The following is a 57,671-nucleotide window of genomic DNA, read 5'->3' on the forward strand; positions in this document are numbered from 1 at the left end:
TTGCTCGCAATACTTTTAAAGATTCTGTTTCTCTCGTCAATATCGTAACATTTGATAAAAGCCCATATAGTGTAACAAACAATAAGCCTAATTATGCCAACGTAATAAAGTTCACGCTAAGTATAACCAACGGCAGTAAAGCCGCCATACCCGACCCAGTTTCTTTTAAAGGTGCAAAATATGTTAAACTATATATTAACGGGCACCTTAATAACCCCAAAATGCTGTATGACGATAGTCGCGATGCGGGCGACGGAGACAATCTCATTACCCCCGGCGCTTCACAGGTATTTCATTGCGACTGGCTTACATCAAAATACGCTTCCATCCAAAAAAAATACGGCAAAAAATATATTGTGCAGTGGAGCTACCTCAATATTATGTCTAAAAAAGTAGCTGTTGATATGACGAAGCGCACAGCAACGCTGGTTAAATAACCCTTAAGCAGTAGCTTTCAATATCCATCCTTCACCGCCCCTTCCTTTGGGAAGGGTGCGGCTGGCTGTGTGCAATGGCGGGCAGAGATTATCTTCCTGCAATTACATTACATCTTTATAACCGTATCCAAATCTTCCCGCTCTTTAAACCCAAAAACATGAATGAAGAAAAACAAAATACCTTATTCACCCTCGATGGGGATATCGAAACAATAACGCCTGCCAAACAAAACCTCCTTAAATTAACCGCGGTACAAAAACAAGCCCTGCAACTGTTCAACAAAAAAGCGCGCGAAGTGCTATTGGTGGGCGGCAGCCGTTCGGGTAAAACCTTTATCATCATTTACAAACAATTATTGCTGGCAGCAAAACACCCCGGCTCAAGGCACCTTATAGCACGTTATCGTTTTAACCATGTTAAACATGCGGTTTGGGCCGATACCTTACGCAAACTCATCAGGCTCGCTTTTACCGATGAGAAGATAAAATGGAAACGTACCGATTATTATATTGAATTTGATAACGGCTCACAGATTTGGCTTGCCGGGCTTGATGATAAGGACCGAACCGAAAAAATATTAGGAATGGAGTTTTTAACCGTGTTTTTAAACGAGGCCAGTCAAATCTCATATGAGGCCTATACCACCATAAAAACACGCCTGGCGCAACGTATACAAGGGATGCCGCCATGCTTTTTGTTGATGCTAACCCGCCCGGCAAAAAGCATTGGCTTTACCAGGTATTCATCAAAAACATCGAGCCCGAAACCAACATCCATCTCCAAACAGACCGATTTGTATGGCTGCAGGTAAACCCCGATCAAAACCTGGCCAACATCAGCAAAGATTACCTCAACACGCTCGATTCGCTCCCATTGCGCAAAAGAAAACGTTTCAGGTTTGGTGAATTTGCCGATGAAACCGAAGGTGCCTTATGGACCGACGACCTCATTAACGGCCTGCGCGTGTTACGCTCCGATGACGGCACCTTGCCGGTTAGCCTTAAGCGCATTGTTATCGCTATTGACCCTGCCGTAACCAGTAAAGACACGTCCGACGAAACAGGCATTATTGCTGCGGGCATCGGTTTCGATGGCCACCTTTACGTGATAGAAGACAAAACAGATTGCTACAAACCTACCGAATGGGCAAAACAAGCCATTGCCCTGTACCAGCATTATCGTGCCGACCGCATCATAGGCGAAGTAAACAATGGCGGCGACCTGATAGAAACCATTTTACGTGGTGTTGATAATAAAATAAGTTACAGATCGGTACACGCCACGCGCGATAAACTAACCCGCGCCGAACCCATAGCCGCCCTATATGAACAAGGCAAAGCCCATCACATAGGTCAACTGCTGGAGTTAGAATTAGAAATGACCAGCTGGGAAGCAAAAAAAGCAGAACGCTCCCCTAACCGAATCGATGCCCTGGTATGGGCTGCAACTGAATTGTGTCTTACAGGGGGCATTATAACAGGCAGAGCGAAATTTCATTTCCGGAAAAATGTAAGGCAAAAAATGATGCCAAGGAAATGGCTGTTAAATAATTACTGATCTATTATTTAGCGGCACTGTTAAATAGCACAACTAAAACAACCACCGCGGCAACTGCTGAAGCTACAACATATATACCAACACCAACCAAAACATTATGGCCCAACGAACGCTTACCTCGTGCTTTGCTGTAAGCCGCCGCCCTGAATGCTTTTACATATACCGAGTCTTGCAGCAATTTATTATCCGATGCTATTTTATCAGTTGGTTTAAAAAAATCTGAACTATAATTATCCTTATCCAGTTTAAACCGTTCTTTATCATTTTCGTTCAATTTAAAGTTCCTGGCGTCGTCCCGGGCAATTTTAGTTACCGAGTCACGGTGCATGGTTTGGGCCTGCACATAAGGCACAATAAAAAGCAAGCATATAAAAGTAATGGTTGAAGCTTTTATCATTCAGCAATATAGTTTATATATTTTGAAAAAGCAGATTTTAACCTGTGATAAATCAAACAAAAATTGTGTAATTGAATTATTTTTATTACTTTTGTAAATAATGTAATATTATATAAAATCACTTACATTACTAATGAAACCTATTTTTTTTACGTTCAGGCAACCTTGCCCGATTTCTAATCTGTCATAACTAAATCCGAAATCGAAACCCGACATCCAAAATAACTATGCTCCCAATTAAACTCAACAACGTATCTTACAATTTCCCTACCCAGCTTTCCGAAATTTCGTTAAAGCAATTCTTCGCCCTGCGCAATGCAAATGGCCTTATCGACGAAATTTGTGCCCTTACGGGGATGGAACGCCAAACCATCCAGAACTTTAAGGAGCGCGCCGACCTGGAAAAATGCCGGCTCCTGCTCAACACCATTGGCGATAAACTCACCGGGGGAATTAATGGCACAAAACTGCCTAAGCATACCACAATTGATAGTAAAATAGTTAAGGTACCCGCAAACCTTAAATTAGAGCCTGTAGGGGCATTCATTGCTGTACATAACCTCATCACTGAAGAGCATAAAAACGCTGCGGCAAACAACCAGCCTTTCGATCCTACTAACATTATCCCCCAGGTACTGGCACATTATTTTTGGTTACCTTACATGGGCTCGGATGCGCTTTACAGCGACGAATGCATTGAAAGTGAAGACTATATTCACAAAATAAATACCATACCGGTAACGGATGCCATACCCATCGCCAATTTTTTTTTTCGGAAGTATCCAAACTTGTAACCGAGCAGCAAACCCTGCTCCAACGTCCACCCGATGCCGATGAGGTACGTGCACAAGCCGCCAAACTCAACAAATTTGGGTGGATGCTAACCATAGATACACTGGCCGGTTTTGATATCACAAAATGGGACCAGGTGCTCACACAATCATACGAGCGGGTTATTATTAAACTGCTCATGAACCGCGAACGCGCCGAATACCAAAAGCGTTACGCCGACACTGTAAATAACAATTAGTTTAAATAATGAAAAACCTGCTCCAAAACATCGCCGCGCAACAGCCATCCATAGCTTCATTTTTTTATGGTACCGATTATGAAGCCAATATCCGGGCAGATAATGCCTCCTTCCCCATGCTGCACGTACAAACCATTGTAAACAGCGGGGCCGAACTATCGGGCATAACAGGCGCCGCCCGCAAAACCTATCCCCTGTTCTTGTTTTTCTGCCAAAATGCCGATATCGACATCACCACCGATCAACAGGATACCATGATAGAACAAATGAAAGATCTGGCCATAGCATACGTGGCGCGCATTAACCAAACCGGGCTGTTTGATCATGTGGGTAAAATACAATTCAAGCACTTGTTTTACAAGTTTGATATGGCCGTATGCGGTGTACTCACCATGATCAGCCTGCGCGATAAAAAGGCTTATGCTACTGAATGTGCTTTAATTCAATAAAATCACCCATTTACATCGTACCACATGGACCAGCATTTACAGGATTACTTTAACGCCATACGCCAGCAAATAATAGATAGCGCCATACAAAAAGGGATGTCGGCCACAGGCAAAACGCTTGCTTCATTAGAGGTTATTCCAACCGAAAACGGTTACGAGTTACAGGCTAACAGCAATATCTATTTTATGGAGCATGGGCGTGGCCCAACCCACAGCGGCGCTACCGGAGGCAACCCTGATTTGGCCGAAATAATTGAAGACTGGCTGCAGGCAAAAGGTTTAAATATAAACCCTTATGCCGTTGCCAATACTATACATAAACATGGCACCAGGCTTTACCGCGCGGGAGGCAACTCCGGAGTGCTGAGCGTGCCTCTTAACCTGGATACGCTGGATGATGTTTTTGATAAAATAGCATCACAGTACGCCGACCAGGCATCAGCAGAAATTTTTGACCAATTGATCAACTTTAAATAACATAACATGCCAGCTATTGTAGTCATTGATACCTTTTCAAATTCATACGGATATTACACTATATCCTATACCCATACTTTTGATGGCCTCACCGTTGATTTTGAAGATTCCTCACATCATGCTGCCGAACCCGAGCTCTCACTATTCTTTTCACCCTCCGAACGTGGTGGAAGAAATGCAGGCGACACCATATTTACAGCTACCTATGGCAGCGATATAGTCGAAATAAAAGCCGAACTGGAATATCCCTATGCTACTGTTTACCACTCCACCGCCGGTGGTGGCAGCGGCCCTGGCTGCGATTTATTGATAAGCAGCGTAACCACAACTAATGAAACTTCGGCCGGGGCTGCAAACGGCACGGCAACCATACATGCTACATCGTCAGTACCTATACAATACAGCCTGGATGGCATCACCTGGACCAGTGGCAACATTTTTACGGGCCTGGCAGGTGGCACTTATACCGCGCAATGTATCGATTCAAATACATGCTCCGGCAGCTTTGATTTTACTGTAAGCACCACCCCGGCCACTCCCCCGCCGCCTTACAGCCTTGTTGATACCCCTGTTTACAACAACTCGCGCTGGTCGGCATTGTTTAACCCGGTAGTTTTTAAGTATCACGGCGCTCCGGGCACTAAGTTCCGCACAGAAATAACAAGTGGCTATGATGGCGCCACCAATGTAATGACAGCCGACCATACCGCCGACCTATCAGGCAATTGCCGGGCCGATATATCAAAATACCTGCGCATCCTTTTAAAACCCAGGGATGATCATAACTATACCGCCATAAACTATCGCGATGCCAACATCAGCGCATCCTACACGTTAAGGTTTTGCGCCGTTACCCGCGATGCCGGTAATAACGAGGTACTCGGCCCCTGGGTAAGCGCCGGTAACCCTTTTTACGTTACCTATTCGGCTATGCAAATTGGTAACCCTACAGGTGGCAACATGCAGCCTTACGTTACTTTGCCCACTGCCGGGCAAACGCACCCGGCCAAATTTTTAAACGATTTTAAAAACCCGCGCTTCTACACCGATATGCCCTTCGATCTCAGCTTTATTTACAGCGAACTGATTGCCGGCTACCAGATAAAACTCGGCGGCAACGGTATCGATATCAACGGCAATATCAGCGGCGCCCTGGGCGAACTTATGCTCCTGAACGAAAACGGATCTGTTTTGCTCAATAATGATGGCAGTAAACTATTGATAGAAAAGCAGACACCGGGTGTACTGTACAATAAACTTGGCCTTAACCGTTTACGCATTACACAAAACATCCCGGCAAATAGTATTTGGTTAGATATATTTCTATTTTACACCAATACCTCAGGCGCCAATATTCAAATAACCGAAGCCAGGCGTTTATTGCTCGACAACTCTCCATGTAACGGCCTGCCTTACGAATACCTTAAATGGATAGGCCCTACCGGTGGCTGGATGTATTATATGTTCATCAAAAATCAACTGCATGAAATAGCCACTAATAATTCTGTTATCACTGAAACTTATATATCTGATTATGCAACAGCCGATGGCACCCAGCAGCAGGTGAGCATCAATGCTCAAAAATCAATTACAGCGGGTGTTAATGATGTAAGCATCGATGAGGCAGAGGCGCTATCAACCCTCATGTATTCTCCAAAGGTTTACCGTTTGGTTAATAAGGAACTCAATATTTGGCAAGCCGTTATTATCGACACCAAATCGCTTAAAATGTACCAAACAAGCGGCGGCATTGGCGATTTCGAGATCAGATTTTTATTACCAGAAATAAACACACAACGCGCTTAATATGCAATCCGGAGAATTATACGTTAACGATATACTCATCGACCTGCCTAACGACAGTTTGATAGCACTTTCTTATGCCATCAATACCCTTAGCGATCTTAAAAGCGTTCAGGGCAATATTTCAAATTCTATAAGCCTGCCCGATACTGCAAAAAACCGTGCTGCTTTGGGTTACCCCGATGATATAAATTTTAATGGCCAAAGCTTAATACGGCGCAAACTCCCTTGCCGCTATATTCAAAACGGTGTGGATGTTATCCCCAACGGTAACCTGCGCATCATTGGCTCATCCGGCGGAAGCCTGAAAATTGTGATCAGCAGTGGCAATACCGATTTTTTCGACCTGATAACCGGTAACCTGCGCGACCTGGATCTAAGCCAGTATGATCACATCTGGAACAATGAGAATGTGATAGCCTCGCGCTTAAATACTGATGGTTATATATACCCTGTTATAAATTACGGCAACATAACCAATAACACTGCCGATATACACGGCCAAGCCATAGCCATTCACGAAATGCGCCCCGCAGTATTTGCTAAAACAACGGTAAAAAAGATAGTAGAAAGAGTCGGCTATAAGCTTATTGATAATATAGCGGCAGATCCGGTCACTAATATCTTATATGATAAATTGATATTGCCTTTCTGCGATGATAAATTCCTTCACTCGCAAAGATTTATTGATGTCAAAACCAACCAGAACGTAGTGGTGACCAGAAATTACTCCGAAGTTTTTGCCGATCCCGGCGGCGGAGGTTCCGACTGGTTTCTCGATTTTTCTACCACCGGTGGGCACGCTCATTCTTTTGATGGCAGGTACTTCACTGCCACCGAGATCATGACCGTTGATATTAATTATACCTTCGATAAAATATGGAGCGAAACCTACAGCGGCGCGCATAAAGATGGTGGCGATTATCAATTACACGTTATCCAAAGCGGCTTTGATAATGTAATAACCCGAACACAAACCCGCATTAACGATGGCGACTTTGTACCAGGCGGTGGCTTTGGCCATTTCCGTACCGAGTTTAGAGATATGCACATCAGCGCAAAAGGGGTAGTACTAAAACCCGGCGATAAGATATATATGAATATCGGTGCTTTGTATGGTTGCTTTCAAACCGTATTCCCAAATGTTACACTCAAAATAACACGCGTTAATGAAGCCGTTGTTTTTGGTGAACAAGTGCAGGTTGAGGCTGTGCTGCCTGATATGTCATGCGCCGATTTTTTGAAATACATATCATTCCTGTTCTGTGCAATTATCCAGGCCGATAGCGTAAACAAAACTGTAACCATTGTACCATTTAATTACATTGTCCAAAATATCCCTTATAGTAAAGACTGGAGCACCAGGATAACCGGCAATATGGAAGATATTGATATTCAGATAGGCAGCTATAGCCAGCAGAACGAAGCCCGCTATTCCGAAGATGATAATGTAAGCCCGAAAACCTTTGGCAATGGTTCGCCCGCGATATTGCACAAGGTGTTATAGATGTTGCCTCAACAATTCAAAACGGAGTTAAACAAACAGCTGCATTAAACAGTGTAAACCCACAAGGTTTCGCCCGAGGTGGTCTGTATTTATCAGATGGTTACGGTGCCTACCTTAACGGGCCGGGCCATAGCACAAGTGATAGCATTAATGCCAAATTAAGCAACGGCGAAGCGGTAATTAATGCCCGTTCAACCGAAATGTTCGCCCCTATCCTATCCGCAATTAACCAGGCAGGCGGCGGTCGAGCATTTAATACTACAAATCAGGGAAATGGTTATGCATTAGGCGGCTTATTTAATGGCAGTAATACATTAAACGATGGTTACTCCGATCTGGCCAATACTCGTGCGCTAAATGATATGGCTAAAACCCTTGCCACAAATATGCCAAGGCAAATTTTAGTCGTCGAAGATGTACAGGCGTCTCTTCAAAATAAAGCCATGTTACAGGCCATGAGCAATTTTTAAAAAAAACTAATATATTTAGTATTGTTTTATTTAAACCTTTTTATATTTTTATAAAAAATTATAAGAATCATGAAAAAAATACTCCCACTAATTACTTTATTGATCGGACTTTTTAATACATCAAACGCGCAAACCGACTATTGTAAGGATATTACAAAAGATGCAACAGATGCAAGAGTTATTTATATGTCTCCTACACCAGGTGATAAAAAAGAAGATGTAGGAGTATTAAGTTTGGCTAAAGTAATAAACGATGAAGGTACTCATTACTATCTGCGTCTTGGACTATGTATGGATGATCCTAATAAAACAATTACAGATGCATCAATGACATTTGAAGATGGCGATGTAATAAAATTCTCAAACTTATCTTTTAAAGTTGGTCAAAAAAACGCGATCAATGAATATGTTTATTCTGCTGCAATTAGTTTAACTGATGAAGAATTTGCAAAACTTAAAATCAAAAAATTCAAATTGTATTCCGTTGGAGATAAAAAAGTATATGGAGGTTTAGGTAACCCAAAAGGCAAGTTAATGGCTTACGCAAATTGTCTTGATACCTTTACCCAGGGTCCGGTACCCGTAGTTAACGCAAACGAAAAAAAATCAATAGATGGTTTTTGGGGAATAAAATTCGGTGCAAGTATGGATGAAGCAAAAGCTGCAGTTATAGCAAAAGGTGGAAAACTTATCACTGAAACTTCAAAAGCTGATGAACTTCATTTTGAAAATGTTGTTTTTACTGAACGTAAGGTCGATGCTTTGGGATTAAGATTTGTTAACGGAAAGTTTTATCAGGCATTGGTATTATTTCCCACTTTAGACGAAGGTGTTGTAATTAGCAAATTCAATACCATCGTAAGCGAGTTAAATAATGTTTATGGCCCGGCAGTTATAACCAAAAAATTTCAACCTCCTTATGATACAGGTACAGGTGAATATGATGTTCAGGCAATTACATTCGGAAAAGGATTATATTATGCGTTCTGGACAACAAATAATAAGAATAATATCAGTTTAGAGATTGCAAAAGATTTGCATTTTAACTTATTTTATACAGACACTACACTCGCAAAAGAAAAGACCGCTCAAAAAAGCAGCGATTATTAAAAGGTATTGTTTAAGGAGTTTTCTTTGAATCAAAGAAAACTCCTTATGTTCAAAATTCAACACTTTTTTATATATTTAGCTGTTGATTTAATTTACCAATGAAAAAACACTTTTGCCTAACCTTATTTTTAATATGCTTTATTAAACTTGTTGTAGCGCAAAATAACTATTGCGATGATATCGTTCGTGATACCGATGCAGTAAAAAAAATAATAACCTGGAAAAGCCCCGAACTGAACATCAATGTAAAGGCGATAATAACAGATACTGCCCAACTGTGGTTAAACTTTAACCTTACACAGCAATCAGAGTTTATTGCTGAAGAAGGTGGCCTCTTTGTTCGTTTTGATGATGGTAAATCGCTCAAGTTTTTCGGCCAGCGGGTAAGCCATAAATACCTCAATGCCCGCGATGGCTACTACTACCAAACCGATATGCTTATTAAACCTGAAACCTTAGTTTGGTTTAAAACCAAAAAAATAACCAAGTATCAAATAGCCGGTATTGATGTGCCCGTTACACCCGATCTGGCTATTGAAATACAGGCATATATCATATGTATTACAGGTAATTTTGATAAAAAGGAAAACTGATATTTTTTAAAATAAACTTGTGTATTTGAAATAAAAGTATTACTTTTGTAATGAAAGTTATAATCAATAATAACATGCGGCACATCAGTTAGTAGCTGCTTATCTAACCAAAAATAGTTCTATCATTAATCAATCTTCCATCATTTGATGCTCGATCTGAATAAATGACTTTAGAATTTCTATAAAACCAGTTTTAAACAATTTAAACAATCATCATTATGAAAAACTAAGCTAAAACTCCGTCCAATAATATTACAATAGAAATCAAAGTAATTTAACTCAATTTACAACCATGTCTACAACCTGCCACATATACATCTACGGCGACATCGTCAACATCCAGGCTCCCAACCTCGGCCAGTCAGGCGCGGTATCCCTCTCCTCAGTTAAAGATGCCTACAACGCTAATAGCGCCTGTACCAATGTCGTCGTCCACATCCACTCCAACGGTGGTTCAGTTTTTGAAGGTTTTGCCATTCATGATTTTTTGGTAAATACCGGCAAACCCATAACCACCGTTGTTGAGGGGCTGTGCTGCTCAATCGCCACAGTCATTTTCATGGCCGGTACCGAGCGAAAACTAACCGAAAACTCCCGCTTCCTTATCCATAATCCATGGGGAAACGCGGAAGGCAATGCAAATCAGTTCCGTCAATACGCCAATGAACTGGAAGATGAACAAAATCGCCTTCTCAACTTCTACAAACAGCAAACAGGGGCAGAAGCAGCCCTATTACAAAGCTACATGAACGAAGAAAAACTGATTAGTCCACAGCTTGTCGTCGAGCTAAAATTTGCTACCGGCATTATCGATACGGTAAAGGCCATGGCAATGTACCGCAATGCATTAAACAACCCTTACATAGTAAAAAATCAAACAAACACAAGTATGGAAAAAAACCAAAAGAATCGAACCGGAACATTCACACAGCTGGTAACTGGGCTTAAAAATCTGTTAAAAGATTTTAGTAACGAGCCCATCAAAGCGGCTAATAAAACCCTTTCCGGGGATGCAGGCGATCTTTATTTTGATGGCGACCTGGCTGAAGGCACCGCGGTTTACAGTGATGATGCCATGACGATTGCCGCGGCAGATGGTGATTACGAATTTGAAGATGGCACCACCATTTCGGTAGCTAACGGATTGGTAACCAACCTAACCCAACCGAATGATGGTACCGGTACAAATGACGACCCTACAGGTAAAGCCATAGTAGCAGCATTACGTAAAAAATTAGCCTTGTTAAAAGCAGAAAAACAGGAGCTTGAAAACGCAATGGCCGAAAGCGAAACTGTCCTCAACAGCGCATCAAAAGCATTGCAGCTAGCCCGCTCAACCTATCGCCCGGACAAGCGCGAAAACCGCTTTAATAGGCCTTCTAATAAAACAAATAGCGCCAACCTATCCGACAAAATGGAAGCCCGCCGTGCCGAATTAAAAGCTAAAAAGCAAAAAGCTTAGTCTCCGCCCTTTCTTCTTTTATGGCTGTATACGGCCCTCTCTGTCCTTCATCAAATCAATAACTTAATAATCAACAAATGTCATCAAACATCAATTTATCAACCGTAACCTTCGACGGTAAAGAAGTAATGAGCTTGCGCGAGGCGTTCTACCAGGCGGTATTTCAAAACCCAACCATTGATCAGTTTCATACTGTTGTAAACGGCATTAAGGCCAAACAGCAAATGTTATACCTGGGTCAGTTTGGTTTAATGGGCAAAAAATTTACCGCCTGCGAACCAACCGCCAGTACTGCGGCTATCCTGCCCATCGAAAAATTCTGGGAGCCACAATATGTAGGCGACCGCATACCGAGTGTTATACCGATCTTCTAAACTCATTCTTTGTATGGGGTTTAAAAAACGGCGTCCAAAAACCCGATCTTACCAATACAGATTTTGCATTATTCATCGAAGAGCGTTTCTCGCTGGCTGCTTATGAAACTGCCCTGCGCCTGGCATGGTTAGGTAATACAGCTGCAGATACAACAACCAATGGTGGATACTTAAACAACGCTGTAAATCCTGAGTATTTTACACCCTTTAATGGCTTTTGGGCACAGGCGACAGCCATTGCAACCGCTGATGCTACCAAAAAAGTAACCATAGCCAAAAATGCAGGTACAACATTTACAAACCAGGCATTCACAGCTACAGATACCGATAACCGCGTAATAACAAACACACTTGAAAGTATGATCTATAACGCCGATCTACGCTTACGTGGAGCAAAGGATAAGATCATCGTCGCCACACAATCAGTAGTTGATCAATATGCACGTGAACGCAAAGCGGTAACCAATATTGAGCTGGCTTATGAGCGCACCGAAAGCGGTATAGATACCTTTAAGATTGATGGTATTGATGTAATACCGTTCCATTTCTTAGACAGGCATATCAAAGCTTATGAGCACAATGGCACAAAGTATAATCAGCCACACCGTGCCCTTTTCACCACCAAAAGTAACCTGCAGATTGGTACTGAAGAGATAAGCAAACTAAGCGAGCTTGATCCGTTCTACGAGAAAAAAACAAAGCAATATATTGTAGATTATGCTTTCAACATCGATGCTAAAATAGCCGAAGACCATTTAACAATGGTGGCATATTAAACATTCATTCATCAAATCAATCATCAAAAAAATCAATAATTATGGCCATTTGCGGAAAATTAATCCAAAACATGCTTTACGATTGCACCAACCCAGTAATTGGTGGTGTAGAATCTGTAGTATACCTTTTTAACCGTAGCGATATTGTAGCTTACGTTAGGGATACTGTAAACCCACAAATAATTACAGACATTACAATGGCAACCATTACACCGGCAGTAGGCGCAACACCTGCTGTGGTGGCAAAAGGTTTCCGTTACGAGGGTTACAATACCTCGGTAAAACCCAAGGCCGTATTTGTTAAAAAAGATTACAGCGCCCGCTACGATCACATGGTTGATTTTGTAGTGTTCGCCAAGGGCTCTGATGTGAAAGCCGAAATAGAAAAATTAGGTACAAACCGTGTAGTAGCTATCATCGAAAACATCCATAAATCCGGCGATTCTGCTTTTGAAGTGTTCGGCACAGATTTAGGCTTAGAGCTAACCACCCTAAAATCAGATCCTAATGATACCCACTCCGAAGGTGCTTATGAGCTTAATCTTACCTCTCCGGGTAACTTTAAAGAGCCACACATGCCCGCTACCTTCTTTGTTACAGACTATGCCACAACCAAGGCTGCGCTGTTATCATTAATTAAAGCCTAACACCCCAATCTCCGGCCTCGTAAAAGGCATCATGTTATTGAGCGGCGGTCCTATGCTGCCAGGCTTGCGTGCGCTATCATGGGGCGGAGATTATTACAAAAACCATATGGACCAAACAATTAATCTGCCCGATAACTGGGGTATACTAATATCCCAAAAACATCCGGAAGCAATACAATTGCTCAATCAGGTTTATCAGGCCCTATTTAATCAAACCATACAACAGGGCTGTGGCAATTGTTATCAAAAGGCCTACTTCAAAATCCAGAAATACTGGCTTTAAATAAGCATAGCAGCCCAATAAATAATAACAACATGAGTCTAACTAAACGTAAATACCTCTTAAAACCAGGCCGCAGCCTCCAAACCAGTTTTGGTGGCGATACCCTGACCAACGATAACCTTACCGATGAGGCTGCCGAAAAACTACTATTGGAGCACCCATCGCTGGCAAAACACTTTGAAGTACTGCCGGAAGTCATTAATAAAGATGCAGCGCAAAGCCCAAATAAAACCTCCAAAGTAGCAAAAGCACCTGCAGATATGCAGGAAGAACAGCAATCCATATAATACACCCGCTTAGGCTACTTAATAAACCCTTCGCCGTTACGGTGAAAATAATCGGACAATGAGAATATCAACTAACAACACCAGAGAAACTATCCAACGGATAACGCAACGCGAAAATCGTACGTACGGCATCGTAAATTATGATGAGGATAATGCATATCCGCAACGGATCTATTCCATTACCAACTCATCACCTACAGCGCGCAATTGCATTGATACCTATGGCCGGTTTATTGGTGGTTCGGGCTTCGCCGATGTTACCTTTTATCAATCGGTTGTAAACACCGAAGGGCAAACCATGGATAAAATATTGCACCTGGTAAAAAAAGACCTTGCACGCTTTCGCGGATTTTCACTGCACATTAATGTAAATGCTGCCGGTAAAATAACCGAGTTGTTCCATATCCCTTTTGAACATGTAAGGATGAGCGCCGAGGGCCGTAAAAATGAAACCGGTTTTGATTTCGCAACATATAATGATTGGAGTCGCGATAAACGGAGTAACATACGTACCGACCTGATCACCTGGTTCCATGCCTTTAATCTCTCGCCCGATGCCATAGCAAACCAGGTCGAAAGTGTGGGCGGTTGGGACTTTTACAAAGGCCAGTTGCTTTATGTAAGTATGGATGAACATAGCTATCCCCTTGCATCATGCGATGCCATTGTAGAAAGCCTGCAAGCCGAGATAAATTCGGATATCCGTACAACTACAAACCTGCAAAATAATTTCAGCGCAAAAACGCTGATGGTTCACAAAGGCAAATTTGCCGACCAGGAAGACAGGGATGATTTTGAGCGTGGCCTGCAGGAATTTGTTGGCCCTGGTGGTGCTGATATTATGGTTGTTGATATTGAAAAAGATGAAGAAGTGCCCGAAATTGTTGCTATTAACAATACCACCAATGATAAGCTTTTTGAATATACCGATAATAAGGTTACCAATAAGATCATCCGCAACTGGCTGATCCCTAAAATACTGCTCTCGGTAACCGATGGTTCAGGCTTTTTTAACCAGGAACAAATACGCGATGCCACCATGTATTATAACATGATGACTGCGCCAACGCATTAAGTAATGATAATGCTTTGTTTTGGGATAATACAACTAAACGATTAGCTATTGGAGCAAACTACTCACTATTAAATCCTTTGTCTACTTTAAACTTACAATACTCTGTGGGTTTAGCTTCACAAACTATGGCTTTTATAAATGGTGTTGGAACTTCATGGACATCAGCAATGATAGGTCAGACGTTAATATTTGCAAACGGAGTAAATGCTGGATTTATTACTGGAATCGTTTCTCCGACACAATTAAAAGTTTCTACTTCACAAACAGTTTCAGCACAAGCCTACAATATAATTTATCCTGCTTTGCAAGTCAGTCAGACAAATAATGTTGGTATTGGGCAGCTTTATCCTGCAACATGGTTATCCAATACAAATTCTGCTCCAATCGATAATGAAGGAATGACAACCTCACAAATGGGTATTTCTTGGTGTGTTAACACCAGCGATTTTGACAGGTTCGCAATGTCATTAGAAAATTACGGCTCTTATGGAAACGGCCTCCTAATCAAGAAGAACACATCTGGTCATTATGCATTAAAAGTTGTTAATCAATCTAATGGGTTAGAATTTTATGTCGGTGATGGCGGCAAAATATATACATCAAGTACCATACAAAGTGCTGGCTCATGGACAATGGGAGCTGATATAGGAATTTTTCCAATATCAGGTAAAGAAAGTATGATTACGGCTTATCACGGCTTAATGCTTATTGGAAAAAAAGGAAGTGTATCACCTATACCGTCAATCGGAAATCTATCAAATGTGGCAATTCCAATACAAGATGGTTCAGCTATCGGTTTTTTGATTAAATCAGCAATTACGCAAACAGGGAATTTGATTGAAATACAGAACAATGCTGGTACAACTACAGCAAAAATTGATTCCAGTGGTAATGCGATATTTCCGCAGTATATGCTCTCATCCTTAAATATAGCCCCAGGAAGTTCAACCGACATCGGAACCACGGGCGAAATTAGGTTCACATCAAACTACATTTATGTATGCATAGCTACCGACACTTGGGTTAGGTCTTCGTTATCATCATGGTAGCTATCATATACACACTACATTTTTAAATTTTAAATATGACTACAATCGAAAGCAGCGAAATCCGCGGTATCACTCTTAAAGTTTTATATCTATTAATGGCGTTTTCCATAAGCGCTACCGCAGGCATCATGACAGGATACTTCAGTTTAAAAAATGACAGTCAACTTTTAAACGCCCAAATTGAAATGATAAAATCTCAAATAGGACAGCTTGATAAAAGAATGGAAAACATTGAACATTTAAAATAAATAATACAAATGAAAAAATACACATTATAATTGTACTGATGGCTTTTGTTACCAGTTGCAAAACACGTAACACAGTGTTAACAAAAACCCAAACATCCAATAAGAGTAGTATTATTAATCTCCAAAAAGGTGATTCGACAGTTATTGATACCAGTCAAAAACACCTTAAGACCAACAAGAGAGAAAAAGTTCGCGATTCAGCTATGATTGTGATCATTCCCGACAATGGTATTGAACAAAAGATTATGATTACAGGCAACAACAATTTTAATTACACTGGTCAAGCCAAACTCATCAAATATTTTTCAGGCAGCGAGAATGAAAGGGTAAGGAGTGAAAGTTTGTCACAAACTAATGGAATAAGTGTTGCTAAACTAAAATCAGACAGTAGTATTTATCAAAAAGACGTTGTTACTAAAGTTAAAACTAAAGCGACTAATACCAATGGGCGAAATTGGATAATTGCATTGACTGTATTTTTAGCTATTGTAAGTTTACTAATTTATACAGCGCGAAAATTCAAGTTGATAACCTAACAAGATTACTTTACCTCTATTTCTGTTTTGGGTTTACCCGACTTGCTTGGAAAATACCGTTCTCTTACACCAATTAATGGGTATTCCACCAATTTGCTTATTATAATCCCTCCTATAATGGCTGTTCCGAAATAAAATAAGTAATATGTAATTCCTCCTGTTTTAAAAATATGAATAGATAAAGCCATACAAAGTGTATGAAACAAATAAACAGAGTAGGAATATTTACCAATGTAAGCAAACGGGGTTATCAATTTCAGAAACATTTTGTTTGTGAATGCAATACAATTGAGAAGAATACAACCAAAACAAAGAGGATTTAATGATAAATTCACAACCGATATTATAGGATAACTCTGTCGATCGAATACAAAGTTAGTGGCAACAAATAGAACACTTAATAGCAATAAAAAAACATTTACTTTATGTGCAAATAATCGTTCAAGCAGACTCGGCCTATAATTTGCTATTAACGATAATACAACACCAAAAAACAATGCATCAAACCTATAATGACTTTTTATGTAATCGCGTCCAAAGTCATAATTGTGGTAAGTTAAGTAATTATCCAACCTACATAAAAGGCCTACAATAAAAACTAAAAGGTACACATAAAAGAAAGTTTTCAATTTTACTTTTTTGAATTTTATCAGAAAAAAAAACAAGATGCTAAGTAGAAAATAAAAATGTTCTTCGACACTAATAGACCATGTATGTTGGTTATTAGCACTAAAATAATTTGATATAAAGACAGCTTCATGAAAAAGGCTGTCTTTATTTTGAGGATCTTTAGTAAGATATGTGAAAAAAAAATAAGCAGTACCAAGAAACAAGTAGTATGATGGGTAAATTTTAAATCCACGTCTTATAAGAAAGCGTTTAGCATTAAAAGTACCATGGGTTTGATATTCTTTTATTATTAAACCAGATACCAAATAGCCGCTCAATACAAAAAAAAGGTCTACCCCTACCCAACCACCTGTTTTAAAAACCTTGAGTATATTATCTAAAGCAGAATTACCGAGGATAATAATATGATTAATCATCACCAAAAAAACGCCGCAAAACCTAAGAAAATCAATTTGCAAATTTCGCTTCATTCTTCAAAACTATAAAAATATACCATATTTGCTTGTTTTATTAAAAGTTAAAGTAAGATAGGCAATCGCCCTACATCCCTTACCAATACGTCTGTTTTTAACCACTTTTAGCCAAAATACCAAAATCCTTTAAACCTTTTGGTAATTTTATATCTTATAATGAGTTGTATATTAATTACATGCTCCTAAAAGATAAGTGCTATGAGAAAACACCAGCCCAAAAGATATGTTATATTAGGTATAGCGACATTGTTCGTAATTATTACGGCCGCAATTGGCATAAAAAGTGTTTTCTTCCCTAAAAACAGCATAGATGTTAAAGATGTGGAGATAAAACTTCCCTCAGGTAATAATACTGTTAAAATTGGGGCGTCAAAAGAGTCGGTTATCACAGCGCTAGGAAAACCAAAACAAGTAAGTTCATTTTCGTCGCAGGCAAATTACAAGCAAGGCACAGTTTTAAACTACGATGGCGATAAGTTTTATTTCGTTCACAACAAGTTAACCGATTTTGAGCTAACATCGCATAAATACAAAGTTAGCTTAGGTAGTGTACATAAATATATGGCGGTAGGAACACCATCAAACGAATTACCTCATTATAAAATTTTGCAAAACGCGGCTCTACTTGATGTTAAAGATTCAGACCTGGCCACAAACCAATTTCTGGAATATGACCTTAGCGATAGCGGCAAAGTAACAAAAATAGTTTACAGCGATTATTAATCTATCGCTGCATCAACCGTGCTACATATTTACCAATAATATCAAACTCAAGATTTACAGTTGCCCCTTCAGTTACATGCTGTAAGTTTGTATGTTCAAAAGTGTAGGGTATTATCGCAACTGAAAAATAATTAAGGCTCGAACCAACTACAGTAAGGCTAATTCCGTTTACGCAAATAGAGCCCTTCTCTACAGTTATATTTCCTTTAGCACCATCATAAGTGAATTGATATTCCCAACTACCGTCAAGCGCTTTAAATGAAGTACAAACAGCGGTTTGGTCAACATGTCCTTGTACAATATGCCCGTCAAGCCGGGCGTTCATTTGCATGCAACGCTCCAAATTAACAAGGCTGCCTATTTGTAAACCGCCAAGATTGGTTTTATTCAGGGTTTCTTCTATGGCGGTAACAGTATGAGTAGTGCCTGACAATGATACAACGGTTAAACATACACCATTATGTGCTACCGATTGATCTATCTTTAATTCGTTCGATAAAGGCGACATTACAGTAATATGCAGGTTACCCTTGTCGTGCTCCAAATTAGTAACCTTACCTAAAGTTTCAATTATACCTGTAAACATAGTTGTTTATATTAAAACGATGCAGCTTTAAAGCGCCTTCCTGTTTTTTACCCAGTTTGAAGTTTCGGATGTTGTAACAGCCAACGTATCGCCATTACGTTTCCCCGATGCCATCAATTTTGACATAATAAGTGCGGCTATTTTTGCTTCGCCATCATCTGTTTTAGCCAGTACTTCCGGGTTAAAATATTTTTTTACAAAATGGGTATCAAAATTACCTGTAGTAAAAGCCTCGTGCTGCATTACAAACTTACCAAAGCCAAGTGTTGTTGTAATGCCCGTTATTTCATATTCATCAATCGCTCGTATCATTCGTTCAATCGCCTCTTCACGGTCTTTACCATAAGTGATCAGCTTAGCTATCATCGGATCGTAATAGATGGGTATCTCCATTCCTTGCTCAAAGCCATCATCAACACGAACGCCTGGCCCTTTGGGTGTTTTGTAGGTTTGCAGGGTACCTATGTCGGGCAAAAAATCATTAGCCGGATCCTCAGCATAAACACGCAACTCCATAGCATGGCCGGTAATAGCCAGGTCTTCCTGCTTAAAACTAATAGCCTCTCCCCTTGCTACTTTAATCTGTTCCTTTACTAAGTCAACGCCGGTTATTAGTTCGCTAACAGGGTGTTCAACCTGTAAACGGGTGTTCATCTCTAAAAAGTAAAAATTGAGGTTTTCGTCCATAATAAACTCAACCGTACCTGCACCTGTGTAGTTTACAGAACGGGCCACATCAACAGCGCATTTCCCCATTTCAGCACGCAATGCGGGAGTTAGTACAGATGAAGGAGCTTCTTCTACTACCTTTTGATGGCGGCGTTGTACTGAACAATCACGTTCGAACAAATGAACGATGTTGCCATGTGTATCGCCAAGTACTTGTATTTCTATATGGCGGGGTGATGATACATACCGTTCAATAAAAACAGAACCATCACCAAATGCAGATGTTGCTTCGGATACGGCCAAACTCATCTGTTCTTCAAAGTCTTCAACTTTATCTACTATCCGCATACCTTTTCCGCCACCTCCTGCTGCAGCTTTGATAAGGATAGGGAAACCTACTTCAGTAGCACGCTTTTTAGCTTCAGAAACGTTGCTTATAGCCTCTTCGGTACCAGGCACCATCGGAATGTTGTATTTTAATGCTGCGGCTTTTGCAGAGAGTTTATTACCCATTACCTCCATTGCCTCGGGTGATGGGCCTATTAATACCAGTCCTGCGTTACGTACCTGACGGGCAAAATCGGCATTTTCAGACAAGAAACCATAACCAGGATGAATGGCCTCAGCTCCTGTTTTATGGCATGCATCAATTATTTTGGCACCAATAAGGTATGATTGGTTTGACGGCGCAGGACCTATGTATACAGCTTCATCGGCGTAGCGAACATGCAGAGCATTTCTATCTGCATCAGAATAAACAGCAACAGTTTTGATTCCCATTTCACGTGCCGAACGCATTACCCTAAGTGCTATTTCGCCACGATTGGCTACCAGTAGTTTTTTCATGATAAACAAATGTAGAAGTTTATCCTATACAGACAAATTGATAAGCCAGTAATAACTACGTAATGAAAGAAGATAATATCAAATTATTTCCCTTTGCCCTGTACAACTACACGGAGGGTTTTTAAAATGATATTCAAATCAGAGTTAAGACTAACATTTTGAAGATAGACCAAATCATATCGCATACGCTCACGCATTTGATCTACATTCTCGGCATATCCATAATGCACTTGCCCTATTGATGTTATTCCGGGCTTAACACGCAATAGCTTACGATAGTTTGGAGTATGTTCAAGAATACGCTCAATAAAGTATTGTCTTTCGGGACGAGGGCCCACGATAGACATATCCCCTTTAAATACATTCCAAAATTGGGGCAACTCATCTAAACGGGATTTACGCATAATTCGGCCCCAGGGAGTAATACGCGGATCGTGATCGGAAGATAATTGTGGTCCGTGTTTTTCGGAGTCTATCCACATGCTTCTAAACTTGTAGATGTGAAAAGGTTTTTCGTTTAAGCCTATACGCTCCTGCTTATAAAAAGCAGGCCCTTTCGAGCTCAGTTTTGTAATAAGAAATAACAACAAAAATACCGGGCTACCACCTATTAATACCGATGTAGAAAATACTACATCAAAACTTCTTTTCAAAAATCTAATTTTTAAGGGTAGTTCATGGTTTGATGTTAGATGTAACACAGGAACATTATGATAATTAACCAGTGTTGCAAAACTATTACTTAACATCAAATCAGAAACAACCTTTATTTTAATAAAATGTATATCTCCAAGCCGTATCAGGTTCTTTAGCAGTTCATCATCAAGCTGTTTGTAGCAGATAAATATCTCATCTGGTTTTTTTGAAAACAGCACATCAATAATTTCACTTTCTGACATACTCAAAATCTGGTCTTCAGTGATAAAATCTGCAAGATCATACCCGTATTCCGGGTGGTCAGAAAATGAGTGTATTAATCTTTTAGCAATTTTTTCATCGCCAACGATAATTATTTTGCGATGATTATATCCTTTTTTTCGGATAAAATCCAAAGAAATAAAAAGCAATGAACGATGTATAACAACTAAACCAAAAAAGATAATGTAGGTAACAATAAGCATTAACCTTGATACATCATATAGTTTAAAGAAGTAAAGAAATCCAAAAACCAATAGAAGATGGTATATCAGGGTAAGCATAAACCGGTTAAAATTATCCCTCAGTAAAAGGGGCCTTCTAACTTTAAAGCTTTGAGATAAAAAAGAAGTGAATATCCAAACTACGTTAACGACCAGGATAAATAATTGTGAAGCGTTTTGTGGACGGTATGTACTAAATTCTAAAAAATTAGCACTATAACCCGCGATATTTAGCAGCAATAAATCGCAAACAAATATAAAACCAGGAAGGTACTTTGAGTAACGTGCAGTCATAGATTAATTAATTTACTTCCTTTTCTAATGTAAAAGTAATAATAAAAGTGGCATTTGAAAAATAACATCACAAAGCCTCTTTACAAAAATTACTTTTTTTCTAAATTAAGTAACAAATATTGTTCCATACAATTAGACTGAGGATATCGGGCTATGTCAAATTTGGAATGAAATTATTTTTGAAATATCTACACAGCTTAATTTAAATTAATTCTTCATATCTACAGCAGCACAAATAATGTGACCGATCAAAATATGCATTTCCTGGATACGTGCGGTAACCTGTGAGGGAATGACAAGATTAATATCGCAGCAATCATTCATAACCCCTCCATCTCTGCCAGAAAAACCAATAGTTTTACACCCAACTACTTTTCCTGCTTGGAGCGCTTTAACCACATTAGGACTATTGCCACTCGTTGAGATACCAATCAGAACATCCCCGTTGTTTGCAAGCCCTTCAACCTGACGCTCAAAAATCCGGTCAAAACCATAATCATTTCCTATAGCAGTTAAAGCGGATGTATCTGTTGTTAATGCGATTGCTGGCAAAGATCGACGCTCTTTTACAAACCTTCCGATAAATTCAGCAGCAATATGCTGAGCATCGGCGGCACTCCCACCGTTGCCAAATATCAGTACCTTTTTCTCCTTAGCAATACACTCTGTTACAATAGCGCACGCGTTTTCTATATCATTTGCCAGTATTTTTACCGTTTTATTAGCAACATCTATGTGCTCGGAAAAATATTGGTTAATATTGTTAATCATTTATTTTTTTATGTTAAAATTGTTTTTCTGCAGATAGGTAATTTCTAACGTAATCGTCAATACCTTCCTCTAATGTATAAAATTTTTGATCGTATCCTGCGTTATGCAATTTTTCCATGTTGGCTTCGGTAAAATATTGGTATTTGTCTTTTATATCTTTTGGCATATCAATAAAAATAACATTGGTTTCTTTATCAAGCCCTTTAAAAGTAGCCGCAACTAAATCATAAAAACTCCGTGCTTCGCCTGTTCCAAGGTTATACAAACCATTATGTTCAATTAGCCAACTTTTACTAACCATCTTTTCTGTCATCCAATACATTACCTTCAACAAATCAATAACATATACAAAATCTCTAAGTTGCTGCCCGTCTTCAAAATCCGGCCGATGGCTTTTGAATAATTTAACTATCCCATCCTTTTTTATTTGATTAAACGAATGCCAAATAACACTTGCCATGCGGGCTTTATGATTCTCATTAGGGCCATATATATTAAAGAATTTTAAACCAGTCCAAAATGGTGGCTGATTTTTTTGCTTAAGGGCCCATTTATCAAATTCATTTTTACTAATGCCATAAGGATTGAGTGGTTGAAGCCTTTCAACCACATCATGGTCATCATTATAGCCTAACTCGCCTGAACCATATGTAGCTGCAGAAGACGCATAGATGAGAGGTACCTGTTGAGCTGTACAATAGTTCCACATATCTATTGAATATTGAACGTTAAGCTCTTGATGTATTGAATAATCAAACTCGGTAGTATCTGTTCTTGCTCCTAAATGGATTATGATGCTTACATCTGGCTTAGTTTGGTTTAACCACTCAAAAAACACATTACGCTCAATCTTGTGTTTATATTGTTTATTTACCCAATTAGCTTTTTTATTATCTGAACTAAAATCGTCTACAAGCACGAGATTTTCATAACCATTGTTATTCAAAAACTGAACCATACACGAACCAATAAACCCTGCTGCACCTGTAACAACTATTGTAGATTTTGTATCCATTGCTTAAAACTTATTCTTCAAACTTCTTTTTTATCTCATCAAGGGTAGCCGTCGCGCTGCCAATTTTGCTCACAACTACAGCTGCCGCGTGATTAGCAAAATCGCAAGCTTGCTCCAAACTATAACCGGCGGTTAATGCAATGCCTAAAGATGCCAAAACTGTGTCTCCGGCACCTGTTACATCAACAACACCAATTGCTTTGGTAGGAATAATAGTTAATTTATTATCCGAATACAACGCCATACCTTCTTCAGACATTGTAATTATTACATCTTCGCAGTTAGTGATTTCCTTTATCTTAGCACATGCCTCCTGTAAACTGGTTTTATCAGCAATTGCTATTCCGGTTGCTGCAACTGCTTCTTTTTTATTTGGTTTAATAATGCTTACGCCTTTGTATTTATCAAAGTTAATCCCTTTCGGATCTACTATTGTTTTAATATTTTGTACCTTACATGCCTCAAAAACCCCTTCAAGTAAGTTTGGAGTTAATAACCCTTTATTATAATCAGACAAAAGTACCATTTGATATTTAGGCAGTATCTGCTTAATTAAAGCCAGCAATTTTGTTTCAATATCATTATCAATTGGTTTAGTAACCTCCTTATCCAACCGAATAAGCTGATGCTTAGTGGCCAAAACACGTGTTTTTATCGTTGTACACCTATTTTTATCAGCAACCAAACCATCTCCTTTAATGTTACAGTGTGATAGCTTCTTCAGCACCAAACCTGCATTTTCATCATCACCCACAATACTTACAATATTTACATTGCAGCCGAATACATTAAGGTTTTCTATTACATTGCCTGCACCACCTAATGTATGGCTCTCTGATCTGATCTCGACTACTGGAACAGGTGCTTCTGGTGATATCCTGCTGCAATCACCATAAATATAATGGTCAAGCATCAGGTCGCCAATTACCAGAATGTTAAGTCCCCCAGTATCTAATTCTGTAAATTTATACATAGTTATATTTGATGTTTCCAATAAAATTTATGCATAGATAGTCTTTTAAGAATGTTAATGGGCATTTTTTTATAATGTTTAGCTATGTTATAGCCTAACCATTTAGCAAAAATAGAACCAACAGATTTAAATAAACTCATTTTATGATATCTAAATGCATATCTAATTTCTGATTTTACAAATTTAAGCCCCTCACCTGTAGGTTTACCGTATTCTTTTATGAGCCAATTGTTTTGTTCGTGAAAAACTCTGGTGTCAAAATATCTTTCAAACTCTTCTTTCAGTGTATAATTATGAGAATGATATGCTGTCGCCTCGGCAACATAGGCTATCCGAAATCCCTTTAAGAGCATTTTTGCGGCTACTATCGCATCTTCGCCCATAATGGAGTTTGAAGGAAAACCATCAACTGTATTTAATGCACTTTTACGATACGCTGAAAATGAGTTTGAACAAAAAAATACTTTAAAACCCAAACGATCTTTATCTTTAAAACTTCGAACATCAGATACAGGAGGATAGTTAAACAGTCTGGCGTGTATCTCTAAAGGTTCAGCATTTTCGCGAGGTAATTGCCTGCCATAAGCCATGCCTACTTCGGGATCATCAAACGCAATTACAATATTCCTAATACTATCTCTAGTTGATAAAATTGCGTCTTGTGTCAAAAAAATACAAATATCTGCATCAGCAGCAAAATTGGCCAATTGTTGCCGTGTTTTACCATGGTTAAATTCGCTTTTATCAATACTGATAACTTTGAACCCATATTCAATAGCTAAGTGAACTGTGTCATCTATAGAGCCGGAATCTATAATTATAGTTTTTAAAGGCTTAGCGTTTTGATTATTAATATTTTCTAAAACTGCTTTCCATCTTGCACCAGCATTGTAAGTTGGTATGCAAATAATAAATTCTAACATTTGACAATTATTTTATAATTCAAAACTTATATCAGATAAGATTATTTTGATATAAAACTCATTTAAATAAATTAACTAAATATTTGCTTTAATTTAGTAATAGTTGGCTCAAAATTTATATCATCTGTTATAGAGAAATAGTTATGTTTTATCATAAAAGGTGTTTGGAATTTATCTGTATAAAATTTGCTGCCTTTCATATAAATTACAAAATGCCGCACGTTGTAAAAGTTTGCTAAATGGCATGGCAAACTATCTGAACTAATAATAAAATCAGCACTTTTAATTAAATCAATAATTTGGGTAAAGTTAGAATAGTTAAGTGTACCAGGAAGTTTTTCTATTGTAAAATTTGCAGTATTTATTTCAATCTCAGGAAAATTTTTAACTATTTCATTAATTAAAATTCCCGGAATTTCTTTATCTTTTATCCTACTGTCTGGGAAGATAATAATCCTATTAATTTTTTGGTTTTGTTCTATAAGAATATCTGCTTCGGGGTTATATGTCAATCCAAAATATGACGTGAAGAATTTCCTTTTTGCATCATAAATGTTAATATTATCTGCTGGCCATCTAAATTTACTTCTTGAAAAAAACAATCTCCTACTTCTAAAATCCAATAGATATATTGATTCTGGTTTTAAGGAGAAAAATATATTAACTATATCCTTAAATAATCTTATAACATTTTTTTTATCTTTTATTTTATATAATTCAAAAAAAGCCGGCTGATTTTGTATCTCTAATTTATCAATCACGTTGAATAAGCTATCGCCATCAATAGCTTCATAAATTTCTGATATATAAAAAGGAAGTGATATAGGAATGCTTTTATCAATAAAGTTCTTTATCACAAATGATGTTATAACAAAATCACCTAACGACCTAATTGGCAAATACACAACGTTAGTATTCTTCTCCATATTAATTTAACTTAATTGTGTTGTTACTATACTTTATAAGCAAGTAGTAAATTATGAACGCAGGCAACATATAAATTGATAAATAAAGAAAATTTGTAAATATCATTGCTATGTTCGAATACATAAAATATGCCATAAAAAATGTCACATAACCATTTTTATCCGCTGAGATATTTTGCAAAACTGTTTTGACCTTTTTTGTGATATATCCTGTAAAAAATGCTGATATAAAAGGTACAACTGCAACTCCTAACCAACCAAAACTAACGTATCCCCAAATTGATACCGGTAAACGCAACCCGCCCGATGCAATTTCAGAAACATCATTGATATCGTTTAAAATAGTTAATGTGTAAATTGCCGGGTTCCACGGAAAATTAAACGGTATAAGGCCACCTACAAAAGTAAGTCCGTATGTTAAATGGCTACCGGATTTTATGTAGGCAGATAAAAAACCTAATTGATCTAAAATATCAGGGGCTCCGTAAGCTATAGCCTCAAAAATATTATCGCCCGTACCTAATTTCCCGATCTCGCTATCACCAGAAAATTGGAGTACGATGTAATATATAGCGCTTCCCGCACCATAGGTAATAAAAACAAGGATAAGAAAAGTCCAAAAAGGCATATTTTTCTTTTTTAAGCCAACAGCTATGGCTATTGCAACCAATGCACCACCAGCTATTGCCCCTCTGTTTAAACTTACCGCTATTAAAATTATGGCTATTAAAACTAAGGCTATGTTTTTAAATTTAGGTTTTAAAAAAATCTCCAGCACCATAAGTGGTATAAACAATTCAACCATTTGACGTGATGTTCGATATAAAAATGCAACACGCTGATATGGTGCCTGATACTGACCTTTGAAAAACTTAGCTAAAAAAGGATCGGATGCAAACATTGGCATAAAGCCCATTAGCATAAAACTTACTATAATACCTATAATACCTATAATAAAAATTACATTACTTAGTTTGATTATTTTTTTTACCCTATCATCATCTACAGCTATTGATTGCAAAAAATTTATTTTTATAATGGTATCTACTAATCGCAATGGTCTCCATTTGTAGCCAATAAATAGCCCTAACAAAAAGAAAAAAGCACCTATCGAATTTATCATTACATATAGATTCCAAATGCCTGGGCTTGCATATATGTTAAATTTAAATACAAACGGAGGTACTACATACGCTACGAAACATAATCCAAGATTTATGTGATTAAACACATTTTTTTTATTAAACCAAATAAAGTAGGTTCCAATAAAAAAAACACTTAATGAAATACATATCAGTAACTTATCTATCACTTTACTACAGTAATTTATTTGAAATTTCCATATCAAAACCTTCTTTAATTCCTTTTAATAGGGCATTTCGTTGCTCTGAATTGTATAATAGATAGCGGCCTACACGCGTTATCAATGTATAAAGCAGAGCTGGCAGTTGCACATGATAGGGAAAATTCTTTTTTATGTAATATATCCGATTTCTGTTTTGATAATAAATAGTAAATACTGAATCGCCGCCGCCGGTGCTTACAGCTACTTTGTGAAATACTTCCAGCATTGGCATTAAAAAAACCTTATACCCTTTTTCCAGGCAGCGTACTATAAAATCGGTATCATCATAATATACAAAATATTGTTCATCCATTAAGCCAACGTTTTTAAATACCTCTTTGCTTATTAGCATGAAGCAAGTTGGTGCATAATTAAAATGCGCTTCTCTTGAATATTTATCGTCATCTGCACAATTCTCGCCATAATGCGACGTGTAGCCTTTGTATTTAAGAATATCACCACCCGCCATCCATATTATGCGGGTATTATAATAGAATATTTTAGGAACTATCAAATGCTCATTGTTCTTTATTGAGCACTCAACCATATCCATTAAAATATTAGTTTGTGTAAAGTAAATATCGTTATTTAAGAGCAAAACAAAATCAGCACCGTGGGCTAATGCCATTTGTATGCCTTGATTATTACCTTTAGCAACCCCGTTATTCCCCTCATTCTTTAAATGAGTGAATTTGTTAACCGTAGGATATTTTGCCGTAAGCTGAGCAATTATTTTATCCGTTTTTTCTGATGGCGAATTATCAATTAAATATAAATGATAATCGTCCATTTTTTGAATAGATAAACTGTAAAAGAAATCTTCTAAAACATCATTGCTGTTATACAATACCGTTACAAGCCCAAGCTTTGCCATAATATCTATTTCAGAAGTCCTTTTTCTTTCATTTCGGCTATCGATGATTCGTATTTGCTTTCCTGAATTTGTTGCTTGTTAACCCAATTACTAAAAAGTTCCATGCCTTGGTTAAAGGATATTTTAGGTTCAAAATTTAGAAGTAATTTTATTTTTTTCAGATCAGCAAAATTATGCCTTATATCGCCAAGGCGATAATTACCGGTAACTGTAATATTTACATCAACCCCATAATTTTTAACCAATGTAGCTGCTACCTGATTTACGGTAACAGGCACACCAGTGCCAACATTAAACACCTGACCATTGGCTTCGTCTTTTTCAATACCTAAAATAGTGGCATCAACCACATCATCAATAAAAACAAAATCTCGACTTTCTTCACCATCTTCAAATATATTGATGTCTTTTCCATTTTTTATCAGTGTTGAAAATATAGAAAGTATACCTGTATATGGGTTACTTAAAGACTGCCCGGGACCATATACATTTTGATATCTGAATGCAACAGGTGCTATACCAATTGTACGACAAACCGTCATTACCATTTGCTCCTGGTTTTGCTTGGTTATGCCGTATACTGACGATGGGTGAATCTTTGATTCTTCATCAGTAGCAACAAGTTTTAACGGTTTACTTGCACCAGGATATTTTACCTCAAAATCACCGCCGTTCATAAAGGCCGATGTTCTATGTTCGGGATACACAGCGCCTAATTCTTCAGAAATGTATTTACCCTCGCCGTATATTGACCTTGAAGAAGCAATGATTATTTTTTTTACGTTGTATGATTTGTCGTTAGTTAAAATATCAAGTAATATAGCCGTACCTCCAATATTAACCTGCACGTACTTTTCAATTTCGTACATTGACTGGCCTGTGCCCGTTTCGGCTGCGAAATGAACCACAATATCAATTCCCCGCAGTGCCTGAGCCATCAAATCACGATCAGTAACACTACCTTTAATAAAGGTAACTTTGTTATAAATTGACAGGTATAAAGGTGATGTAGTTTGTGGATTATCGCCATGTATTTGTTGCGATAAAGTATCTAAAACTGTAATCTTATAACCTTTATTTATCAACTTTAAAGCTAAGTTCGATCCTATAAATCCGGCTCCTCCGGTAATTAAAATGTTTTTCATTTGTTTACTTTAGTTTATTAATCATATTTTCATTATGGCATAATTAATATTATCGCTTTTTTATCCCATCTGTGAAAATACCTTCTAATTCCTTCGTCGAAGAACGCCATGTATTTTGTTTTATAAAATCATTCCCTTTCTGCGCTATCCGGATTCGTTTGTCAACATTATTGAACAAATCAGAAATAGCGTTAACACAATCATCAATGTTTTTTGATTCAAATAAAGCTGCAGTTTCTTTATCGAAAGCATATTCACTGTGCCCTTCTATTGCCGTACATACTACTGCACACCCGCAATGCATGGCTTCCATTGGTGGCAGTGCGCATCCTTCCTGTATACTAGGCCCTAAAAATATTGCAGAGCTATTCATAATATCCGGTAAGTTGCCCGGCGATTTATAATATGTAAATCCCTTGGGCAGATCAGCCGGAGCATCACATATTCCAAATAAGTTCACCTGTAGTGCCGGGTATTTTTTTTTCAGTTTAAGTAACGCGCTTAATCCATATTCGCTTCCCTTTCGCGGCTCAACAGAATACATCATACATATAGTTTGGTCATTCCTGCTCGCTATACTTTGCTTTATAAAAAACAATTTATCATCAATAGCAAAGGAGATCTTTTTTATGTTAACACCGCCCATATTGTATACGTATTTGCGAATATGCTCTGAGATAATGATTTTTTGAATATTATCAAGAAAAAAAGACTCGTTAACTTTATCCTCATTACCCGACCAATATTCCAAATCCTGAATCAAAGAAAATAGTTTACCTTTTTGAGAGGTTAGGCGTTGTACATCAAATCCAAGTGCCCACCAAGTATATAACAAAACATCCCCATCATCTATATTATTATTATTAACACTATTTATAGTTTTAGAAGTTATGCCTTTATTTAATTTGAACCATTGGGGTGGTACTTTTATATTAAAATAAACCCACCTAAGCCAAAACGGATACTTATAATCCATATAACTGCACTTAAGTGTATGGTAAATTGTTATCTCATGCCCCAATTCGTTTAAATAATTGGCGTATTCGTACATAACCCTTACACCTCCGGCTGGTTTGTTTGGTGGAAAAGGAAGTAGTATGTTAATTTTCATTTTTGACATTAACACTTAAAATTCTTTTAATATTTTGTTTCTAACTTGATTATTTTTTTCTTCGATAGTAGCTCTATCAAAATTATTTTCCTTTTCGTACCTTTTAATGTTAATGGCCCATTGATAACATAAATGCATCAAGATTGCCTGCATACCGGCGTATCCGGCTTTATAACCACCGTCGATAATATAATTTTTTAACATACGCCTGGTTACCAGCCAAAACACCGACCACATTGACCTGTCGTACTTACTATCCTTTTCCGCCTCTAACTCTGTATACTTGTTAATTGTGTTTATATATCCATACGCAGTGTGACTGCTAAAATGATGAACAAAAAACTGATCATCTAAAGCGAATATTCTATTATCATTAACGGCAGGCTTTCCTAATCCGTGAATTTTATTGTTTGAAAAATCAATAGCATATTTTTTAAATATACGGTTGGTACGCGAATGAAAAACATTATGGCAAAATACACCATAATTATAGTTTTTTTTCTCAATACTGATTATGTCGTATTTATCGCTATGTGACGTTATCACACGCGCAATTTCTTCCAAAGTTTTTTTCTCAAGCATTTCATCTGCATAACCCCAATACAACCAATTAGTTGTTACTGCTTCGTATACCTGCTTAGCAACTATTTCATTTTCGGGAACATAACTTGCTTCGGGATCTCGTACTAAAAAATCACATCCATATGATAGCGCTATCTTTTCGGTGCCATCTGTGCTGCTGTTGTCGGCAATTAATATTTTCCCGAAACTTCGCAAATTCTTTATTACCCTTTCAATCCTTGCTTCTTCATTAAAAGTAAATATCACAAAAGTAATATCATTCATGGTTAGTTGACTTAGCTGTTAATTTATATACAATGATAAAAAAATAAGAGGTTATGCAAACCTGGGAGAGTGCTATGGGTATACCAATGGTGTATACATTTAATATTTTAAAAAAATACAATAATCCAAAGCTTATCATCAATACCACTATACCCAATGTTGAAGCTCGAATGGTAAAGTATGTTTTACCCTTAATAGTTAAATAAATAATGAGAGCGCCTGCTAAAAAATTTCCACCTTCGGTCATAATTCCATATAGAATTAGCGATGAGTACTTTACAAGCATACTTTTAGTAATAATTCTGATTACTAAATTGGAAAATAAATATCCTCCTAACATTATTACTATTAATGATAATAAAGCATTACGTAAATATGTCAGTATATATTTTCCATGAGTTTTGTACAAACCAGGTACAAATATTTGGCCAAATACCGTCGAATAAGCGTTTGTTCCGCTTATGCCCACATTTGCAACTGTCGCATAAATCCCTACAACTTCGGTAAGACCGAGTGGGACTAATATCAATCTATATCCTTGTGTTTGTAGCATGTTTATAACAGCGTTAAAGGTCATTGGATACGAGAATTTAAACGTTTCTTTAATATCAAATTTGTAAATAGCACCGGTGTTATATTCAGGAATGCGCCTTAAAATAACATATAAGGTCGCAAATGCAATTAGTGATGAAAACAACAGCGATTGTAATATCATTAAAGCGCTTGAGTGGCCAGCCATCTTATTAAGTAGAAAAAAAACGGCTATTTTAGCGCAATTTTCGAGTAGAAGACAATAAGTAGCTTGACGCCTCAATTCCAAATTATTGATAAAGCCTCGTATTAATGTAACAAAATAAGTACTAATGGATAGCAAAATGATAATTACAATTAAAATAAAATATTTTGGAAAAAAAACTATGCTGAGTAAACAGCTTGCAGTAAGTAATAAAAAAAGCAATTTTAATACAGTTAAATTAATAGCATTGAAGGACTGTAATGAGTAGTTACCCTCTTTTAATTTGTAAATATTAGATTGCTGGAAATAGTCTAACGGAATCAATAAAAATGCGTTAATACAATAAGAAACCGTAAACAAAAAGTAATATGTACCTAATTCATATATAGATGTGTTGTAGGTGTACAACTTTAAAAAAACTAACTGAAATGCGATAGATAACACTCTAATTAAAGCAACCTCAACAAGCAATGCTTTTTTTATTTTTACTGTGCTCATAAATAGGGGATTAAAACTATTACTTTGGGAGGTTAAGTTCTAAAATTCAACTTAAAATTTAGACTCGGCAACCCAATTTATCATTTGCTTCAGAGCATCTTTACTTGATATTTGCGGTTTCCATCCAAATGTATTAAGTGCCTTACTTATATCTGCAACGTACACTTTCTGATCGCTTTGTCTAACAGGTAATTTAACGAAATCCATTTTAACATCTAAAACTGTCTCAAGCTCAGAAAATAATTCCAATAACGATAAGCTATTGTTCATCCCCCCACCAATGTTAAATGCCTGACCTTGTGTTTGTTCTATATTATTTATAGCCGAAAAATAACAGTTTATTAAGTCAGCAGCAAATAACACATCCCTTACCTGTTTACCAGTACCTGATATTGTAAAAGGCGTTTTTAGTACTCCATTTTTAATATCAATCGCTTGCTTTACAAACCATCCAATCCATCCTTGGTCTATTGTAGCATATTGCCTACCTCCAAATATTGACGAATGTCTGAAAACAATTGTTTTTAATCCAAACATTTTATTATAATCAAGCATGTACTGGTCCGTAGCGCCTTTTGAGCAACCATAAGGAGACTGAAAATTTAGCGGGACATTTTCATCAAATCCCTGACCATAACCCTTAGCTTTAAAACGAGTATCTGTTTCTTCATATTCTATCCACTCCAGATCACCATATACTTTATTGGTTGAACTATATGTTAATATTGCGTTAGGAGCAAACTTTCTTACGGCTTCCAAAATGTTATTTCCGCCTAAAACATTTACTTCAAAATCAAATCTGGGGTTATCTAATGAGGTTGTCATAGCAACCTGTCCAGCCAAGTGGAAAACGATATCAGGTTTACAATCTTTTATTGCATATTCAACATCATTATACGAACGAATATCCGAATGGTAGAATTTAAATTTCCCTATTGTTCTTAACCACGCAAGATTATTTTCTGTACCAGACCGGTATAGGTTATCAAAAACAAACAACTCATCTCCATTTTTAAGCACTTGTGCCGCCAAATTCGATCCCAAAAAACCACAGCCACCTGTTATTAAATATTTCATTATTTTTTTTTATCTATTTCTATTGCTTTTCCTAACCCTTCTTCAAGTGCAATTTTGGGTTTCCATCCCAAGGCTTTTATGGCCGAAGAATCTATATTAGTATTCATTAATTCACCCTTTCTGTATGCAACAGCACCGAAGTTTAATTGTGTGATAGTATTCCCAGTAATTTTCTTAACCAATTGTACAAACGTTTTTAAATTCACAGGTTTATCATCTGATACTTGAAAATCAGTAAACCCGCTTACAAAATCATCACTATTATCAAGAATAATCTCAAAAGCAGATACTATATCATCAATATATGTAAAATATCTTGTTTGTTCACCTTTGGTTAAATCCAGTGATGGTACGTTATTAATAAATGTATCAATTAAATATGTTACAAATTTTGTTTTATCATCTTGCGGGCCATAAAAATGTTCTAATTGAACATTTATAAAGGCATTATCATTAGAAAAAAAAATCATCCAGTCCTTAAATTGGTTCTTTGATAATGAATAGACACTTATATTCTTGTCTAATATCGTATCTGTATTTATGAATTTAACGGCGTGTTTTGTCTTTTTAAAAATTGATAGAAGCCTTAATGGTAACAATAAATTAGCTTCGATAGTATTTACAGGATCGGTATCTTTACGTCCATAATGGGTTGCACAGTGTAGTACAATGTCAATTCTTAATTTCTCGGCAACGTCTTCATTTAATGAATCAACGTCATATAATTCAATGTCTGATAAGGCGTTCCGTATTCTTTCTAAAGAAGAAGACGGGCGCTTTAAAACTATAAAGTTATACCTATGCTTTAATGAATTAATAATATTACTTCCTAAATACCCGGTTCCACCAGTTATTAATATTCTTTTTCGAGTACTCTCGCTCATTATACAATATAATTTATGAAATATACTTTTTAATCACATCCAGCATGTAATCATAATGGGTTTCATTTAAGCCCGGCCATACGCCCAACCAGAATGATTGATTCATGATGGTATCTGTATTAGGTAAATTACCTATTGTACGGTGCTGAATATTAGCATAAGCCGGCTGGCGTAATAAATTACCGCCAAACAGCAAACGTGTACCTATCATTTTTTCTTCCAGGTGCTGTACAAGCATGTGCCTGTCGGCAGCGTCACCTTCGCGCAGTGTTAACAAAAAGCCAAACCAAGACGGATCACTATGCTCTGTTGCTTCAGGCAAAATAAATATCTCTTCCAGCTCTTTCATGCGCTCATGCAGGGCGGCAAAGTTCTCTCGTCTCCTTTTTACAAAATGATCCAGCTTTGTGAGTTGTGATACACCAAAAGCTGCCTGCATATCGGTAACTTTAAGGTTAAAGCCAATGTGCGAATAAGTATATTTATGATCATATCCAAAAGGAAGTGTTCCTAATTGTTGTGAAAAGCGGCAACCGCAGGTATTATCCTTACCCGGTTCGCAATAGCAATCGCGGCCCCAGTCCCTAAAGCTTTCAGCAACTTTGGCCAGTTGAGGGTTGTTAACTAAAACAGCACCGCCTTCGCCCATTGTTATGTGGTGAGCAGGGTAAAATGAGAAGGTTGATATATCGCCATAAGTACCGGTCTTTTTACCACGATAAGTAGCGCCTAACGAATCGCAATCATCTTCTACCACCCACAGGTTGTATTTTTTTGCAACACGCATCACCTCGTCCAGGTCGAACGGATTACCAAGCGAGTGGGCTATCATGATCGCTTTTGTTTTTGGCGATACAGCTGCTTCAATATCTTCGGCTTTAACGTTGTGGGTTGCAATATCAACATCAACAAATACCGGTATTGCTCCAAACTGGATCATCGGGTTTACGGTTGTTGGGAAACCGGCAGCTACGGTGATCACCTCATCACCCGGTTTAACAGCCCTGTCGCCTAATTTTGGCGATGTAAGCGCGTAAAATGCAACCAGATTGGCTGATGAGCCCGAGTTAACCAAAAGCGCTTTTGGGGCATTAAAATAAGCCGCGAAATCTCTCTCAAACTCGTTAGCAAACCTGCCTGCGGTTAACCAGCCGTCAAGGGCGGCATCTACACCTAATAAAATATCGTCCTCATCTAAAACCTTACCGGTTACCGGGATGTAATTTTTACCAGGTACAATGATCTGGGTGGTTTTAGCTTTTGCTATTGCTCTCAGGCTACTCTCTAACGATGCGTCGCCGGTAATGTTTTTTAATGCCATGCTGTAAATAATGATTCTTTATACGCTATTATATTTAAGTACTTTCCATCCCTAAGGGCGCAGAAAATGGTTCCATCTCGGTTATTGGTTTTCCAAATGCCAGTTTAGGGTAAGTGTTTGTATGAGGATCTATCATCACTTGCAACACAATAGGTTTATCATGATTTTCATTACTCCACATCCAATCAAACGCCGCCTGCACTTCTTCGGGCGTACTTATAGTTTTTGAAGTTATACCATAGGCTACGGCTACCTTTTCAAAATCGGGCGTATCGTATCCCCAATACGTTGATTGATATCTCGACTCGAAATAATTATCTTGAAACTGCCTTATCATTCCAAGGGTTTGATTGTTTAAAACAATTACTTTAATAGGCAATTTATTCCTGACAATGGTTTGTAACTCCTGTATGTTAAGTTGCATGCATCCATCACCAATAAGCACCACTACCGGTTTGTTACCTGTAGCAATACAAGCACCAATGCTGGCTGGTAGTGCAAACCCCATTGCCCCCATTCCGCCTGAGGTTAAAAACAGTTGCCCTTTATTAAGTTGCAATGATTGAGCTGACCACATTTGGTGGCTTCCAACGTCTGCCAGATATGCTGCTGCATTACTGCTTACTTCAGAAAGCTGATGCATTAATTTATTCGGATTAATACCAATAGGCTTCAATTCCTCGGTATCGGGCCATTTTATTTTTAAATCTGTTATAGAGTTTAACCAATTATCCGGCCGACAGAATAACCCATCGGCTACTGTAGTTTTAAATTGTTTAAAAAATATTGGTAACGTAGTTACCAATGCTACGCATCCCTTAACACGATTATTGATCTCGCTGGCCTCGCAATCAACATGGTATATTTTACGATTCTCAATAAACTTTGTCTCAGCACCGGTTTGACGTATATCGAGCCTGCTACCCAACACAATCAGCAAGTCACATTCGCCAAAAGCAATATTTGCCCAACGGTTGCCGTAACTGCCTATAAAGCCCACCCGCAAATCATCATCGGCAGCGATGGTGTCGAGTGCCAACAAGGTGGTAATAACAGGAATATTGGTTTGTTTTACAAATGCATCAAAAGCCGATTGTGTTTGAGATGCTTTAACCCCCCTGCCTACTAATATTAATGGGCGTTTTGCCGCTTTAATATCCGCAACAAGGCTATTAAGCTTGTCTTGCGGAATTTCAAAACCATCACTTTGTTGATGCAAAATAACCGACGGATCTATCTGAGTTCGTTGCACATCCATAGGCAAATCGATCAATACCGGACCCGGCCGACCTTCAACAGCTATTTTAAACGCTTTTTCAAATATTGCCGGAATTTCATCGGGGTTATTAACCAAAAAAGCTGCTTTGGTAATGGGTTTGGCCATGGCCACAATATCAGTTTCCTGAAAACCCAACTGGCGTATGCCCATATCGCCTTTTTGCTCATGCCTGTTTACCTGGCCGGTAATGAAAACCGCCGGTGATGAATCAAAATAACAACTGGCAATACCGGTAAGCAAGTTTGTAGCCCCGGGGCCGCTGGTAGCCATGGCTATACCCGGAATACCTGTTACGCGCCCAAAAGCATCGGCTGCAAATGCGGCCGACTGCTCGTGGTGCATGGTAACAATATTGATCTTAGTTTTCTGGCTAACTGAATCCAGCAAATGGGTTATCATCCCACCGGACAGCTCGAAAATACAGATTACTCCCTTCCTCTCTAAAAACTCCGCTATATAATCTGATGCTTTCATAAGCCCGAATTGTTACTGCTAATATATTGATCTTTATAATATGATACGGTTTTTGCCAAAGCAATGCCGATATCTGTTTGTTTTATGTCACCAAAGGTAGCATTGTATTTGCTATTGTCGCCGCTTATTTCCATTGATTGATTGGGCCTGTATGGTATTGCGCCATAATTGATCTTACCTTTACTTTTTATCCCTTTTTCAATTTGTTCTACAATTGCTCTGAGCGGTGTTACTTTACCAGAGCTAATGTTATATATTCCGGATACGGCATCTGCCCCAACTACTTTTGTTATCATTGTTGCAAAATCATCAATATACAGATAATCGTAGCGCTGTTCGCAAAGTGTTAGGTCTAAATCTTTATTGTTAAGTTGATTGGTAATAACCCAAGGAATAAACCAGTTTTCAGCCTCGCCGGGGCCAAATACCGAAAACACCCGTAACCAATACCACTTAATACTATTTAGCTCGCAAAAAGTTTTGATAATATTTTGCATCGCGATCTTTGTTATGGCGTAAGCATCAGTTGCTGTACTGATGTGATCTTCATCAACTTTAGTATCAATTACGCCATACTCTGCCTGGGAGCCAAAAACCAAAAGCTTTTCCAATTTCACCTGCCGAGCTATGTCAAGTATATCGCCCAGCAAATTAAAATTTTGTAGTTGCATTGGCCATTCTAATCTATCTTTTGCTGTTACACCTGTCCAGGCTGCATGTATAACAACAGTTGGTTTAAAAGCAATAACTTTGTTTTTATAATCAGCAGCGCCGGTATCTACCCATTCAACATGGTTAGAAAAAGATTTGCAGCGATAAAGATCTGTAGAAGAGCGCATAGCCCCCATTATTTGATAGTTATTTGCTACCAAATGCGCCATTACCGCCGAGCCAAGAAAACCAGCCCCCCCCGTTATAAAAACCCTCTTTTTACCCATTAATAAATTCCGTGATCTGTTTTTGGGTAACCGCAGCTATATCTGCAGGATATTCAAAATAACTTTTGTACCAATTTAATGTGTATGTTAAAGCCTGTTCTGCGTTAAATTTAGGGGCCCAACCCAACTGGGTGATGGCTTTGCTTATATCCAATTTTAGCAAACCGGCTTCATGCGGCTGATTGGTGGCTTGCGGAGTAAAATACTCACCTTTACCCCAGCAGCTAATGGCAAGATTAACCATGTTTGATACCGGCAAGGCATCGGTAAATAACGGCCCAAAGTTATACGCTTCACTAAATTGTGCGGGCTCGGCACTTAACCTTGCGCCCAGCATCAGGTAACCTAAAAGTGGTTCCAGCACATGTTGCCAAGGCCTGATAGAGTTTGGGTTACGGATCTCTATCTTTTGATCTATTGATAAGGCACGTACTATATCCGGTATTAATCTGTCTTTAGCCCAATCACCACCGCCTATAACATTACCGGCGCGACCTACCGCAATGGCTTTTTTATGTTCATCAAATGTTTTTGTATTAAAGAAAGAATTACGGTATGAGTCTATCACTAATTCTGTACATGCCTTACTTGCGCTATACGGATCGTACCCACCTAAGCGGTCGTTTTCACGATACGGGTATTCCCATTCGTAATTATGGTATACTTTGTCGGTTGTAATTAAAACTGCGTAACATTCCTTTTGTAACGCGCGCATGCCGTCTAAAACATGAGCTGTACCTATGGCATTAACCTCGAATGTTTCCGCAGGTATTTGGTATGATAAGCGAACAAGCGGTTGTGCCGCAAGGTGGAATATAAAATCGGGCTGAAAGCCTGATATCGAATCGCTCAATGTTTTTGAGTCGCGCAAATCTGCAATTACAGATTTACATAGGTTTTCTCCGTCGATAAGATTATATAGATTTTCAGCATGGTCCGGAGCGAGGGCGTATCCCATTACTTCGGCACCCAACATATTAAATATCTTGAGCAGCCAAGCGCCTTTAAACCCTGTATGGCCGGTAAGGAATACCTTTTTCCCTTTATATGTTTGCGTTAGTTTATTAAGCATCTTACCAAATTTTCCATGGAGCGTTGTTTTCGGCCCACATATCATTCAAATCGTGTTTATCTTTTAGGGTATCCATCGGGCGCCAAAAACCATTATGCTTATAAGCATTCATCTGGCCATCTCTGGCTATGCTTTCCATTGGTCCTTGCTCCCAAATGGTGCTGTCACCATCTTTAATGTAATTAAAAACCTCGGGCTGGCAAACAAAGTAACCTCCGTTTATCCAAGCTCCGTCGCCTTTAGGTTTTTCCATAAACGAGTGTACTGTTGAGTCATCAAGAATGTTCAATGCTCCAAAACGCCCTTGTGGCTGTACTGATGTTACTGTGCATAGCTTGCCATGATCTTTGTGATATTGTACCAATGCTTTAATATCAACAGTGCCAACGCCATCGCCATAGGTAAGCATAAATGGCTCATTACCAATATATGGTTGTATACGCTTAATCCTGCCACCGGTCATTGATTCATTCCCGGTATCAACGAGGGTAATTTTCCAGGGCTCGGCCTGCGAATCATGCACCTCTACCGAGTTGTTCTTTAAATCGATGGTAACATCTGATTTGTGAAGAAAGTAGTTTGAAAAAAACTCTTTTATTACATAGCCCTTATAACCCAGGCAAACAACAAAATCGTTAAAGCCATGTGCAGAGTATGTTTTCATAATATGCCACAGTATAGGCATCCCACCTATTTCAACCATTGGTTTTGGCTTTACAACTGTTTCTTCGGAGAGCCTTGTGCCTAAGCCGCCGGCTAATAAAACTACTTTCATTTAGTAAATTGTTAATATTTCAATATCGGTTGAATATGGATAACTGCAGCATAATAAACAATCGTCGGCGTTTAATCCTTCGGGCAGTTTATCAATGCCAATTAATTTAACTTTACCATTTACTAATTTCCCTTTACATAGCAAACAAGTACCTGTTTGGCATGAGTACGATAGATCAATACCCTGATCAAGTGCGGCATTCAATATGCTGGTGCCTTTGGTAACTTCTATTTGTTGCGCCACACCCGAATTTATTATTTTAACCTGTCGGGTTTCAATATCATCAAACTGTTGGGCATCAATAAACACTTCAAACTCTTCGGTATAAATATTGGCATGTACTACTTTAAGTATGCTCAATGCATTACGCACCGTTTGTTTTAAGCCATCAGGGCCACATATGTAATGAACACTTTCTTCAAGATCATTGTTTACAGATAAAATATCTACTACTTTGGTTTCATCTATCCGGCCTTCAATAAAGTAATGAAGATAGACATCTTCGGGTATACGGGTGTAAAAATTGTAAATTTTAAACCTGTCGGGATACTTTTCCTCCAACTCAACAAGTTCATCGTAAAATATAGTATGTTCTGGGTTTCTGTTACAATAAAAAAGCGTTACTTTTTTATTACCGGTTGTATTTAACGCTACTTTTAAAATAGACATTAAGGGGGTAATGCCACTGCCAGCCCCCCAAAGCATAATATGGTTTGGGCTTGGTTCATTCAAATCAAAAACAAAATCGCCCATTGGTTCCATTACCTCCATTACATCATCAATTTTCACATGATCGTAGAGGTAATTTGATACTACACCCCCCGGAATACGTTTTATGGTTACAGCTAAGTGCTGATCGATTCCCGGGGCTGAGGAAAATGAGTACGGGCGAATATATTTCCGGTTATTAATTCTAACTACTAATGTTAAATACTGGCCGGGTTTATATTTTATTTTTTTAAGACCGGGTTGCTTCAAAAATATCGTCACAACATCGGGCGTGCGTTTTTCTATACCAACAACTTTTAATGTAAATGTAAGCATAAACCTGCCAATTAATCCATTATAACTTTATAGGCCTTTTTGCATGTAATTAAAGCTATACCCAAAATGCCACCCAGTATCAAACCGATTAATATACTTTTAAGTTTCCCAATTCTTTCAACATCTAATGGAAGTATAGGTTTGTCTATCACTTGTATTAAAGGTGTTTCATTTCTTAGAGATACCTTTGACGCTTCAAGGTTTCTAACAAGTTCAGCTAAAATTGCCCTGTTTGCTTCAACATCAATTTGATGACGTTGAGATGAAGTACGTAGTACAACTCTTGCAGGGTTAGCATTCGGATTGGCATCAATTGAGGCTGCTACACTACCGATTGCACCATTAAGTTCAGTCCGAACTGAATCTGTTTGATGTTGCAAAATTTGAACATTCTGAGTGAATTTTTTAGTTTTTGTTTCAATGTAAAACTGAGAAACTCGATTTGCCAGGATTTCGGCAAAGTATTTCGAAAACAATTCATTCTTTGTTTTTACTGTAAGAACAATAATGCTTAGCTTTTTATCAATTTTTTCTACAGTAACATTATTAGTGATCAAGTTTTTACGAAATACGCCTATTAAGCTATCTTGAATTAAAGTACGTTTTGTTGTATCTAAGTTGGGTGGAAACTTTACACTTTCAAGATTCGTATTATCTTTCCAACCATTACGTAAATTATTAAAATTAATATACAACTCAGCTAAAGTTTCAATTTTTCCATTTATACTTATTTGTGAAAGTAATGCCTTTTGAATAATTGACCTTGATTTCATTAACTCAATCAAGTTATCGCCCGAAAAAACTCCACCGCCATTATTACCAACATCCAATCCAAATTGGCTTGCAATTCCTGAATAGGCACTCATCCCGCCTGTGCTTTTACTATCTTCTAAAGCAAAACTAAGTTCGGCCTTATAAACCGGCTTTTTATACACAGCATATCCCAAGCCCAATAAAGATCCAATAACACAATAAACTACAACAGAAACCCATTTGGATCTGATAAATTTATAAAACTTTATAATAGTGAGTATAACTTCCTTTAGTGATAACTCCATTTCGGTGGAATCAGTTTTATTTTGATCTTCCATTATGCTGATTATCGCGTTAAGGTAATAATACCAATTAAAACTGCCGCTGCGGAAGCCAAAGCTCCACCGATACCACCAATTTCTACAGCACTCAATCCTCTATGTTGTAATTTTTTAGGGATAACTATTTCGCTGCCGGGTTTAATAGTTGGATAACTTTTAAAGAAAAGAAAATGATGAGTTGATTTAACTGACCCGTTAGCATAAATTACGTAAGCTTTGCGGCGCAATGCATTTTCGGAAAAACCACCGGCATTGCTTACAAAACCAGTTAATGATTTTGAAGATGTATAAACAACCGAGCTTGGAAATAACACCTCTCCATTAACCTTTACCAATTGTTGCTGGCTTGGGATACGTAAAACATCTCCTTCTTCCAATATCAAATCGATATTAGAACCTGGTTTAGCCAGTATTTCTTTTAAATCAATACCTACATAATCATTTTGAAGTTGCTCAAATACGTTTGAGGTAGAGTCTTTAAGTGTTTGTTGGATGTGTGTTAAACGTGCAATCCTTTCCTGGCTTACTTCGGATATGTTTGATTTGCCTTTTTCTGTATTAATTCCTAATTTATCAATACGTTTTAACCTTGCCCCATCAATATCTGCAGAGGCTTTTAACCCGCCGGCGCGCGTTATCAAATCAGATATTTTTTCGTTTTTTGTAATAATAGTGTATGGCCCCGGATACAGAACTTCGCCTTCGAGCCTTACTGTTCTTTGTTTTTCATACCCGGGTAAACTATATACCGATACTACATCAAAAGGTTGTAATATAAATGAAGATGCATTGATCTTAAATTGCTCATCCACGTTGATATGAAAAACCTGAGACACAGGGCCATCCTTTTGGGTGGGGTCGCTATTGCTTATTCGCCTTGCCACTTCTATCCGTGCAGGGCTTGCACCTTCATTTAAGCCTCCGGCCTGAACAATGAGGTCTTCCACTGTCATTTTATCGGAATATGGAAAATCTCCACCTGATCTTACTTCTCCGTTTATATTTACCGAATATTCATCGCGCAGATCGAAAATTGATGGTATAGTAACTACATCTTCTTTTTTCAGTAAAATATCTGGTGCATTTTTATTAAAAATTTCTTTTATATCAAAAGCGACAATTTCTTGTGTATTGTCTGATTTTAAGCGGCTGATAAAACCACGTTTTGTAAAAGCATCCTGCCTCAACCCTGCTGCCTTATTAACCAATTGTGTTAAGGTTAACCCTTTATCTAACTCAAATTGGCCTGGCCTTATAACAGCTCCAAAAATGCTTACCCTGTTTTGGTAAGTATCTAATATCTGGTCAACAATGTAAGAATCTCCTCTCAACGGAATGTAGTTGCTAAAATCGACAGCTTTTACATCAACAACTTTACGATCCTGGTCTGTAATCTGGGTTGCTTTAATATTTGCAGTATAAGCAACTTCAGTAAACCCACCTGCAAAATCAATTACATCACGTAAAACTTCGCCGGGTAAAACCTCATAAGTTGCCGGCCTTTTAACCTGCCCGGCTAATTTAACACGCACGTTATAAGTAGGCACTCTTACAATATCGCCGTCTTGCATGCGTATGTTATCTTTTTGGCTACCCTTTAATAAAAAATCATAAACATCTAGTGTTCTGATAACGTCGCCATTTCTGATCACCTGTATTTTACGGAAAGAGCCTATATTGTTTGGGCCACCTGAATTATACAGCGCGGCAAATACTGTAGATAATGATGACAGGGTAATTGTACCTGGCCTTACCACCTCGCCAATCATAATAACTTTTATACTACGGATATTACCAAGGCCTATGCTTACGTTGGTACCGTGCCCTATCGCGTAATGGTTGGCAATAAGTTTTGATGTAATTAAACCAGTAGCCTGTTCAATACTTTTTCCGCTAACGTTAATTAAACCTATACCGGGTAATGCAATATTTCCTTCGGGGTTTATTCCCAATTTCCAATCTGCTACTGAGTTTCCGTATATACTAACCAATATCTGATCATCTGGCCCAAGCCGGTAGTTTTGAGGAGTTGGAATACGTAAATTAGGCTCGAAAGTTAAGTTTTTGTTATTGAACAATTCAGCACCAAATATTGCCGAACCGTCTCTTGGATAAACTTTAGCTGTCGTGGTTTTACCGTCCTCATCCTTTTTACCATCTTCGTCTTTTGTTTCATCGGTAGTAACTTCCCGGCCCAACTGGTCTTTCTTTGTTGTCTGGTCCAAATTCACATCCTTTGCGGTACGGATAAGATTTATACGGTTTTGGAGTTTATTTATATCTTGTACAGACATTCCTTTAGCTGCGGCAGCCTGCCTTATCTGATCATCGCTCATGCCCGAAGCTTTCGCTTTCTGAATAAAATCGCGAAGCTGGGTATCAGTAATTTCGTTAGGGTTGTTTGGGAGTGTTGTCGGCGTATTTGCAGGCTGGCTAGTAGCCATATTGGTAGTATTGGTAGTTGAAGTACCCGAAGATGTAGACCCTGAAACGGTTTGTGCCTGAGTATCCTCAACTCCAACTATTATATTTGTCAATAAAAAAAACGTTACTAAAACGTATAGAAAATATCTCATCTTATTTATTTGAGTAGTAATAATTTTTAGTCAGAAAAACTATTTTCCGAAAATTATCAGCTTTTTTTTACAATGTTACGAATTAAACCGCGCATTTATAATAAAAATATTACAACCTGCCATCTATTAATGTTCTTTCCAGCATTCCTTTAATATCATATATTACAGATTCCTTTTGCCTTTTCAACTTATCGAAATTAAGCAGTTTAAACTGGCTATGCGCAACTGCTAATATAACAGCATCATAATTATTTTTAAGCTCTTCCAAATTTTTGTTAGTGGTTATACCGTATTCTGCCATTACTTCGGCAGGGCTTGCCCATGGATCAAAAACTTCGTACCTGGCTTCAAACTCATGTAAAACATTTATGATATCTATCACGCGTGTATTGCGCACATCGGTACAGTTCTCTTTAAAGGTAAAACCCAAAACTAAAACATTAGCATTTTTAACGTTGATGTTGCGCTTTATCATCAGCTTTATCACTTCGAGGGCTACATATTTCCCCATTCCGTCGTTCAAACGGCGACCGGCCAATATCATTTCGGGATGATAACCCAGTTCCTGTGCCTTTTGGGCAAGGTAATACGGATCAACCCCGGTACAGTGACCACCTACCAAACCGGGCTTAAAATTGAGAAAATTCCATTTTGTACCCGCGGCGGCTAAAACATCATGGCTATCAATACCAATAAGGTTAAATATTTTAGAAAGCTCATTTACAAAAGCGATGTTAACATCACGTTGCGAGTTTTCGATCACTTTACAAGCTTCGGCAACTTTAATACTTGGGGCTTTGTGTGTCCCTGCTGTAACAATTACACGGTACAGATCATCAATAAAATTGGCTGCTTCGGGGGTTGAACCCGATGTTACCTTTAAAATATTGGTAATTGTATGTACTTTATCGCCGGGGTTAATACGCTCGGGAGAATAACCTGCATAAAAATCGTGGTTGAAAAACAGGCCGGATACTTTTTCCAATACAGGTATGCACACCTCTTCGGTTGCTCCGGGGTACACGGTTGATTCATATATCACAACATCACCAGGCTTTAATACTTTGCCTATAGTTTTTGTTGCATTAATGAGTATACTTAAATCGGGCCGGTTATGCTGATCTGTAGGTGTGGGTACCGATACGATGTAAACATTGCAGTTACGAATACTTTGGGTATCTGATGTGCAATATAAGCCCTGCGCTCCGGGAGTGGCGGTTATTACCGAACGTAAGCGATCCGAATCTACTTCGAGGGTGCTATCAACAGCCAGGCTAACTTCGTCAACCCGGCTTTGTTTTATATCATAACCCGTAACCGGAAATTTTGAAGCAAACTCTGCCGCGAGTGGTAATCCAACATATCCTAAGCCTATAATGGCTATTTTAATTTCGGCGGGCTTAGTAAACATTTTTACACATAAACCCTAAAAAGGGTTAACAAAGATAATTTTTAATTTAAGTAATCAAGTACTGATAGCTTAACGTATACCGTAAACCAATTAGTACTTAAATTGTTTTAAGCATTTTAAAACATAAGCAATAAATAACACCAGGGTATTTATTTCATATCGGCAAGGTATGCATTCAAATCTTCGGGCGTACCAATGCCATGCATTTGCTGCTGTTCTATATTGTATATAATTATCTTTTTATTATCCTTAATAAGGTAATTGTAAACCGGGCAGGTATAAAACTCATTGTTAACCCTATCGTTGTTAATTATCATGTCAATAGCGCCATTAACAAAATCGCTGCCTTTGCCAAAAAGGTAAATACCTACTGTGGCAAACTCTGAGATAGCCTTCTTTTCCTGAACTTCAGTTACAAAACCATCCTGGCCAATTTTAGCGAATGACCATTTGGGGTTCAATTCGGCATCGGTAAAAGTTAATATAGAGCCATCGAGCTTCTTATCGAGGCAATCATTAAGGTAATCAGCTATGTTGATATCTACTATCTGGTCTGAGTTGGCAATGAGCAAAGGGTATTCATTGTTAATATGCTCTCGTGCGAATAAAACGGTGCAAGCGGTACCTTCGGTTAACTGATCGATCCCGATAAATGTTGTATTGTAGGTATCGCTGATATATTTAACCAGTTCTTGCTCTAACTCAAAATGCTCTTTACGGCCTATTAATATATAATTCGCATCAGGATAGTTCAGGTTTTCCATTACCCGCATAATCATGGGTTTACCTGCTACATCAATAAAAGGTTTTGGTTTGGCATAACCTGCTTTGGCAAAACGGCTGCCTAAGCCCGCCATGGGTATTACAATGTTTATCATACTATGTATTTATCGTTATTGGCACCGGGAAGCTTTACAACTACGGTGGTTACATCGGTTATGGCTTCAAAATCAGTTATTACGCCGGGCTTAATAGTCAGCACATCACCGTCTGAGTATTCAACGCCCGACATTCTTACTCTGCCGTTTACTATTACGGTATATTCGGTTGCAATTTTGTGGAAATGCTTGCCTTCATACTCGCCGGCCTTGTATTTTTTTATGCCTACTTCCACATCATTTGTGGCATGCAGGGTTGGCTCAAAATTACCAATGAACCATCCTTTAAACATATCATCCAGTTTGGATACTTCAATTTTTTCGGGCTGGTCCATCATTGTTTTGATTTGTATTCGTCTATCATTTGCGGCGAATAAAATGAATGATATTTGTTATTTTCTATCTGGTAGTTAAGTACCTTTTTACCTTTTAATACATACTCGTTCAGTACAGGCGATATGTAAAAGTTACCCTCCAGCTGTACATCATTTTTGATGCTTTGAAAAGCGCTCTCAAAAAAATCCTTCGCTTTGGCAAAATAGTAGTATCCCGCTATAGCATGGTTACTGATGGGGTTTTTCTCGGCAGTCTGGATAACAGCATTATCCTCTACCCTGGCGTATGACCATCGCGGATGTACGGATTTAAAAGTGATAATACCTGCATCGGCATTATGTTGTTGCCAAAATTTGTTGATATCATTAAAGTTTTCATCAATAACCTGGTCGCCGTTAAGTATCAGTAGTTGATCATCATCATCAATTTTATCAATGGCCATTAAGGTGCTGCAAAGTCCTCCTTTTGTTGAGCGTTTTAGCCTGATCACATCACAATTTGGTTCCAGCATTTTCAGCGTGTTATCCAGGTGATATTTTGTAGAATCTTCGTTATTAATGATGAATATAAAATGGCAGGGGTGCTTTATAATGTTGGCGCTTTTAATTACCAGTTCTATCATCAGCATGCCATTAATATCTATTAATGGTTTAGGATAAAGGTATCCCGATTTTATAAACGCATCGGACGAGCCGGCCAGTGGTATTACTATCTTAAGCATGCTCTATCTGTTTTATACGGTCCATTATATTATAGTAGTGCACATCATCCGGGTTTTCAACCTTCAGCACGTGTGCCCCGGCTGCTACAGCAGCCTTCACGCCATTTTCGTTATCTTCTACTATCAAACAATCCAGGGGGCTTAAACCCATTCTTTCGATAGCAGTGGTGTACATTTCGGGATGTGGTTTACTGTGCGTCACGTCTTCGTTAGAGATAAAGAAATCCAGGTATTGTAATAAGCCCGATTTTTCCATCATGATCTCTATTGAACGCCTAACCGAGTTTGAGCAAACTGCCATGTGGTAACCTTCGGCTTTCAATTTTGCAAGCGCAAATTGGTGGTGAAATATGGGCTTACATTTAGTAAACACGGTTTCGATGGTGTATTGTTGCTTTAACTCATTAACAAAGCCGTGTAGCTTTTTTGGAAAGCCACCTTCCAGCGAAAGCATCTCCAGCTTTTTTTTGGTAGGAAGCCCATCAAAGGTGATAAGGTGGTCATAACGGCTTATCTCGTGACCAAACAGGCCTAATGCAGCATTCAGCGATTCGTAGTGCCAATCACGGGCGTCTATCAGTACGCCATCCATATCAAAAATAACTGCCTTAATTTTCATGGAAAAAAGTTTTAGCCTCTTCAGGGTAATCGGTACAAAGCATTACGGTATTCATTTGTTCGCCCATGTGTTTATAGTTTTCCCATTCGTGTGTGTATGCCCGCTTATGTAAGTCGGGCGATACGATACAAATTTGTTTGTTGTTGAGTTGGTGCTGCGATATAACGGCCTCATCTATCCAATGGCCTTTAAATTCATCCAGCCATACTCCTGCCGATTCATCGTATAACGGGCACTCTATTTCGTATTCGCTTTGGCGTGTAAAGGTTGTGAGGTTGGTTTTGGTGTACTGGATATGATCGGGCACAGACATATCGAATAAAAAGTAACTGGTAATGTTATACTGTTCCAGATACGATTTAAGTAGCGCTTGTAAGCCATCGGCCTTAATGTTTAAGGCAAGCGGCAGGCTTTTATCGTATTGGCTATATATCTCAAGAAACTCGGTGAATTTGATACAGTTTGCGTTTGCAATATCGTGCGAAATAACGAGGTCGCCGTTATAATCGCGAATATCTGTTTCGGTGCCAAAGCCTAAGCTGAATGAGCGGTGGAAGGCAACGGGCGTATTTTTCTCGTCTGCGGTTTTCCAATAACCCCTGTGCGATAGTACGATCATTTTTTAGTTGTTATATTTAGACCACGCCGCCAGCCACATGGCAAACTCGGTGCGCGTTCGTTGTTTGTATATCGGATCGGTGTGGGGATAAGGTATGTCAAAAAAACGTTCGTATTTTAACCAATACAGATCCAGTTGTTCCTGATCGGCAATACAAAAATATTTAGCTATAAAGCGATCGCTATCCTCCGTTGTCCAATCGGGGTTGAAATTAACACTTTTAAAGAAATTATTCACCAAATATCCTTCGGCAACGTTAAATTTCATAAACATGGCCGGGTCGGTAATATCATCGTGTTGGGTAGCAGTATCTAAGGGAATACTCCAATACAGGTCCATATCGGCAATAGTGCCAAACATAAACATATCAGTTATGGGGTACAGCCGCTGCAGGAACGAATTTGTGCTTATAATAACCAGCCTTTTAGTGATAATGGCATCCTTAACCGGGAAAGCATTTTGCAGGTTAGCCAGGTACGATATAAAATCAACCGGTTTGCTGCAACGCTGATCGGTACGGCTTTTAAGCATATACTTTACCCCCTTACTCTTAAGGTAGTTCATCCCGGTAAGGGTAGATAGTAGCTGCATATTGATATTGCTGAGCCCCCTGAACTGCGGCACAGCGTATGTTACTACAGGCACACCAATGCTTTCAATTGCCTCGATAAGTACACGGTCGGTTTCGGCAGCTGTACTTACCACTATTACCGCGTTGGGGTAAACATGTTTGTAAAGTTTAACCGTTTCGAGTGTAAAGTTATCTTCGGCAATGATTTGCCCCTGCAATAAAATACCATAATCGGCATTGATATGAGGATAACTTGGATAGGATGTTTTGTCGAAAAACTTGGGCCTGCTTTGGAGGCGTAGGTAAAGCCCCATTTTGCGTTCGAAGAAAGATAATATCCGCCTGAAGATTGCCTTAAACCTGTTAAAATTCATAAACGTTTATTACGTATTAATTTGGAGCAAGTTAGTTAATACTTTGCAAAAAGCACTTATCCATTATATATCTGATATACGCCATTTATGGTACGCGCAGTTGGTGATCCGACCAAAATAGTAGTGATTTTTTTATCGATCATCAATTGCTCGGCACCGCTGATGTATTCGTCGCCATCCAGAATAATAGGGTTATCATTCATCATATCATTAAGCATCAAAGTTTGCGTATCCGGATTTTTTACGAGAGCTCGCCTTAAATCGCCATCTGTAATCAGGCCATCAATCTTTTCGGCATTGCCAACAATAACCAACCCCAACCTGCCTTCCGACATTTTTAACACCAGTTCGGTAAACGTAGCGTTTATGTTTATAAATGGCAGGTTATCCGTGCGCATCAGGTCTTTAACCTTTACCAGCAATTTGCGGCCAAGACTGCCGCCGGGATGATAACGTGCAAAATCATGCGGTTGAAAATCGCGGCACTCCATCAGGGCTACTGCCAGGGCATCGCCCATTACCAATGCTGCTGTGGTTGATGATGTAGGAGCAAGTTTTAACGGACAAGCCTCATGCTCAACAGCGATGTTTAAATGATGATCGCTATTTTTTGCGATGGTGCTATCGGGATAGCCGGTAAAAGCAATGAGCTTATTTTGGTTATGCTTTAAATATGGGATAAGTTTTAACACTTCATCAGTTTCGCCGGAATAAGATATCAGGATAACAATATCATCAGTACCAACCATACCCAGATCGCCATGAAAAGCTTCGCCGGGATGTAAAAATAAAGCCGGGGTACCTGTGCTGGCTAAGGTAGCCGCTATTTTTTTACCGATAAGGCCCGATTTGCCAATACCGCTTACCACTACCCTGCTTTTGCCATTCAATATGGTTTTAACAACACTGTCAAATTGCTCATCAAGCAAGGCAGCAACCTGTTGCAGCGATTCGATCTCGACATTAAAAACCCGTTTGGCTATATCTTTCATCATACCATCAGTACTCATAATAGCGGTGCTATGGCTTTTTCAAGATCACTTAATTTTACCATGTTAGGCCCATCGCTCAGCGCGTTATCCGGGTCGGGGTGCGTTTCCATAAAATAGCCGCTTGCCCCAAATGCTTTGGCTGCGAGGGCCATCATGGGTACAAAAGTACGGTCTCCTCCAGTTTTGCCGCCATCTCCACCGGGGCGCTGCACCGAGTGGGTACAGTCCATACAAACAGGATAGCCAAAAGCTTTCATATCATATATATTCCTGAAATCTACCGCGAGATTATTATACCCAAAGCTATTGCCGCGCTCGGTTAGTATTACCTGTGCGTTGCCAGCCTCCACAACCTTTTGTGCGGGATAAAACATATCCTTGCCTGATAAAAACTGCGCCTTTTTAACATTCACTATTTTACCTGTTTTAGCGGCAGCTACAAGCAAATCGGTTTGGCGGCATAAAAAAGCCGGTATCTGTAAAATATCAACCACTTCGGCCGCAATAGCCGCCTGGAACGGCTCGTGGATATCTGTAGTAACGGGTAATCCAAATTTCTCCTTAACGTTGTTCAGCATTTCCATACCCTTTTCAATACCGGGGCCACGGTATGAATGGATAGAAGTGCGGTTAGCCTTATCAAACGATGATTTAAAAACAACAGGGACATTAAACTTTTGCCCGACGTTAGCTACCTGCTCGGCAACCTGGTATAAAAGTTCCTGGTTTTCCATTACGCATGGCCCTAAAATGAAAAATGTACTACTGTTTATTTTGCTGAATAACATGTTAACGCGCTTATTTAGCTGCAAAGATGGGAATTATTGTGATAATGCAGGCTGTTAGCACCTTTAATGCCACTTTTTTTATATTTTACAAATGCCGCATATTGCCATTTTTTATTTTGTATGATAAAAATGAAACAACATTATAACACAGACGAAGCACAAACTACAACATTAGTTAAGTTATTAACACTCTGATTACCATACCCCGTGGAAAAAAATGTGTTAAAAAAACGTTAAAATATTAGTCTGTTAAATCTATAGAGTATATATTTGTACTAATTGTTAGTTTATCAGTTATAAACCAATTGTTCTTTATGATAATTAATGAGGTCAGTTAATGTTAAAAAGAGAGGGCTTCGCGGCGCTCTCTTTTTTTTTTGCACTCATTTTTAAATCATAAAAACCGGTTTAACAAACATTAACAATAAAAACAACCCGGCTTGAATTACGTTTTTATAAATTGCACACTTAAACAGGCAATAATTCAAGGCCATGAAACGTATCCTTTTCATCTTTATCATTTTAGTAATAAGTCTGCAGGCTACATACGCACAGATGCCACTTACGGGTAAGGTTTACGAATTGGATAAGCACACTCCGCTCCCATCCATCAAAGTACAAAACACCAGAACTAAAGATAACACACTAACCAACACGGCAGGAGTATTTACCATACAGGCTAAGGCGGGTGATCTTTTAGTTTTGGAAAGTTTTTCATATCAACCAGATACTGTTTTGGTAACCAATGCCCGTTATATAGAAGTTAACATGGTACTTAAAGTTAACAACCTGAACGAAGTTAAAATACAAAATACCACCACAAAGTTAGGTAGCCTGAAAGACCCCACTCTGCATAACCAAACGGTAACTTACCTGACCGATCAGAAAGGAACCGGTGGCATTGCAATAAGGTTTGGTTACGGCAAGGGCAGCAAAGAAAAGAAAGAAGAAGAGTTAGCAAGGGATACACTAACGCTTAATGCAATTGATAAGGCTTTTAACCCAGGCAACCTTGGCAAATACATTCCGCTTAAGGGCACTGATATGCACCAGTTTATTGGATTATACCGCCCCAATATCAAAACCTTTACTGCGCCCTATTTTAACTTCGTGTTGTATGTGCATGAGTCTTATAAAAACTATTTGGCACTCACTCCCCAGCAACGTAAGCTCATCGTTTTAAAAGCCGACAGCATTAAAAACTGATATAAAATTCACAGTGTTTTTATTGTTTGAGCCGAATAGCCAGCTTATTCGGCTCATAATTTTAAGTTTTATGAGCCGATTATATTTTTATTCGGCTCACAAATTACATTTATTGTTTAAACATATAACCGGTATTTTGTTTATAATTTATATCAGTACTTGCCTACTACAACTTTGGTCATTTTATCAAAATCGAAGTATTTATTGGCGTAGCTGATAATATCCGCGGCGGTAATGTTGCGAACAACTTCGGTATAGTAATCGTAATACTCAAAATTAAGCCCCCAGAAGTACACATTCTTAAACTTATCAGCGTGCGATATCACGTTTTCAAGACTGCCTAATAGCGACCCAAGCATGTAGTTTTTTACCAAAGACAGTTCTTCGTGGCTCACGGGCACTGTTTTGAGCAGGTTGATCTCTTTTTCTATTTCGATCATGGTGAGGCGGGTAACATCGGCACCAACTTCTGTAGCGATAAATAAAGCGCCAAAGTCTTTCATGGATACCGTTGCCGATCCTATGCCATAAGTGTAGCCCTTATCCTCCCGGATGTTATTCATTAATCGCGAGCCAAAATAACCACCTAAAATAGTATTCACCACCTGCAAAGCCGGGTAATCGGGATGGGTGCGCGGCACGCTAACCGCGCCCATACGGATGGCAGATTGCAGCGCATCCGGCTTTTCTATCAAAGTAAATAAATTACCTGATGATAATTGCTCGGTCTGAGCGGTTTGTGCAATACTGTTATTGGCCCAGCCTTTATCAAATAAATTAGTAATGGTTTTTAAAATATCATCGTCAACCTTACCGGCAACCAATATGGTACAGTTTGCGGGCTGGTACATTTGTTTAAAATGCGCCACAAGGTCGGCCTGTTGCAATTTGGCATAATCTGCAGGTTCAGGCTTCAGGCCATATATGGTATTGCCAAAAACTTCACGGTTATAGGTACGACGGGCAACAAAATCATTCTTTTGCAAGCTTACCTGCAGTTTTTGCTGCTGGTTACGGATATAGGTTTGCAGCTCGCGCTCAGGGAAAGCCGAGTTTGTTAAAATATCGTGAATAACGGGCAGCGTACTGTGCAGGTGTTTATTTAAGGTAAACAATGTTACCTGCGATTGCTCAAAGCCATAATCAACCTGTAAAAAGGCGCCGTAATAATCAACAGTATCGGCAATTTGCGCTGCCGACATGGTATGTGTACCATCATTAAGCATGGTATTTACAGCGGTATTTAAGAGCGGCTTATCCGGATCAAAACTCAGGTTGTTAAATATCCATTCAATACGTACAAGCTCCTGGTCGCCTGATGTGAACCAGAATAAATTACAATCGTTACTTAGCTTTACATGGCCGGGGGCAAGCAAACTAATGTGCTCTATCGGTTTAAATTCGGGAGGTGTAATTCTGTTTAACATTATTCGGCTAAGTATATTAAGGTAGACGAGTTTTCTTTTACCAGCATGGCCCGGGCTTGTTGCTGCACCTGCTGCGCGGTTATGGCAAGGTAGCGTGCAGGCTCGGTATTTAACAGTTCGGCATCGCCCAGCAATTCAAAATAGGCTATGTTCATGGCATTATCCAGTAATGATATTTCAGAGAAAACCATGGTTGATTCTGTTTTGTTCTTCACCTTGGTCAGTTCATCAACAGGTACAGGCTCAGCTTTCAGCTTTTCCAGTTCTTCCCAAATAGCGGCTTCGGCGGTTTCAATACTTATCCCCGGTAAAGGGCGGCCATCAATAACAAACATGCCGGTATCAAGGCTGCCCGTCATATAGGCATGCACTTCGCTGAATATCTGTTTCTCTTTAATCAGTGTTTTGTATAAGCGTGATGAGTTACCACGCGATAATATATCCGACATCAGATCAGTAATGTAATAAGCCTCGCTCATGCGGTCGGCCATCTGGAAGGCGATATAAATGCTATTTAATGGTACTTTAGCAGTGATGGTGGCGCGGCGCTCTTCATGCTGCGGCAATTCCTGCGGTAAATTGCGGTGGTATTTTTCGCCCGCGGGAATAGGGCCAAACCATTTTTCGGCCAGCATTTTTACCTGCTCGGTATCTACATCCCCCCCTACTACCATAATAGCGTTTTGCGGGTTATAGTGCTTTTTAAAAAAAGCTTTCACATCACCTATCTGCGCGTTTTCAATGTGCGACAGCTCTTTGCCAATGGTTGCCCAGCGGTACGGGTGTGTTTTATAAACCATTGGGCGCAGGTTTAACCAAACATCGCCGTAAGGTTGGTTTAAATAACGCTGCTTAAACTCTTCCATTACCACATTGCGCTGCACCTCCAGGCTTTTCTCGCTAAAAGCAAGACTGAGCATGCGGTCGCTTTCCAGCCAGAAAGCTGTTTCCAGGTTTACAGCCGGTAGGGTGATATAATAATTTGTGATATCGTTACTGGTAAAAGCATTGTTTTCGCCGCCTACACGCTGCAGGGGCTCGTCATAGCTGGGGATATTGACCGACCCACCAAACATAAGGTGCTCAAACAAATGGGCAAAGCCGGTTTGCCCAGGGTCCTCATCACGGGCGCCAACATCATATAAAATATTAAGTACAGCCATTGGAGTGGCCTTATCTTCGTTAACAATAACCCTAAGGCCGTTATCAAGTGTAAAACGGTTGAATTTAACCATGTATCAATTAAAAATGGTTTGTAAAAAACAGGATTGCAAAGGTAAAATTTTTAACCATGTACGGAATAAGATTTAACTTATTGAAAATAAAATGAATACTAACCGGCGATAAAAAAACACCCGGACCTAAAAAACAATAGCCCGATTGGTGATGTTATCATTATACATTTTCGCCAATTATTAAACGTATTGCATTAACCAAATTACGCGCCATGAAAAATATACTGGTATTGACCGATCTTTCGCCACGGTCCGAGCAAATTTCGCGGGTAGCTTTAAAGTTAGCAAAACAGCTCGGTGCCGGTTTATTGCTATGTGATGTTTTAAGTTCGCCGCTTAAAAATGCCATCCATTTTTACAGTAATGATTACTGGCCTTTTGAAGATGATTGCCAGAATGTTGAAGAACTGGTAAACCACCTCAATTTGGAGAATGTTGCGGGCAATATGGATATCCATTGCGTCAACTTTGATGAATTTTATCCTGACAGGATAAAAGAAACCATAACTAATGAAAACATCTGTATGGTTATGATGGCGATAGAACAGATTAGCGACCTGAAAACAGATGACGAGGATAATTACGCCAGGCAGATAATTGACCAGGCAAATTGCCCTGTATTTTTAATACCGGATGGTGCGGATATTAACGAGTTAGATAAAATAGCCTACCTTACCGATCTGCGTTATTGCGATATACAGGTGGTAAATTTATTAAAGGCGCTTAATGCCACTGTTTTTGTAACCCACGTATCGGCATGGGGAACCCCGGATATGAATGATGCCTACGCCCAGGCTTTTTTAACAGATGAAATAGCCGCCAATATAGATTACGGCAAGTTATTTTTGAGGAACATTAAAGGCGAAAAC

62 protein-coding genes (2 of these 62 only partly in view) are annotated in these 57,671 nt (G+C 38.6%); 24 read left to right on the forward strand and 38 right to left on the reverse strand.

Going from position 1 to position 57,671, the window contains the following annotated elements:
- The 3 genes from KXQ82_RS08995 to KXQ82_RS09000 all read left to right on the forward strand — a co-directional run.
- Nucleotides 1–437 carry the 3' portion of a hypothetical protein gene (locus tag KXQ82_RS08995; protein WP_219487848.1) on the forward strand. It extends 115 nt beyond the left edge of the window, so the window shows 437 of its 552 coding nt (coding positions 116–552); its start codon lies off the left edge, out of view; the stop codon is at nt 435–437.
- A 158-nt stretch (nt 438–595) separates the two neighbouring features.
- Nucleotides 596–1,249 carry a phage terminase large subunit gene (locus KXQ82_RS19830; RefSeq protein ID WP_255563551.1) on the forward strand — a complete coding sequence of 218 codons (654 nt, stop codon included), beginning with the start codon at nt 596–598 and terminating at the stop codon, nt 1,247–1,249.
- 152 nt (nt 1,250–1,401) lie between these two features.
- A complete protein-coding gene (locus KXQ82_RS09000; RefSeq protein ID WP_369412437.1) occupies nt 1,402–1,995 on the forward strand; it encodes a phage terminase large subunit family protein in 594 nt (197 codons plus the stop codon).
- Nucleotides 1,996–1,999: 4 nt separating this feature from the next.
- Here the strand turns inward: KXQ82_RS09000 and KXQ82_RS09005 are convergent, their stop codons facing one another.
- Nucleotides 2,000–2,392 carry a hypothetical protein gene (locus tag KXQ82_RS09005; RefSeq protein WP_219487850.1) on the reverse strand — a complete coding sequence of 131 codons (393 nt, stop codon included), beginning with the start codon at nt 2,390–2,392 and terminating at the stop codon, nt 2,000–2,002.
- Nucleotides 2,393–2,619: 227 nt separating this feature from the next.
- On the opposite strand from KXQ82_RS09005, the gene KXQ82_RS09010 reads away from it, so the two are divergent.
- The 11 genes from KXQ82_RS09010 to KXQ82_RS09060 all read left to right on the forward strand — a co-directional run bounded on the left by KXQ82_RS09010 (nt 2,620) and on the right by KXQ82_RS09060 (nt 11,667).
- Nucleotides 2,620–3,186, forward strand: coding sequence for a hypothetical protein (locus KXQ82_RS09010; protein ID WP_219487851.1), 567 nt, complete (start codon nt 2,620–2,622; stop codon nt 3,184–3,186).
- Between the two features lie 83 nt (nt 3,187–3,269).
- Nucleotides 3,270–3,422, forward strand: a complete 153-nt coding sequence (locus KXQ82_RS09015; protein WP_219487852.1) for a hypothetical protein — start codon at nt 3,270–3,272, stop codon at nt 3,420–3,422.
- A gap of 8 nt (nt 3,423–3,430) precedes the next feature.
- On the forward strand, nt 3,431–3,871 hold the full coding sequence (locus tag KXQ82_RS09020; RefSeq protein ID WP_219487853.1) for a hypothetical protein: 441 nt from the start codon (nt 3,431–3,433) through the stop codon (nt 3,869–3,871).
- Between the two features lie 24 nt (nt 3,872–3,895).
- Nucleotides 3,896–4,348: a hypothetical protein gene (locus tag KXQ82_RS09025; RefSeq protein WP_219487854.1), complete on the forward strand. Its 453-nt coding sequence runs from the start codon at nt 3,896–3,898 to the stop codon at nt 4,346–4,348.
- A gap of 6 nt (nt 4,349–4,354) precedes the next feature.
- Nucleotides 4,355–6,154, forward strand: coding sequence for a hypothetical protein (locus KXQ82_RS09030; RefSeq protein WP_219487855.1), 1,800 nt, complete (start codon nt 4,355–4,357; stop codon nt 6,152–6,154).
- A 1-nt stretch (nt 6,155) separates the two neighbouring features.
- A complete protein-coding gene (locus KXQ82_RS09035; RefSeq protein WP_219487856.1) occupies nt 6,156–7,658 on the forward strand; it encodes a hypothetical protein in 1,503 nt (500 codons plus the stop codon).
- A 200-nt stretch (nt 7,659–7,858) separates the two neighbouring features.
- Entirely contained in the window at nt 7,859–8,128 is a 270-nt protein-coding gene (locus tag KXQ82_RS09040) for a hypothetical protein (protein WP_219487857.1), read from the forward strand.
- A gap of 69 nt (nt 8,129–8,197) precedes the next feature.
- Nucleotides 8,198–9,238 (forward strand): hypothetical protein, encoded by a 1,041-nt coding sequence (locus KXQ82_RS09045; protein WP_219487858.1) that lies wholly within the window; start codon nt 8,198–8,200, stop codon nt 9,236–9,238.
- Between the two features lie 98 nt (nt 9,239–9,336).
- Entirely contained in the window at nt 9,337–9,831 is a 495-nt protein-coding gene (locus KXQ82_RS09050; protein WP_219487859.1) for a hypothetical protein, read from the forward strand.
- Between the two features lie 292 nt (nt 9,832–10,123).
- Entirely contained in the window at nt 10,124–11,293 is a 1,170-nt protein-coding gene (locus KXQ82_RS09055; RefSeq protein WP_219487860.1) for a head maturation protease, ClpP-related, read from the forward strand.
- A gap of 77 nt (nt 11,294–11,370) precedes the next feature.
- Nucleotides 11,371–11,667 carry a hypothetical protein gene (locus KXQ82_RS09060; protein WP_219487861.1) on the forward strand — a complete coding sequence of 99 codons (297 nt, stop codon included), beginning with the start codon at nt 11,371–11,373 and terminating at the stop codon, nt 11,665–11,667.
- Nucleotides 11,668–11,767: 100 nt separating this feature from the next.
- Here the strand turns inward: KXQ82_RS09060 and KXQ82_RS09065 are convergent, their stop codons facing one another.
- Nucleotides 11,768–12,016 carry a hypothetical protein gene (locus tag KXQ82_RS09065; RefSeq protein ID WP_219487862.1) on the reverse strand — a complete coding sequence of 83 codons (249 nt, stop codon included), beginning with the start codon at nt 12,014–12,016 and terminating at the stop codon, nt 11,768–11,770.
- Between the two features lie 10 nt (nt 12,017–12,026).
- Between KXQ82_RS09065 and KXQ82_RS09070 the strand changes: the two genes are divergently transcribed.
- From KXQ82_RS09070 to KXQ82_RS09100, 7 genes are all read left to right on the forward strand, one after another.
- Nucleotides 12,027–12,443 carry a hypothetical protein gene (locus KXQ82_RS09070; RefSeq protein WP_219487863.1) on the forward strand — a complete coding sequence of 139 codons (417 nt, stop codon included), beginning with the start codon at nt 12,027–12,029 and terminating at the stop codon, nt 12,441–12,443.
- Nucleotides 12,444–12,484: 41 nt separating this feature from the next.
- Nucleotides 12,485–13,090, forward strand: coding sequence for a hypothetical protein (locus KXQ82_RS09075; protein ID WP_219487864.1), 606 nt, complete (start codon nt 12,485–12,487; stop codon nt 13,088–13,090).
- A gap of 315 nt (nt 13,091–13,405) precedes the next feature.
- Nucleotides 13,406–13,660, forward strand: coding sequence for a hypothetical protein (locus tag KXQ82_RS09080; protein WP_219487865.1), 255 nt, complete (start codon nt 13,406–13,408; stop codon nt 13,658–13,660).
- 58 nt (nt 13,661–13,718) lie between these two features.
- Nucleotides 13,719–14,735 carry a hypothetical protein gene (locus KXQ82_RS09085; protein ID WP_219487866.1) on the forward strand — a complete coding sequence of 339 codons (1,017 nt, stop codon included), beginning with the start codon at nt 13,719–13,721 and terminating at the stop codon, nt 14,733–14,735.
- 125 nt (nt 14,736–14,860) lie between these two features.
- Complete coding sequence (locus KXQ82_RS09090) at nt 14,861–15,784, forward strand: hypothetical protein (protein ID WP_219487867.1); 924 nt, start codon at nt 14,861–14,863, stop codon at nt 15,782–15,784.
- A 35-nt stretch (nt 15,785–15,819) separates the two neighbouring features.
- Nucleotides 15,820–16,032 (forward strand): hypothetical protein, encoded by a 213-nt coding sequence (locus KXQ82_RS09095; protein ID WP_219487868.1) that lies wholly within the window; start codon nt 15,820–15,822, stop codon nt 16,030–16,032.
- A gap of 38 nt (nt 16,033–16,070) precedes the next feature.
- Nucleotides 16,071–16,568 (forward strand): hypothetical protein, encoded by a 498-nt coding sequence (locus tag KXQ82_RS09100; RefSeq protein WP_219487869.1) that lies wholly within the window; start codon nt 16,071–16,073, stop codon nt 16,566–16,568.
- A gap of 5 nt (nt 16,569–16,573) precedes the next feature.
- Here KXQ82_RS09100 and KXQ82_RS09105 read toward each other — a convergent pair whose 3' ends face one another.
- On the reverse strand, nt 16,574–17,668 hold the full coding sequence (locus KXQ82_RS09105; protein ID WP_219487870.1) for an acyltransferase family protein: 1,095 nt from the start codon (nt 17,666–17,668) through the stop codon (nt 16,574–16,576).
- A gap of 201 nt (nt 17,669–17,869) precedes the next feature.
- Between KXQ82_RS09105 and KXQ82_RS09110 the strand changes: the two genes are divergently transcribed.
- On the forward strand, nt 17,870–18,394 hold the full coding sequence (locus KXQ82_RS09110; protein ID WP_219487871.1) for a hypothetical protein: 525 nt from the start codon (nt 17,870–17,872) through the stop codon (nt 18,392–18,394).
- Nucleotide 18,395: 1 nt separating this feature from the next.
- On the opposite strand, the gene KXQ82_RS09115 is transcribed toward KXQ82_RS09110, so the two are convergent.
- The 33 genes from KXQ82_RS09115 to kdsA form a co-directional block, all read right to left on the reverse strand.
- The gene (locus tag KXQ82_RS09115; RefSeq protein WP_219487872.1) at nt 18,396–18,980 is read right to left on the reverse strand and encodes a riboflavin synthase; all 585 of its coding nucleotides are present in this window, start codon (nt 18,978–18,980) and stop codon (nt 18,396–18,398) included.
- A 27-nt stretch (nt 18,981–19,007) separates the two neighbouring features.
- Nucleotides 19,008–20,495 (reverse strand): acetyl-CoA carboxylase biotin carboxylase subunit, encoded by a 1,488-nt coding sequence (gene accC / locus KXQ82_RS09120; RefSeq protein ID WP_219487873.1) that lies wholly within the window; start codon nt 20,493–20,495, stop codon nt 19,008–19,010.
- Between the two features lie 83 nt (nt 20,496–20,578).
- On the reverse strand, nt 20,579–21,928 hold the full coding sequence (locus KXQ82_RS09125) for a sugar transferase (RefSeq protein ID WP_219487874.1): 1,350 nt from the start codon (nt 21,926–21,928) through the stop codon (nt 20,579–20,581).
- A 207-nt stretch (nt 21,929–22,135) separates the two neighbouring features.
- Nucleotides 22,136–22,699 (reverse strand): D-sedoheptulose 7-phosphate isomerase, encoded by a 564-nt coding sequence (locus tag KXQ82_RS09130; protein WP_219487875.1) that lies wholly within the window; start codon nt 22,697–22,699, stop codon nt 22,136–22,138.
- 13 nt (nt 22,700–22,712) lie between these two features.
- The gene (gene rfaD, locus KXQ82_RS09135; RefSeq protein ID WP_219487876.1) at nt 22,713–23,714 is read right to left on the reverse strand and encodes an ADP-glyceromanno-heptose 6-epimerase; all 1,002 of its coding nucleotides are present in this window, start codon (nt 23,712–23,714) and stop codon (nt 22,713–22,715) included.
- Between the two features lie 10 nt (nt 23,715–23,724).
- Nucleotides 23,725–24,687 carry a D-glycero-beta-D-manno-heptose-7-phosphate kinase gene (gene rfaE1 / locus KXQ82_RS09140; protein ID WP_219487877.1) on the reverse strand — a complete coding sequence of 321 codons (963 nt, stop codon included), beginning with the start codon at nt 24,685–24,687 and terminating at the stop codon, nt 23,725–23,727.
- 2 nt (nt 24,688–24,689) lie between these two features.
- On the reverse strand, nt 24,690–25,610 hold the full coding sequence (locus KXQ82_RS09145; protein WP_219487878.1) for a glycosyltransferase family 2 protein: 921 nt from the start codon (nt 25,608–25,610) through the stop codon (nt 24,690–24,692).
- A 71-nt stretch (nt 25,611–25,681) separates the two neighbouring features.
- Nucleotides 25,682–26,536 (reverse strand): glycosyltransferase family 9 protein, encoded by an 855-nt coding sequence (locus tag KXQ82_RS09150; protein ID WP_219487879.1) that lies wholly within the window; start codon nt 26,534–26,536, stop codon nt 25,682–25,684.
- A gap of 1 nt (nt 26,537) precedes the next feature.
- Entirely contained in the window at nt 26,538–27,659 is a 1,122-nt protein-coding gene (locus KXQ82_RS09155; RefSeq protein ID WP_219487880.1) for a hypothetical protein, read from the reverse strand.
- A gap of 193 nt (nt 27,660–27,852) precedes the next feature.
- A complete protein-coding gene (locus tag KXQ82_RS09160; protein ID WP_219487881.1) occupies nt 27,853–28,755 on the reverse strand; it encodes a glycosyltransferase family 2 protein in 903 nt (300 codons plus the stop codon).
- Between the two features lie 5 nt (nt 28,756–28,760).
- Nucleotides 28,761–29,900, reverse strand: coding sequence for an NAD-dependent epimerase/dehydratase family protein (locus KXQ82_RS09165; protein WP_219487882.1), 1,140 nt, complete (start codon nt 29,898–29,900; stop codon nt 28,761–28,763).
- 49 nt (nt 29,901–29,949) lie between these two features.
- A complete protein-coding gene (locus tag KXQ82_RS09170; protein ID WP_219487883.1) occupies nt 29,950–31,020 on the reverse strand; it encodes a glycosyltransferase family 4 protein in 1,071 nt (356 codons plus the stop codon).
- 6 nt (nt 31,021–31,026) lie between these two features.
- On the reverse strand, nt 31,027–31,857 hold the full coding sequence (locus tag KXQ82_RS09175) for a glycosyltransferase (RefSeq protein WP_219487884.1): 831 nt from the start codon (nt 31,855–31,857) through the stop codon (nt 31,027–31,029).
- The gene (locus KXQ82_RS09180; protein ID WP_219487885.1) at nt 31,850–33,091 is read right to left on the reverse strand and encodes a polysaccharide biosynthesis protein; all 1,242 of its coding nucleotides are present in this window, start codon (nt 33,089–33,091) and stop codon (nt 31,850–31,852) included. The genes KXQ82_RS09175 and KXQ82_RS09180 overlap by 8 nt, the downstream gene beginning before the upstream one ends.
- Nucleotides 33,092–33,142: 51 nt before the next feature.
- Nucleotides 33,143–34,168 (reverse strand): GDP-mannose 4,6-dehydratase, encoded by a 1,026-nt coding sequence (locus tag KXQ82_RS09185; RefSeq protein WP_219487886.1) that lies wholly within the window; start codon nt 34,166–34,168, stop codon nt 33,143–33,145.
- On the reverse strand, nt 34,168–35,052 hold the full coding sequence (locus tag KXQ82_RS09190) for an NAD-dependent epimerase/dehydratase family protein (protein WP_219487887.1): 885 nt from the start codon (nt 35,050–35,052) through the stop codon (nt 34,168–34,170). The genes KXQ82_RS09185 and KXQ82_RS09190 overlap by 1 nt, the downstream gene beginning before the upstream one ends.
- A gap of 13 nt (nt 35,053–35,065) precedes the next feature.
- Nucleotides 35,066–36,373, reverse strand: a complete 1,308-nt coding sequence (gene rfbH / locus KXQ82_RS09195; protein WP_219487888.1) for a lipopolysaccharide biosynthesis protein RfbH — start codon at nt 36,371–36,373, stop codon at nt 35,066–35,068.
- 34 nt (nt 36,374–36,407) lie between these two features.
- Nucleotides 36,408–38,126 (reverse strand): thiamine pyrophosphate-binding protein, encoded by a 1,719-nt coding sequence (locus KXQ82_RS09200; RefSeq protein WP_219487889.1) that lies wholly within the window; start codon nt 38,124–38,126, stop codon nt 36,408–36,410.
- Entirely contained in the window at nt 38,123–39,064 is a 942-nt protein-coding gene (locus tag KXQ82_RS09205; RefSeq protein ID WP_219487890.1) for an NAD-dependent epimerase/dehydratase family protein, read from the reverse strand. Before KXQ82_RS09205 ends, KXQ82_RS09200 begins: the two co-directional genes overlap by 4 nt.
- Nucleotides 39,057–40,136 carry a CDP-glucose 4,6-dehydratase gene (gene rfbG, locus KXQ82_RS09210; protein WP_219487891.1) on the reverse strand — a complete coding sequence of 360 codons (1,080 nt, stop codon included), beginning with the start codon at nt 40,134–40,136 and terminating at the stop codon, nt 39,057–39,059. The genes KXQ82_RS09205 and rfbG overlap by 8 nt, the downstream gene beginning before the upstream one ends.
- A gap of 1 nt (nt 40,137) precedes the next feature.
- Nucleotides 40,138–40,911: a glucose-1-phosphate cytidylyltransferase gene (rfbF, locus tag KXQ82_RS09215; RefSeq protein WP_219487892.1), complete on the reverse strand. Its 774-nt coding sequence runs from the start codon at nt 40,909–40,911 to the stop codon at nt 40,138–40,140.
- Nucleotides 40,912–41,955 (reverse strand): ferredoxin--NADP reductase, encoded by a 1,044-nt coding sequence (locus KXQ82_RS09220; protein ID WP_219487893.1) that lies wholly within the window; start codon nt 41,953–41,955, stop codon nt 40,912–40,914. It lies immediately after the preceding gene.
- 11 nt (nt 41,956–41,966) lie between these two features.
- Entirely contained in the window at nt 41,967–43,046 is a 1,080-nt protein-coding gene (locus KXQ82_RS09225; protein ID WP_219487894.1) for a GumC domain-containing protein, read from the reverse strand.
- A gap of 8 nt (nt 43,047–43,054) precedes the next feature.
- Nucleotides 43,055–45,586: an SLBB domain-containing protein gene (locus KXQ82_RS09230; protein ID WP_255563557.1), complete on the reverse strand. Its 2,532-nt coding sequence runs from the start codon at nt 45,584–45,586 to the stop codon at nt 43,055–43,057.
- A 148-nt stretch (nt 45,587–45,734) separates the two neighbouring features.
- Entirely contained in the window at nt 45,735–47,036 is a 1,302-nt protein-coding gene (locus tag KXQ82_RS09235; RefSeq protein WP_219487895.1) for a nucleotide sugar dehydrogenase, read from the reverse strand.
- Nucleotides 47,037–47,185: 149 nt separating this feature from the next.
- Nucleotides 47,186–47,914, reverse strand: coding sequence for a glycosyltransferase family 2 protein (locus tag KXQ82_RS09240; protein ID WP_219487896.1), 729 nt, complete (start codon nt 47,912–47,914; stop codon nt 47,186–47,188).
- Nucleotides 47,911–48,252: a hypothetical protein gene (locus KXQ82_RS09245; protein WP_255563558.1), complete on the reverse strand. Its 342-nt coding sequence runs from the start codon at nt 48,250–48,252 to the stop codon at nt 47,911–47,913. The genes KXQ82_RS09240 and KXQ82_RS09245 overlap by 4 nt, the downstream gene beginning before the upstream one ends.
- A complete protein-coding gene (locus KXQ82_RS09250) occupies nt 48,249–48,971 on the reverse strand; it encodes a glycosyltransferase family 2 protein (protein WP_219487897.1) in 723 nt (240 codons plus the stop codon). Before KXQ82_RS09250 ends, KXQ82_RS09245 begins: the two co-directional genes overlap by 4 nt.
- Nucleotides 48,964–49,590 carry an HAD family hydrolase gene (locus tag KXQ82_RS09255; protein ID WP_219487898.1) on the reverse strand — a complete coding sequence of 209 codons (627 nt, stop codon included), beginning with the start codon at nt 49,588–49,590 and terminating at the stop codon, nt 48,964–48,966. The genes KXQ82_RS09250 and KXQ82_RS09255 overlap by 8 nt, the downstream gene beginning before the upstream one ends.
- Complete coding sequence (locus KXQ82_RS09260; RefSeq protein WP_219487899.1) at nt 49,580–50,209, reverse strand: PI-PLC domain-containing protein; 630 nt, start codon at nt 50,207–50,209, stop codon at nt 49,580–49,582. Before KXQ82_RS09260 ends, KXQ82_RS09255 begins: the two co-directional genes overlap by 11 nt.
- 3 nt (nt 50,210–50,212) lie before the next feature.
- Nucleotides 50,213–51,154 carry a WavE lipopolysaccharide synthesis family protein gene (locus KXQ82_RS09265; protein ID WP_219487900.1) on the reverse strand — a complete coding sequence of 314 codons (942 nt, stop codon included), beginning with the start codon at nt 51,152–51,154 and terminating at the stop codon, nt 50,213–50,215.
- A gap of 56 nt (nt 51,155–51,210) precedes the next feature.
- Nucleotides 51,211–52,164, reverse strand: a complete 954-nt coding sequence (locus tag KXQ82_RS09270; RefSeq protein ID WP_255563559.1) for a KpsF/GutQ family sugar-phosphate isomerase — start codon at nt 52,162–52,164, stop codon at nt 51,211–51,213.
- Entirely contained in the window at nt 52,161–52,934 is a 774-nt protein-coding gene (kdsA, locus tag KXQ82_RS09275) for a 3-deoxy-8-phosphooctulonate synthase (RefSeq protein WP_219487901.1), read from the reverse strand. The genes KXQ82_RS09270 and kdsA overlap by 4 nt, the downstream gene beginning before the upstream one ends.
- Before the next feature lie 492 nt (nt 52,935–53,426).
- On the opposite strand from kdsA, the gene KXQ82_RS09280 reads away from it, so the two are divergent.
- A complete protein-coding gene (locus KXQ82_RS09280) occupies nt 53,427–54,140 on the forward strand; it encodes a carboxypeptidase-like regulatory domain-containing protein (RefSeq protein WP_219487902.1) in 714 nt (237 codons plus the stop codon).
- 152 nt (nt 54,141–54,292) lie between these two features.
- Here KXQ82_RS09280 and KXQ82_RS09285 read toward each other — a convergent pair whose 3' ends face one another.
- Together KXQ82_RS09285 and KXQ82_RS09290 are read right to left on the reverse strand one after the other, a co-directional pair.
- The gene (locus KXQ82_RS09285; protein WP_219487903.1) at nt 54,293–55,567 is read right to left on the reverse strand and encodes a M16 family metallopeptidase; all 1,275 of its coding nucleotides are present in this window, start codon (nt 55,565–55,567) and stop codon (nt 54,293–54,295) included.
- Nucleotides 55,567–56,802 carry a M16 family metallopeptidase gene (locus KXQ82_RS09290; RefSeq protein WP_219487904.1) on the reverse strand — a complete coding sequence of 412 codons (1,236 nt, stop codon included), beginning with the start codon at nt 56,800–56,802 and terminating at the stop codon, nt 55,567–55,569. Before KXQ82_RS09290 ends, KXQ82_RS09285 begins: the two co-directional genes overlap by 1 nt.
- Before the next feature lie 212 nt (nt 56,803–57,014).
- Here KXQ82_RS09290 and KXQ82_RS09295 point away from each other — a divergent pair, with 212 nt between their 5' ends.
- A protein-coding gene (locus KXQ82_RS09295) for a universal stress protein (protein ID WP_219487905.1) crosses the window boundary here: on the forward strand, nt 57,015–57,671 show its 5' portion. It continues 171 nt past the right edge of the window; 657 of the gene's 828 nt are visible here — the first part of the coding sequence; it begins with the start codon at nt 57,015–57,017; its stop codon lies beyond the right edge, outside the window.

The sequence above is a fragment of the Mucilaginibacter rivuli genome (genome assembly GCF_019391655.1).
In the GTDB taxonomy this organism is placed as follows: Bacteria; Bacteroidota; Bacteroidia; order Sphingobacteriales; family Sphingobacteriaceae; genus Mucilaginibacter; species Mucilaginibacter rivuli.

What these genes read in the sequence shown, in the direction of transcription:
- KXQ82_RS09005 (WP_219487850.1), bottom strand. Translation starts at nt 2,392, where the DNA reads ATGATAAAAGCTTCAACCATTACTTTTATATGCTTGCTTTTTATTGTG.
- KXQ82_RS09250 (WP_219487897.1), bottom strand. Translation starts at nt 48,971, where the DNA reads ATGCTTAAGATAGTAATACCACTGGCCGGCTCGTCCGATGCGTTTATA.
- KXQ82_RS09290 (WP_219487904.1), bottom strand. Translation starts at nt 56,802, where the DNA reads ATGGTTAAATTCAACCGTTTTACACTTGATAACGGCCTTAGGGTTATT.
- KXQ82_RS09070 (WP_219487863.1), top strand. Translation starts at nt 12,027, where the DNA reads ATGATCTATAACGCCGATCTACGCTTACGTGGAGCAAAGGATAAGATC.
- KXQ82_RS09150 (WP_219487879.1), bottom strand. Translation starts at nt 26,536, where the DNA reads ATGGAGAAGAATACTAACGTTGTGTATTTGCCAATTAGGTCGTTAGGT.
- rfbG (WP_219487891.1), bottom strand. Translation starts at nt 40,136, where the DNA reads ATGCTTAATAAACTAACGCAAACATATAAAGGGAAAAAGGTATTCCTT.
- KXQ82_RS09055 (WP_219487860.1), top strand. Translation starts at nt 10,124, where the DNA reads ATGTCTACAACCTGCCACATATACATCTACGGCGACATCGTCAACATC.
- KXQ82_RS09190 (WP_219487887.1), bottom strand. Translation starts at nt 35,052, where the DNA reads ATGAGCGAGAGTACTCGAAAAAGAATATTAATAACTGGTGGAACCGGG.
- KXQ82_RS09010 (WP_219487851.1), top strand. Translation starts at nt 2,620, where the DNA reads ATGCTCCCAATTAAACTCAACAACGTATCTTACAATTTCCCTACCCAG.
- KXQ82_RS09265 (WP_219487900.1), bottom strand. Translation starts at nt 51,154, where the DNA reads ATGAATTTTAACAGGTTTAAGGCAATCTTCAGGCGGATATTATCTTTC.
- KXQ82_RS09255 (WP_219487898.1), bottom strand. Translation starts at nt 49,590, where the DNA reads ATGAAAATTAAGGCAGTTATTTTTGATATGGATGGCGTACTGATAGAC.
- KXQ82_RS09125 (WP_219487874.1), bottom strand. Translation starts at nt 21,928, where the DNA reads ATGACTGCACGTTACTCAAAGTACCTTCCTGGTTTTATATTTGTTTGC.
- rfbF (WP_219487892.1), bottom strand. Translation starts at nt 40,911, where the DNA reads ATGAAAGTAGTTTTATTAGCCGGCGGCTTAGGCACAAGGCTCTCCGAA.
- kdsA (WP_219487901.1), bottom strand. Translation starts at nt 52,934, where the DNA reads ATGTTATTCAGCAAAATAAACAGTAGTACATTTTTCATTTTAGGGCCA.
- KXQ82_RS09040 (WP_219487857.1), top strand. Translation starts at nt 7,859, where the DNA reads ATGTTCGCCCCTATCCTATCCGCAATTAACCAGGCAGGCGGCGGTCGA.
- KXQ82_RS09020 (WP_219487853.1), top strand. Translation starts at nt 3,431, where the DNA reads ATGAAAAACCTGCTCCAAAACATCGCCGCGCAACAGCCATCCATAGCT.
- KXQ82_RS09090 (WP_219487867.1), top strand. Translation starts at nt 14,861, where the DNA reads ATGGCTTTTATAAATGGTGTTGGAACTTCATGGACATCAGCAATGATA.
- KXQ82_RS19830 (WP_255563551.1), top strand. Translation starts at nt 596, where the DNA reads ATGAATGAAGAAAAACAAAATACCTTATTCACCCTCGATGGGGATATC.
- KXQ82_RS09285 (WP_219487903.1), bottom strand. Translation starts at nt 55,567, where the DNA reads ATGTTAAACAGAATTACACCTCCCGAATTTAAACCGATAGAGCACATT.
- rfaE1 (WP_219487877.1), bottom strand. Translation starts at nt 24,687, where the DNA reads ATGTATAAATTTACAGAATTAGATACTGGGGGACTTAACATTCTGGTA.
- KXQ82_RS09245 (WP_255563558.1), bottom strand. Translation starts at nt 48,252, where the DNA reads ATGATGGACCAGCCCGAAAAAATTGAAGTATCCAAACTGGATGATATG.
- KXQ82_RS09130 (WP_219487875.1), bottom strand. Translation starts at nt 22,699, where the DNA reads ATGATTAACAATATTAACCAATATTTTTCCGAGCACATAGATGTTGCT.
- KXQ82_RS09030 (WP_219487855.1), top strand. Translation starts at nt 4,355, where the DNA reads ATGCCAGCTATTGTAGTCATTGATACCTTTTCAAATTCATACGGATAT.
- rfbH (WP_219487888.1), bottom strand. Translation starts at nt 36,373, where the DNA reads ATGGCATTAAAAAACATTACCGGCGACGCATCGTTAGAGAGTAGCCTG.
- KXQ82_RS09220 (WP_219487893.1), bottom strand. Translation starts at nt 41,955, where the DNA reads ATGCTTACATTTACATTAAAAGTTGTTGGTATAGAAAAACGCACGCCC.
- KXQ82_RS09205 (WP_219487890.1), bottom strand. Translation starts at nt 39,064, where the DNA reads ATGGGTAAAAAGAGGGTTTTTATAACGGGGGGGGCTGGTTTTCTTGGC.
- KXQ82_RS09160 (WP_219487881.1), bottom strand. Translation starts at nt 28,755, where the DNA reads ATGGCAAAGCTTGGGCTTGTAACGGTATTGTATAACAGCAATGATGTT.
- KXQ82_RS09075 (WP_219487864.1), top strand. Translation starts at nt 12,485, where the DNA reads ATGGCCATTTGCGGAAAATTAATCCAAAACATGCTTTACGATTGCACC.
- KXQ82_RS09050 (WP_219487859.1), top strand. Translation starts at nt 9,337, where the DNA reads ATGAAAAAACACTTTTGCCTAACCTTATTTTTAATATGCTTTATTAAA.
- KXQ82_RS09025 (WP_219487854.1), top strand. Translation starts at nt 3,896, where the DNA reads ATGGACCAGCATTTACAGGATTACTTTAACGCCATACGCCAGCAAATA.
- KXQ82_RS09060 (WP_219487861.1), top strand. Translation starts at nt 11,371, where the DNA reads ATGTCATCAAACATCAATTTATCAACCGTAACCTTCGACGGTAAAGAA.
- KXQ82_RS09240 (WP_219487896.1), bottom strand. Translation starts at nt 47,914, where the DNA reads ATGATAAACATTGTAATACCCATGGCGGGCTTAGGCAGCCGTTTTGCC.
- KXQ82_RS09235 (WP_219487895.1), bottom strand. Translation starts at nt 47,036, where the DNA reads ATGTTTACTAAGCCCGCCGAAATTAAAATAGCCATTATAGGCTTAGGA.
- KXQ82_RS09080 (WP_219487865.1), top strand. Translation starts at nt 13,406, where the DNA reads ATGAGTCTAACTAAACGTAAATACCTCTTAAAACCAGGCCGCAGCCTC.
- KXQ82_RS09045 (WP_219487858.1), top strand. Translation starts at nt 8,198, where the DNA reads ATGAAAAAAATACTCCCACTAATTACTTTATTGATCGGACTTTTTAAT.
- KXQ82_RS09225 (WP_219487894.1), bottom strand. Translation starts at nt 43,046, where the DNA reads ATGGAAGATCAAAATAAAACTGATTCCACCGAAATGGAGTTATCACTA.
- KXQ82_RS09035 (WP_219487856.1), top strand. Translation starts at nt 6,156, where the DNA reads ATGCAATCCGGAGAATTATACGTTAACGATATACTCATCGACCTGCCT.
- KXQ82_RS09015 (WP_219487852.1), top strand. Translation starts at nt 3,270, where the DNA reads ATGCTAACCATAGATACACTGGCCGGTTTTGATATCACAAAATGGGAC.
- KXQ82_RS09185 (WP_219487886.1), bottom strand. Translation starts at nt 34,168, where the DNA reads ATGAAATATTTAATAACAGGTGGCTGTGGTTTTTTGGGATCGAATTTG.
- KXQ82_RS09115 (WP_219487872.1), bottom strand. Translation starts at nt 18,980, where the DNA reads ATGTTTACAGGTATAATTGAAACTTTAGGTAAGGTTACTAATTTGGAG.
- KXQ82_RS09100 (WP_219487869.1), top strand. Translation starts at nt 16,071, where the DNA reads ATGGCTTTTGTTACCAGTTGCAAAACACGTAACACAGTGTTAACAAAA.
- KXQ82_RS09175 (WP_219487884.1), bottom strand. Translation starts at nt 31,857, where the DNA reads ATGAATGATATTACTTTTGTGATATTTACTTTTAATGAAGAAGCAAGG.
- accC (WP_219487873.1), bottom strand. Translation starts at nt 20,495, where the DNA reads ATGAAAAAACTACTGGTAGCCAATCGTGGCGAAATAGCACTTAGGGTA.
- KXQ82_RS09200 (WP_219487889.1), bottom strand. Translation starts at nt 38,126, where the DNA reads ATGAAAGCATCAGATTATATAGCGGAGTTTTTAGAGAGGAAGGGAGTA.
- KXQ82_RS09170 (WP_219487883.1), bottom strand. Translation starts at nt 31,020, where the DNA reads ATGTCAAAAATGAAAATTAACATACTACTTCCTTTTCCACCAAACAAA.
- KXQ82_RS09180 (WP_219487885.1), bottom strand. Translation starts at nt 33,091, where the DNA reads ATGAGCACAGTAAAAATAAAAAAAGCATTGCTTGTTGAGGTTGCTTTA.
- KXQ82_RS09110 (WP_219487871.1), top strand. Translation starts at nt 17,870, where the DNA reads ATGAGAAAACACCAGCCCAAAAGATATGTTATATTAGGTATAGCGACA.
- KXQ82_RS09165 (WP_219487882.1), bottom strand. Translation starts at nt 29,900, where the DNA reads ATGAAAAACATTTTAATTACCGGAGGAGCCGGATTTATAGGATCGAAC.
- KXQ82_RS09280 (WP_219487902.1), top strand. Translation starts at nt 53,427, where the DNA reads ATGAAACGTATCCTTTTCATCTTTATCATTTTAGTAATAAGTCTGCAG.
- KXQ82_RS09260 (WP_219487899.1), bottom strand. Translation starts at nt 50,209, where the DNA reads ATGATCGTACTATCGCACAGGGGTTATTGGAAAACCGCAGACGAGAAA.
- KXQ82_RS09270 (WP_255563559.1), bottom strand. Translation starts at nt 52,164, where the DNA reads ATGAGTACTGATGGTATGATGAAAGATATAGCCAAACGGGTTTTTAAT.
- KXQ82_RS09155 (WP_219487880.1), bottom strand. Translation starts at nt 27,659, where the DNA reads ATGATAAATTCGATAGGTGCTTTTTTCTTTTTGTTAGGGCTATTTATT.
- KXQ82_RS09105 (WP_219487870.1), bottom strand. Translation starts at nt 17,668, where the DNA reads ATGAAGCGAAATTTGCAAATTGATTTTCTTAGGTTTTGCGGCGTTTTT.
- KXQ82_RS09085 (WP_219487866.1), top strand. Translation starts at nt 13,719, where the DNA reads ATGAGAATATCAACTAACAACACCAGAGAAACTATCCAACGGATAACG.
- KXQ82_RS09145 (WP_219487878.1), bottom strand. Translation starts at nt 25,610, where the DNA reads ATGTTAGAATTTATTATTTGCATACCAACTTACAATGCTGGTGCAAGA.
- KXQ82_RS09095 (WP_219487868.1), top strand. Translation starts at nt 15,820, where the DNA reads ATGACTACAATCGAAAGCAGCGAAATCCGCGGTATCACTCTTAAAGTT.
- rfaD (WP_219487876.1), bottom strand. Translation starts at nt 23,714, where the DNA reads ATGGATACAAAATCTACAATAGTTGTTACAGGTGCAGCAGGGTTTATT.